Annotated in this window: 57 protein-coding genes and 3 tRNA genes (1 of these 60 running past the window's edge); 25 read left to right on the forward strand and 35 right to left on the reverse strand. The window is 68.9% G+C overall.

Going from position 1 to position 53,975, the window contains the following annotated elements:
• Positions 1-74 precede the first annotated feature (74 nt).
• The 4 genes from ASG59_RS20965 to ASG59_RS14960 form a co-directional block, all read right to left on the reverse strand.
• Positions 75-1,448 carry an AAA family ATPase gene (locus tag ASG59_RS20965; protein ID WP_200945969.1) on the reverse strand — a complete coding sequence of 458 codons (1,374 nt, stop codon included), beginning with the start codon at positions 1,446-1,448 and terminating at the stop codon, positions 75-77.
• Between the two features lie 566 nt (positions 1,449-2,014).
• Positions 2,015-2,368, reverse strand: a complete 354-nt coding sequence (locus ASG59_RS14955; protein ID WP_056409732.1) for a hypothetical protein — start codon at positions 2,366-2,368, stop codon at positions 2,015-2,017.
• Positions 2,369-2,463: 95 nt separating this feature from the next.
• The gene (locus tag ASG59_RS20705) at positions 2,464-2,883 is read right to left on the reverse strand and encodes a hypothetical protein (protein ID WP_156399262.1); all 420 of its coding nucleotides are present in this window, start codon (positions 2,881-2,883) and stop codon (positions 2,464-2,466) included.
• Positions 2,884-2,930: 47 nt separating this feature from the next.
• On the reverse strand, positions 2,931-4,244 hold the full coding sequence (locus tag ASG59_RS14960; RefSeq protein WP_056409734.1) for a site-specific integrase: 1,314 nt from the start codon (positions 4,242-4,244) through the stop codon (positions 2,931-2,933).
• A gap of 85 nt (positions 4,245-4,329) precedes the next feature.
• On the opposite strand from ASG59_RS14960, the gene ASG59_RS20710 reads away from it, so the two are divergent.
• Positions 4,330-4,410 (forward strand) — tRNA-OTHER (locus ASG59_RS20710).
• Positions 4,411-4,561: 151 nt separating this feature from the next.
• On the opposite strand, the gene ASG59_RS14965 is transcribed toward ASG59_RS20710, so the two are convergent.
• A complete protein-coding gene (locus ASG59_RS14965) occupies positions 4,562-6,847 on the reverse strand; it encodes a lytic transglycosylase domain-containing protein (protein ID WP_056409737.1) in 2,286 nt (761 codons plus the stop codon).
• A 200-nt stretch (positions 6,848-7,047) separates the two neighbouring features.
• Here ASG59_RS14965 and dapA point away from each other — a divergent pair, with 200 nt between their 5' ends.
• From dapA to pyrF, 5 genes are all read left to right on the forward strand, one after another.
• Positions 7,048-7,944 carry a 4-hydroxy-tetrahydrodipicolinate synthase gene (dapA, locus tag ASG59_RS14970; RefSeq protein WP_055879246.1) on the forward strand — a complete coding sequence of 299 codons (897 nt, stop codon included), beginning with the start codon at positions 7,048-7,050 and terminating at the stop codon, positions 7,942-7,944.
• 115 nt (positions 7,945-8,059) lie between these two features.
• A complete protein-coding gene (gene smpB / locus ASG59_RS14975; RefSeq protein ID WP_055879242.1) occupies positions 8,060-8,533 on the forward strand; it encodes an SsrA-binding protein SmpB in 474 nt (157 codons plus the stop codon).
• A gap of 43 nt (positions 8,534-8,576) precedes the next feature.
• Complete coding sequence (locus tag ASG59_RS14980) at positions 8,577-9,155, forward strand: peroxiredoxin (protein ID WP_056409740.1); 579 nt, start codon at positions 8,577-8,579, stop codon at positions 9,153-9,155.
• A 57-nt stretch (positions 9,156-9,212) separates the two neighbouring features.
• Positions 9,213-9,851, forward strand: coding sequence for a uracil-DNA glycosylase family protein (locus ASG59_RS14985; protein ID WP_055879237.1), 639 nt, complete (start codon positions 9,213-9,215; stop codon positions 9,849-9,851).
• Positions 9,852-9,906: 55 nt separating this feature from the next.
• The gene (pyrF, locus tag ASG59_RS14990) at positions 9,907-10,605 is read left to right on the forward strand and encodes an orotidine-5'-phosphate decarboxylase (RefSeq protein WP_055879233.1); all 699 of its coding nucleotides are present in this window, start codon (positions 9,907-9,909) and stop codon (positions 10,603-10,605) included.
• Here the strand turns inward: pyrF and ASG59_RS14995 are convergent, their stop codons facing one another.
• The 5 genes from ASG59_RS14995 to ASG59_RS15015 all read right to left on the reverse strand — a co-directional run bounded on the left by ASG59_RS14995 (position 10,606) and on the right by ASG59_RS15015 (position 16,304).
• Entirely contained in the window at positions 10,606-11,232 is a 627-nt protein-coding gene (locus tag ASG59_RS14995) for a TetR/AcrR family transcriptional regulator (protein ID WP_055879230.1), read from the reverse strand.
• 262 nt (positions 11,233-11,494) lie between these two features.
• Positions 11,495-11,692 (reverse strand): hypothetical protein, encoded by a 198-nt coding sequence (locus tag ASG59_RS15000; protein ID WP_055879226.1) that lies wholly within the window; start codon positions 11,690-11,692, stop codon positions 11,495-11,497.
• Positions 11,693-12,014: 322 nt separating this feature from the next.
• The gene (locus tag ASG59_RS15005) at positions 12,015-13,808 is read right to left on the reverse strand and encodes an NADPH-dependent assimilatory sulfite reductase hemoprotein subunit (RefSeq protein WP_056409743.1); all 1,794 of its coding nucleotides are present in this window, start codon (positions 13,806-13,808) and stop codon (positions 12,015-12,017) included.
• An 82-nt stretch (positions 13,809-13,890) separates the two neighbouring features.
• Positions 13,891-15,675, reverse strand: coding sequence for a flavodoxin domain-containing protein (locus ASG59_RS15010; RefSeq protein WP_056410079.1), 1,785 nt, complete (start codon positions 15,673-15,675; stop codon positions 13,891-13,893).
• A gap of 122 nt (positions 15,676-15,797) precedes the next feature.
• Positions 15,798-16,304 carry an Lrp/AsnC family transcriptional regulator gene (locus ASG59_RS15015; RefSeq protein ID WP_055879220.1) on the reverse strand — a complete coding sequence of 169 codons (507 nt, stop codon included), beginning with the start codon at positions 16,302-16,304 and terminating at the stop codon, positions 15,798-15,800.
• Positions 16,305-16,537: 233 nt separating this feature from the next.
• Between ASG59_RS15015 and ASG59_RS15020 the strand changes: the two genes are divergently transcribed.
• The 6 genes from ASG59_RS15020 to ASG59_RS15045 all read left to right on the forward strand — a co-directional run bounded on the left by ASG59_RS15020 (position 16,538) and on the right by ASG59_RS15045 (position 22,672).
• The gene (locus ASG59_RS15020) at positions 16,538-17,383 is read left to right on the forward strand and encodes a phosphoadenylyl-sulfate reductase (protein ID WP_056409746.1); all 846 of its coding nucleotides are present in this window, start codon (positions 16,538-16,540) and stop codon (positions 17,381-17,383) included.
• Positions 17,380-18,318, forward strand: a complete 939-nt coding sequence (cysD, locus tag ASG59_RS15025) for a sulfate adenylyltransferase subunit CysD (protein ID WP_056409749.1) — start codon at positions 17,380-17,382, stop codon at positions 18,316-18,318. Before ASG59_RS15020 ends, cysD begins: the two co-directional genes overlap by 4 nt.
• Before the next feature lie 2 nt (positions 18,319-18,320).
• Positions 18,321-19,718: a sulfate adenylyltransferase subunit CysN gene (cysN, locus tag ASG59_RS15030; protein WP_056409754.1), complete on the forward strand. Its 1,398-nt coding sequence runs from the start codon at positions 18,321-18,323 to the stop codon at positions 19,716-19,718.
• Positions 19,719-19,830: 112 nt separating this feature from the next.
• On the forward strand, positions 19,831-20,772 hold the full coding sequence (locus ASG59_RS15035; RefSeq protein WP_056409757.1) for a class I SAM-dependent methyltransferase: 942 nt from the start codon (positions 19,831-19,833) through the stop codon (positions 20,770-20,772).
• Positions 20,773-20,930: 158 nt separating this feature from the next.
• Entirely contained in the window at positions 20,931-22,133 is a 1,203-nt protein-coding gene (locus ASG59_RS15040) for a pyridoxal phosphate-dependent aminotransferase (protein ID WP_056280484.1), read from the forward strand.
• Between the two features lie 230 nt (positions 22,134-22,363).
• Complete coding sequence (locus ASG59_RS15045; RefSeq protein ID WP_055879200.1) at positions 22,364-22,672, forward strand: hypothetical protein; 309 nt, start codon at positions 22,364-22,366, stop codon at positions 22,670-22,672.
• Between the two features lie 326 nt (positions 22,673-22,998).
• Here the strand turns inward: ASG59_RS15045 and infA are convergent, their stop codons facing one another.
• Both infA and ASG59_RS15055 read right to left on the reverse strand, forming a co-directional pair.
• Positions 22,999-23,271 (reverse strand): translation initiation factor IF-1, encoded by a 273-nt coding sequence (gene infA / locus ASG59_RS15050; RefSeq protein WP_055879197.1) that lies wholly within the window; start codon positions 23,269-23,271, stop codon positions 22,999-23,001.
• A gap of 254 nt (positions 23,272-23,525) precedes the next feature.
• Positions 23,526-24,671 (reverse strand): branched-chain amino acid ABC transporter substrate-binding protein, encoded by a 1,146-nt coding sequence (locus ASG59_RS15055; protein WP_056409761.1) that lies wholly within the window; start codon positions 24,669-24,671, stop codon positions 23,526-23,528.
• A gap of 186 nt (positions 24,672-24,857) precedes the next feature.
• Between ASG59_RS15055 and ASG59_RS15060 the strand changes: the two genes are divergently transcribed.
• Genes ASG59_RS15060 through ASG59_RS15075 form a run of 4 tightly spaced genes read left to right on the forward strand, consistent with a single transcriptional unit; the run spans position 24,858 to position 27,548 of the window.
• Entirely contained in the window at positions 24,858-25,181 is a 324-nt protein-coding gene (locus ASG59_RS15060; protein ID WP_055879188.1) for an XdhC family protein, read from the forward strand.
• 12 nt (positions 25,182-25,193) lie between these two features.
• On the forward strand, positions 25,194-25,946 hold the full coding sequence (locus ASG59_RS15065) for an XdhC family protein (protein WP_082523838.1): 753 nt from the start codon (positions 25,194-25,196) through the stop codon (positions 25,944-25,946).
• The gene (locus ASG59_RS15070) at positions 25,943-26,968 is read left to right on the forward strand and encodes a molybdopterin-binding protein (protein WP_056409764.1); all 1,026 of its coding nucleotides are present in this window, start codon (positions 25,943-25,945) and stop codon (positions 26,966-26,968) included. Before ASG59_RS15065 ends, ASG59_RS15070 begins: the two co-directional genes overlap by 4 nt.
• Entirely contained in the window at positions 26,961-27,548 is a 588-nt protein-coding gene (locus ASG59_RS15075) for a nucleotidyltransferase family protein (protein WP_055881047.1), read from the forward strand. The genes ASG59_RS15070 and ASG59_RS15075 overlap by 8 nt, the downstream gene beginning before the upstream one ends.
• A 10-nt stretch (positions 27,549-27,558) precedes the next feature.
• Here the strand turns inward: ASG59_RS15075 and ASG59_RS20070 are convergent, their stop codons facing one another.
• The 20 genes from ASG59_RS20070 to ASG59_RS15165 form a co-directional block, all read right to left on the reverse strand.
• A complete protein-coding gene (locus tag ASG59_RS20070; protein ID WP_200945970.1) occupies positions 27,559-27,711 on the reverse strand; it encodes a DUF2256 domain-containing protein in 153 nt (50 codons plus the stop codon).
• Positions 27,712-27,725: 14 nt separating this feature from the next.
• Positions 27,726-28,061 carry a DUF1467 family protein gene (locus tag ASG59_RS15080; RefSeq protein ID WP_056409767.1) on the reverse strand — a complete coding sequence of 112 codons (336 nt, stop codon included), beginning with the start codon at positions 28,059-28,061 and terminating at the stop codon, positions 27,726-27,728.
• A complete protein-coding gene (mce, locus tag ASG59_RS15085; protein WP_055879178.1) occupies positions 28,058-28,462 on the reverse strand; it encodes a methylmalonyl-CoA epimerase in 405 nt (134 codons plus the stop codon). Before mce ends, ASG59_RS15080 begins: the two co-directional genes overlap by 4 nt.
• Before the next feature lie 68 nt (positions 28,463-28,530).
• A complete protein-coding gene (locus ASG59_RS15090; protein ID WP_055879175.1) occupies positions 28,531-30,204 on the reverse strand; it encodes a ribonuclease J in 1,674 nt (557 codons plus the stop codon).
• 13 nt (positions 30,205-30,217) lie between these two features.
• On the reverse strand, positions 30,218-31,066 hold the full coding sequence (locus ASG59_RS15095) for a biotin--[acetyl-CoA-carboxylase] ligase (protein ID WP_056409770.1): 849 nt from the start codon (positions 31,064-31,066) through the stop codon (positions 30,218-30,220).
• Between the two features lie 7 nt (positions 31,067-31,073).
• Entirely contained in the window at positions 31,074-32,516 is a 1,443-nt protein-coding gene (gene nuoN, locus ASG59_RS15100) for an NADH-quinone oxidoreductase subunit NuoN (RefSeq protein ID WP_055879167.1), read from the reverse strand.
• 10 nt (positions 32,517-32,526) lie between these two features.
• Positions 32,527-34,047 (reverse strand): NADH-quinone oxidoreductase subunit M, encoded by a 1,521-nt coding sequence (locus tag ASG59_RS15105; RefSeq protein ID WP_055879163.1) that lies wholly within the window; start codon positions 34,045-34,047, stop codon positions 32,527-32,529.
• 38 nt (positions 34,048-34,085) lie between these two features.
• Positions 34,086-36,167 (reverse strand): NADH-quinone oxidoreductase subunit L, encoded by a 2,082-nt coding sequence (nuoL, locus tag ASG59_RS15110; RefSeq protein ID WP_056409773.1) that lies wholly within the window; start codon positions 36,165-36,167, stop codon positions 34,086-34,088.
• Between the two features lie 72 nt (positions 36,168-36,239).
• Positions 36,240-36,545 (reverse strand): NADH-quinone oxidoreductase subunit NuoK, encoded by a 306-nt coding sequence (nuoK, locus tag ASG59_RS15115; RefSeq protein WP_055879157.1) that lies wholly within the window; start codon positions 36,543-36,545, stop codon positions 36,240-36,242.
• A gap of 58 nt (positions 36,546-36,603) precedes the next feature.
• The gene (locus tag ASG59_RS15120; RefSeq protein WP_056280462.1) at positions 36,604-37,224 is read right to left on the reverse strand and encodes an NADH-quinone oxidoreductase subunit J; all 621 of its coding nucleotides are present in this window, start codon (positions 37,222-37,224) and stop codon (positions 36,604-36,606) included.
• A gap of 209 nt (positions 37,225-37,433) precedes the next feature.
• Entirely contained in the window at positions 37,434-37,922 is a 489-nt protein-coding gene (nuoI, locus tag ASG59_RS15125) for an NADH-quinone oxidoreductase subunit NuoI (protein WP_055879150.1), read from the reverse strand.
• A gap of 76 nt (positions 37,923-37,998) precedes the next feature.
• Positions 37,999-39,027: an NADH-quinone oxidoreductase subunit NuoH gene (gene nuoH / locus ASG59_RS15130; RefSeq protein ID WP_056409776.1), complete on the reverse strand. Its 1,029-nt coding sequence runs from the start codon at positions 39,025-39,027 to the stop codon at positions 37,999-38,001.
• A 12-nt stretch (positions 39,028-39,039) separates the two neighbouring features.
• Positions 39,040-41,121, reverse strand: coding sequence for an NADH-quinone oxidoreductase subunit NuoG (nuoG, locus tag ASG59_RS15135; RefSeq protein WP_056409780.1), 2,082 nt, complete (start codon positions 41,119-41,121; stop codon positions 39,040-39,042).
• Between the two features lie 44 nt (positions 41,122-41,165).
• The gene (gene nuoF, locus ASG59_RS15140; protein ID WP_055879141.1) at positions 41,166-42,467 is read right to left on the reverse strand and encodes an NADH-quinone oxidoreductase subunit NuoF; all 1,302 of its coding nucleotides are present in this window, start codon (positions 42,465-42,467) and stop codon (positions 41,166-41,168) included.
• A gap of 9 nt (positions 42,468-42,476) precedes the next feature.
• Complete coding sequence (gene nuoE / locus ASG59_RS15145) at positions 42,477-43,766, reverse strand: NADH-quinone oxidoreductase subunit NuoE (RefSeq protein ID WP_056409782.1); 1,290 nt, start codon at positions 43,764-43,766, stop codon at positions 42,477-42,479.
• Between the two features lie 19 nt (positions 43,767-43,785).
• Positions 43,786-44,976, reverse strand: a complete 1,191-nt coding sequence (locus ASG59_RS15150; RefSeq protein ID WP_056409785.1) for an NADH-quinone oxidoreductase subunit D — start codon at positions 44,974-44,976, stop codon at positions 43,786-43,788.
• 67 nt (positions 44,977-45,043) lie between these two features.
• On the reverse strand, positions 45,044-45,442 hold the full coding sequence (locus ASG59_RS20075; protein WP_274533810.1) for a four helix bundle protein: 399 nt from the start codon (positions 45,440-45,442) through the stop codon (positions 45,044-45,046).
• 41 nt (positions 45,443-45,483) lie between these two features.
• A complete protein-coding gene (locus ASG59_RS15155; RefSeq protein ID WP_056409789.1) occupies positions 45,484-46,131 on the reverse strand; it encodes an NADH-quinone oxidoreductase subunit C in 648 nt (215 codons plus the stop codon).
• 20 nt (positions 46,132-46,151) lie between these two features.
• Entirely contained in the window at positions 46,152-46,739 is a 588-nt protein-coding gene (locus ASG59_RS15160; RefSeq protein WP_055879127.1) for an NADH-quinone oxidoreductase subunit B, read from the reverse strand.
• A 51-nt stretch (positions 46,740-46,790) separates the two neighbouring features.
• Positions 46,791-47,156: an NADH-quinone oxidoreductase subunit A gene (locus ASG59_RS15165; protein WP_055879124.1), complete on the reverse strand. Its 366-nt coding sequence runs from the start codon at positions 47,154-47,156 to the stop codon at positions 46,791-46,793.
• Positions 47,157-47,563: 407 nt separating this feature from the next.
• Between ASG59_RS15165 and ASG59_RS15170 the strand changes: the two genes are divergently transcribed.
• Positions 47,564-47,640, forward strand: a tRNA-Asp gene (locus ASG59_RS15170).
• 135 nt (positions 47,641-47,775) lie between these two features.
• Positions 47,776-48,276, forward strand: a complete 501-nt coding sequence (locus tag ASG59_RS15175; RefSeq protein WP_055881044.1) for a CAP domain-containing protein — start codon at positions 47,776-47,778, stop codon at positions 48,274-48,276.
• A 23-nt stretch (positions 48,277-48,299) separates the two neighbouring features.
• On the opposite strand, the gene ASG59_RS15180 is transcribed toward ASG59_RS15175, so the two are convergent.
• On the reverse strand, positions 48,300-49,415 hold the full coding sequence (locus tag ASG59_RS15180) for an NAD(P)/FAD-dependent oxidoreductase (RefSeq protein WP_056409792.1): 1,116 nt from the start codon (positions 49,413-49,415) through the stop codon (positions 48,300-48,302).
• 89 nt (positions 49,416-49,504) lie between these two features.
• Positions 49,505-49,580: transfer RNA gene (locus ASG59_RS15185), tRNA-Val, on the reverse strand.
• A gap of 106 nt (positions 49,581-49,686) precedes the next feature.
• Between ASG59_RS15185 and ASG59_RS15190 the strand changes: the two genes are divergently transcribed.
• Together ASG59_RS15190 and ASG59_RS15195 are read left to right on the forward strand one after the other, a co-directional pair.
• A complete protein-coding gene (locus ASG59_RS15190; protein WP_055879117.1) occupies positions 49,687-49,890 on the forward strand; it encodes a hypothetical protein in 204 nt (67 codons plus the stop codon).
• Positions 49,890-50,072 carry a DUF3606 domain-containing protein gene (locus ASG59_RS15195; protein WP_055879114.1) on the forward strand — a complete coding sequence of 61 codons (183 nt, stop codon included), beginning with the start codon at positions 49,890-49,892 and terminating at the stop codon, positions 50,070-50,072. The genes ASG59_RS15190 and ASG59_RS15195 overlap by 1 nt, the downstream gene beginning before the upstream one ends.
• A 55-nt stretch (positions 50,073-50,127) precedes the next feature.
• Here the strand turns inward: ASG59_RS15195 and ASG59_RS15200 are convergent, their stop codons facing one another.
• Positions 50,128-50,406: a hypothetical protein gene (locus tag ASG59_RS15200; protein WP_056409795.1), complete on the reverse strand. Its 279-nt coding sequence runs from the start codon at positions 50,404-50,406 to the stop codon at positions 50,128-50,130.
• Positions 50,407-50,591: 185 nt separating this feature from the next.
• Between ASG59_RS15200 and ASG59_RS20970 the strand changes: the two genes are divergently transcribed.
• The 5 genes from ASG59_RS20970 to ASG59_RS15225 form a co-directional block, all read left to right on the forward strand.
• Positions 50,592-50,930: a hypothetical protein gene (locus ASG59_RS20970; RefSeq protein ID WP_056409800.1), complete on the forward strand. Its 339-nt coding sequence runs from the start codon at positions 50,592-50,594 to the stop codon at positions 50,928-50,930.
• Positions 50,931-51,012: 82 nt separating this feature from the next.
• Positions 51,013-51,381, forward strand: coding sequence for a hypothetical protein (locus ASG59_RS15210; RefSeq protein ID WP_200945971.1), 369 nt, complete (start codon positions 51,013-51,015; stop codon positions 51,379-51,381).
• Positions 51,382-51,546: 165 nt separating this feature from the next.
• Positions 51,547-52,170 carry an adenylyl-sulfate kinase gene (gene cysC, locus ASG59_RS15215; protein ID WP_055879108.1) on the forward strand — a complete coding sequence of 208 codons (624 nt, stop codon included), beginning with the start codon at positions 51,547-51,549 and terminating at the stop codon, positions 52,168-52,170.
• Positions 52,171-52,303: 133 nt separating this feature from the next.
• Complete coding sequence (locus ASG59_RS15220; protein ID WP_056409805.1) at positions 52,304-53,422, forward strand: hypothetical protein; 1,119 nt, start codon at positions 52,304-52,306, stop codon at positions 53,420-53,422.
• 80 nt (positions 53,423-53,502) lie between these two features.
• A protein-coding gene (locus ASG59_RS15225) for a hypothetical protein (RefSeq protein WP_056280438.1) crosses the window boundary here: on the forward strand, positions 53,503-53,975 show its 5' portion. 97 nt of this gene lie beyond the right edge of the window; 473 of the gene's 570 nt are visible here — the first part of the coding sequence; its start codon is at positions 53,503-53,505; the stop codon falls past the right edge of the window.

A 53,975-nucleotide genomic window follows, 5' to 3' on the forward strand; every position in this document is an offset into this window, starting at 1 on the left:
CCCGCTTCGCCGGGCTGATCAGGGGCGCCCCGCCATACCCATCCGGGGGGTCAAAGTTCGACGCCGATCCAGGGTCAATGTTCAACGCTGTTTGACAGTGTAGGCAGGCCGAGGAAATCCTTGCCGGCAGCCATCGCGGTGGCGAGCTGCTGAGCGGCCAGCGTCTTTCCGATTCCCCCATCCCCATACAAAAGCGACACGTGCCCGTGCGGAATCCACCCCTTCAAAAGCCATTCGGCCGGCTTCTCCGGCACCCCCTCCCAATCAACCGGGCTGAACCAATCGATCTCGGCTGAAGCGGCTACGACTTGGCCGTCGACCGCCGCCGCCGCCCCAGCAACATGGTCGAACCACCGATCCGCCTTCGTGAACTGGCCCGGCGCCGCGCCCTCGGCCAGCTCGAACAGCAACGGTGCGCCGATCCGGAAGGGCGGCTTCATCCGGCGCCAATCGCTCGCGACCACCTCCGGGTCGTTCTCGCCATCCGACCAGCGCCCACACCAATCCTCGTAGAGCGCCAGCGCCGTCGGCTCGTCGTCCGGCAGGGCGGCTTTGATCGCGTAGCCCACGTGCAGGTAGCTCTCGCGCGTTGGGAACCGCTCGGACGTGTTCGGGATCAGGGCCACCGCCTTGCGCACCAGCTCGGGATCGCCACGCAAGCTCTCCTGGTTGACGGCCACCGACGCGCCCGAGGTCTTCACGGCGGACGACGCCGGCAGGAGAGGCCGAAGATCCTCCAGGAACTGCATCAGCCGCTCGGGCGTGATGACCGGCAGCTCGTCGTAGGGCACCAGGGGCCGCGGCCACGAGTACGGTGCTCCCGTTTCGGGGTGCAGCCCCTCGACCTTGGCGTACCGGCCCTCGGATAGCAGCTCCACCCGCTCCGGCTTCTCGGGCGTGCCGCCGAAGTCGATGCGCGCGTAAGCGATCTCGCCCGAGACGCGGATCGGGTAGGCCGCCTTGGGCGCCCGGCCGACGCGCTTGGGCAGGTCCGCGTGCAGCGGCGCGAGCATGTTGACGTGGCCCTCGATCAGGGTCGCCCACTGCTCGACGAGCGTATCCGCGTCGATCCACACGAGCCACGTCCCGTCTGGCATCGGCCCGCCCTTGATGCCGATGTCAGCGCCCATGGCGTGCCAGCGCGCGAGATCGGCTTCGTCGCACTCGTGCTTGACCCAGTCGAAGCCGTGCCAGGCCCCCGACCAGCCCCGCACGCCGACCGCCTTGCCGGCCGCGCCCTTGCGGTTGAGCGACGAGGTCTCGCTGATCTCGGCGTCGACCGGCAGCACCGGCACGACGCGTGTGAAGCCGTTGTCGTAGAGCGAACGGAAGTTGTTCCGGGCCGTTGATGCGTCGGACGCGTTAATTTCGGGCAGTGCGTCAGACGGCACCCCCGTATAATCGGCGTTGTTGCCGCGCGCTGGTTGCCGGCCTACATCAAGAGACATCGAAAGCCTTTCCGGCTGGTCGCCTTTGCAGAGGCCCCGGGCGTCACTATGAAGTCGGCCAGGTCGACAGAGCCGCGGACTTACAGATGTCGTCGGCAAGTCCACTGTTGAAGCGCCGAACGCATTGGATTGCGCGCATCAGACCCCGTTTCATAACCCGCATAGCGGGGCTTTGGGCTCGACGTCGCCCACTTTGCAGCACTGAGGAATGTGCTCGAACCACTGCCCTTTTGGGCCTCCACGCCGCAAGACGGCGACTTATGAAACGGGGTCTCACACCCGATCGAGTATTTTTCCGGAGATGCGGCGGTACACGCACATAATAGGCAAGATCTGTTTTGCCTTGTCCGCCTCTGACTACAAGAAGGGCATTGGCTTCTCGGCCTGCGCCGTTAATTGAGACTTCAACTTTCAGCAAAGGCCGGAGCTGAACGAGCCGGCGCGGATCAGCATCGAAGAACTGCGCGTTCCCGGCGGCCAAATTTGGCGGCTGGCACCAAGTGATCGCGTAGCCGTCGCCAGTCGCGGCGCGTGAGATAATCGGAGTGAGCTTCATCATCCGACCCTCAACGGAAGTTCGCGCGGGCAACTTCGGCGCGCTTCGCCCGAGCTGCGGCGCCGCGATCTGACGGTGCCCAAGGTTGGGCGCGGCGAAGGAACTCGATCAGGCTGGCGGTCTCGACTAGCGTCCGTCCGGCAAGACGCACGAAGGTCAGCGCACCCTCCTTTTCGGCCTTATACAGCGCGGCTTCCGAGATCTGGGCGATCTCGCTGGCGGCCCCGAGTTGCTGATACGGCCGCTCCTGCCAGGGCATCCGGACGGGAACCTTAAGGCTCTTCCTGCCAGCCAAAAGCGCAGCCAAGGCCGTGCTCTGTCGCGCTGTGCCGCGCTGCTCACCGATGATCTTTTTGGTCTGCATGTTCGTCATCCCTGCCTATTGTGACCGGAGGGAAGCATGAGACTGAGACGGCCGGGAGCTACGAAGAATGCCCCCGGCCTAAAGCATTCCTGGGGCTAGCTTTCTGGCGGAAAGTCCGAGATTTCGTGAGGCACTTTCCGTGGGGTATCGAGGCGTTCTTTCACGGCTTTGATCGCGGCTCGTGTGGTGATGAGCTTCCGCTTGACGGCTTCGACGTTCGCGACGGGCCTCCCCTTCTCCTCGGCAAGCTGCTCCGCAAGTTTGGCTGCGTAGCCGGTGCGTCCGCGACCCTCGATCGCCCTCACGATCCAAAGCGTGTCGTCGCTAGACGTTTGCCCCCAGCGGCCTCTCCCGTTTTCGCGCTCCTCATAGATCGGGCGAGGCGGCCCATAGGCTGAAACGTAGACGCCGTTGAGAAGCACCGCGCGAGGATGAACCAGCGTTACTAGGCGGCGCGTCACGACCGGACGCTCAGCAATCTGGCCGGGAGCGGCATCACCCGGCGGTCGGCCCATGAGGCGTCCGCTCTTCGTTAACTTAGTACGAGCCCGCGGCGGCTTTTTCACGCCGCCACCTCGGCCACGGAACGCAGCGGTGTTGCCTCGATCGGCGCAAGCGGCGTCACCGCCCGGCGCGCGAGCTCCTCCGTCGCGTCGACGATGTAGGCCGAGTAGTGCTGTTCGATCATTCCCACGCTGGTGTCGTGCAGCGCCGCGACCAGCCGCACCGGGACGTTGACGCTCAGTGCCCGGACAATCGAGCTATGCCGGAGGCACAACATCACGATGTCGGTCGGCAGCTCCGCGACATCGCGCGCCTTGGCCCATTGCCGAGTGGGCACGAACGACGCGCCCCAGGGCCGGCGCTCGACACGCTCCCACTCGACGGGGCCGACCTGCTTGCTGATCCAGTGCAGCAGCAATGGCTCGTCCCCGCGGCGGTTCGAGATCACGGGTTGAAGCCGGCCTATGACGTCAGCGCCGACCGGCACCGCGATCGGAGTCGGCTTCTTGGCAGCGCGACCCTTCCGGGACGGGGGAACCATGATGCGGTATCGGGCGGATTGAACGTCGGAGACGGTCAGGCGCTCGATCTGGGAGAACCGAGCCCCCGTCGCGGCCATGACCAAGATCAGCCGCCCAAAATCGCCGGTCGAATCGATCTCGAATGCAGCGTCGATGAGCCTGCGAATTGCTGCGTCCGGTAGAACCTGCTTGCGGGCATTGGCATCGGCCGAAAGTGCTTTCGTCCCGGATCTGACCTCGGCTGCGACCGTAGCTGGGATCGCTTGACGGTTCGCATCGATCGCGGCGTTCAGGGCGGCTCGAAGGTCGTTGAGGAGCCGGTTCACGCTCGTCTGCGCATAGTTCTTCGTGAGACGCCCCCGCCAGGCCTGGATCGCGCGGGCCGTCAGCTTGGAGATCTCGAGGGCGGCGAATCGCTCATCGGCGAGCACGTGCTTTCGCAGACGCCCGGCCGTTCCAATGTCGCCCTTCGACTGCCGCTTCGATCGGGCCGCAATGTACGCCTCGACGGCCGACCGAACAGTGGGTGCTGAGACGACCTCTGCTTCCGGGTCTTCGTTCGCGATCTGTGCGACCTGTTTCCTGGCCCAGACCAGGGCCGCGGTGACGGCAGACGGGAAGCTGAGCGATTCGGCGTTTGCTCCGGCATCGTCGGCGTTGCCCAGGCGTGCCTCTGCACGCCTGCCGTCCACAACGATCTTCGCGACCCAGGAGCCAGGGCCACGGGCAGACCGACGATAGCCGAGCGAAACGCCCCCGCGCCCGCCGGACACCCCCTGCCAGTAAGGGTTCTTGTTCGACGCCAGCTTAGCTCGCTTGGCGGGGCTGTCGATTGTCGATGGCTGCGCCATTTTAAGTCTCACAGACCGTCTCACACTGAGGTTGAAACGAACTATGAGAGAGATGAGCAAATAACGCCAGCGCTGCAGCGGGATAGCGATCTCATATTAATCGGAATGTGCGCGTCCTATCCCTCTCACGGATCAGACCGGGGTTCGATTCCCCGTGGGCGCGCCATTCAGTTTTCGTCACATCGTGATCGTCGCGCGGCTTGCGAGCGCCGGAGTTCGCTGCCGCGTGGCCGAGCCGCGACGGGGCGGCCACGCGACGCTGCGGCTCCGCCTTCCCCGATCCCTCGCCGCGAGATCGCGCCTCGCGCCGGCCGCCTTCAGCGCGCGCCGCGCTGGAGGTCGCTCTCGATGAGCAGGGCGCTGCGGCCGTCGAGGCGGTTGCGGTAGACCTGCAGGTTCTCCATCACCCGCTGCACGTAGTTGCGCGTCTCGGTGAAGGGGATGCGCTCGACCCAGTCGATCGGGTCGACGCCGCTGCGGCGCGGGTCGCCGTAGGCGTCGATCCATTTCTTCACGTTGCCGCCGCCGGCGTTGTAGGAGGCGAAGGCGAGGATGTAGGAGCCGCGCCAGTCCTCCATCAGCTCGCCGAGGTGGGCGTGGCCCAGCCGTGCGTTGTAGGCCGGATCGCTGGTGAGCCTGTCCTGATCGTAGGATGCGCTCACCCGCCGGGCCGTGCGCTGGGCGGTGGCCGGCATCATCTGCATCAGGCCGCGGGCCCCGACGCTCGATTGCGCGCGCGGATCGAACTGGCTCTCCTGGCGGGCGATGGCGAAGACCATCGCCTTCTCCACCAGCGGCACCGCGGCGGACGCCTCGTAGGCCGGGATGCCGATGGTGGGATAGGCGTGGGCGTCGAGGGGCAGGCCGCGCTGCACCGCGAGCTTGCCGATCGCCACCAGCGCCCGCGAGTCGCGCATCTCCACGGCGAGGTCCCCCAGCGCGGTGATCTCGGCCGGGTCTGTGAGGCGGGTGGCGATGTCGATGTAGAGCGGCAGCGCCAGTTCCTTGAGGGAGGCCGCCTCGAGCAGGCGCAGGGCACGCAGGCAGAGCCGGTCGTCGAAGGCGGTCCTGGCCTTTGACTCGAGGGGGACGACGCTGCGCAGGGGCAGGCTCGCCTCGCCGAGCTTCACCCGGGCGAGCTGGCCGTAATAGGCGATCGGCTGCAGGGCGGCGCGCTGGTAGTACGGGCGGGCGCTCTCCGCCCCCCCGAGGATCTCGGCGGCGCGGCCCTGCCAATAGGCGGCGCGCGCCAGCGAGATCGGCGTCTCCGCGATGCCGGCGGCGGTGGCGAAATGCCCGGCGGCCGTCGCCGCGTCGCCGGAAAAGCGCAGGGCGATCCAGCCGGCGTGGAACTCGGCCTCGATCCGTTTCTCCACCGTGCGGGCGCTGTGGCCGCTGGCGACCCGATAGGCGGTCTTGGCGTCGCCCATGTCCATGAGCTTGCGCGCCACGATCCGGCGCTCGACCCACCACTCGTCGCCATCGGCGAGCACGTCCGGGTTGGTGGGGGCGGCGGCCAGCATGGCGGCGGCCTCGACGGTCTTGTCGGCCCGGCGCAGGAACTGGGCCCGCGACATCAGGTAGGAGGAATCGTTGCGCAGGACGAGGGGGACCGCGTTGAGGGCCGCACCCGCGCCCGCGCTCTTGTCCTCCACCGCCCGGCGCGCCTTCACCAGGGTGACGTAGGAGGCGCCGGCATAGCCCGCCGCGCGGGCCGCGAGCTCCCAATCCTCCTTCAGGAGGGCCCGCTCCATGCGGAAGCGGTGGTCGGTGCGGGTGATCGCGCCGGGAAACGCATCGAGGATGCGCGTCTCGAGGGACTTGCCGAAGCTGTCGGATCGCCAGAGGTCGCGCACCAGGGCCACCGCGTCCTGGTCGAGGGCGTCGGCCTTGAAGGCCAGCGCCAGGGCGACCTTGCCCGGCACGCTGGCGGGCTTGGCGGCGGCGAAATAGGCGCGCACCACCGCCGGGCTCTTCTTCTCGGTGAGGAGGGCCTCCTCGGCGCGTCGCCGGATCAGGGCACCCGCCGGCCAGTCCGGTGTCGTGCGCATGAACGCCACGGTCCGTTCGAAGCCGATGCCGGCCCCGGCGCGGATCGCCACCCATTCGAGCAGGGCGCGCGCGGCCGGGTCCTTGAAGGCCTGCGCCGAGCGGTCGCCGTCGCCGACGCGGCCCTTGCGGTAGGCGTCGACGGCCTGGCGCAGGGCGTCGATGTCGGTGTCGCCCGAGCGCGACAGCCGGGCGGGATCGGGCAGTTCCGGCACCGGGGCGGCCGGCGTCACCGCCGCGTCGGGAAGCGGGAAGGCGATCGGCGCATCGGCATCGGCCGAGGCATAGGCGGACGCCGCGCTGCCCCTGATCGGGAGCGGGCCGGTGGACAGGGGCTTGGCGGCCGATTCCGGCGCCGTCAGCTCGACCTTGGCCGCATCGGCCGAGACCGGGTCCGAGATCGCTTTGTCTTCCTCGCGCTGGCCGGCGGGCGCCACGGCATCGCTGACGGGCACCGCCTCGTTGGAAAACCCGGGCCCCGCGGCGGCGAGGCCGAGCGCGAGGGCGAGGCAGGCCGTGGACAGGCCGCGGAAGGGGACGAGCGTGACCGTCATCGTGCGTCTGGTCCCATCGTGAATCGGGCTTGGAGCGCGGCCGTGGGACAGGCTGAGCCAAGCCCCGTTAAGGACGCGTTAACCGCGGGGCCGAAGCGTTTGCGCGGGCGCAGCCGACGGCCTATGTCTGCCCGGCTGCCGGGGCCGCGACGCCGCCATGGGCCCGCGAGCGTGAGAGATCGACGGCCGGGAACGCCAGGATGACCGAGACCACACGACGCCTGAAGGGCGCCATGACCGCCCTCGCCACGCCCTTCAAGGACGGCGTCTTCGACGAGGCCGCCTTCCGCGCCTTCGTGAACTGGCAGATCGACCAGGGCATCCACGGCCTCGTGCCCACCGGCACCACCGGCGAGAGCCCGACCCTGACCCACGACGAGCACGACCGGGTGGTCGAGGCCTGCGTGGCGGAGGCCGCCGGCCGGGTGCCGGTGATCGCCGGCGCCGGCTCGAACTCCACCTCCGAGGCGGTGGCGCGGGCGCGCCACGCCGAGGCGGTGGGCGCCGACGCCGTGCTGGTGGTGACGCCCTACTACAACAAGCCGACCCAGGACGGGCTCTATGCCCATTTCAAGGCCGTGAACGACGCGGTCGGCATCCCGATCATCATCTACAATATTCCTGCGCGGTCGGTGGTCGACATGAGTGTCGAGACCATGGCGCGCCTGTTCGAGCTCAAGAACATCGCCGGCGTGAAGGACGCCACGGCCAAGCTCGACCGGGTCAGTCTCCAGAGACAGGCCATGGGCGAAGACTTCATCCAACTTTCAGGCGAAGATGCGACGGCGCTCGGATTCAATGCCCAGGGCGGCGTCGGCTGCATCTCCGTGGTTTCGAACGTCGCCCCGCGGCTCTCGGCGACCTTCCAGGAGGCGACCCTGGCGGGCGATTACGCCAAGGCGCTGCAGCTGCAGGACGTGCTTTTGCCGCTGCACGTGGGGCTGTTCGCCGAATCGAACCCCTCGCCCGTGAAATACGCCCTGTCGCGTCTGGGCCTCATGCGCGACGAGGTCCGGCTGCCGCTCCTCACGGTGAGCGAGGGCACCAGGGCCATCGTCGACGCGGCCCTTCAGCACGCGGGACTGATCGAGGCCTGATCGCCCGGCACCGACGGCCCCGGCCGCCCTCGCAGAACGCGACGCGGCAAACCATATCCCGAATCCTACCCCAAGACCCGGTGGCACGGCGCACCCGGCCCCAACCGGCATCGAGATGGCTCCCAAACCCGAACCCTCCCGTCGCATCGTCGCGGACAACCGTGCGGCGCGCTACCACTACGAGATCTCCGACGTCCTGGAGGCGGGCATCGCGCTGACCGGGACCGAGGTGAAATCCCTGCGCAAGGGCAAGGCGACGATCGGCGAGGCCTACGCCGGGCCGTCGGGCGACGACCTGATGCTGTTCAACGCCTACATCCCGGAATATCTCGAGGCCAACCGCTTCAACCACGAGCCCAAGCGCCCGCGCCGGCTGCTGCTGCACCGCCGCCAGATCGACAAGCTGATCGGCGCCACCCAGCGCGAGGGCTACACGGTCGTGCCGTTGAAGATCTATTTCAACGACCAGGGCCGGGCGAAGATCGAGCTCGGTCTGGGCCGTGGCAAGAAGCTCCACGACAAGCGCGAGACCTCGAAGCAGCGGGACTGGGACCGCGACCGTGCGAGGATCCTGCGGGACCGCGGGTAGGGACCGGGACCGCCGATAGGCCCGGAAGGCGAAGGAGGTTGCGATGGCGCAGGACTACACGGCACTCCCCGACGACCTGCCGGCACCGGCCGACGACGGGGCCGCCCGGCATCTCGAGGGCATTCGCCTCCCCGACGTCTCGCTCTCGGCCACCGACGGCGGCCGGGTCTCGCTGGCGAGACTCGCCGGGCGCACGGTGGTCTACGCCTATCCGCGCACCGGCGAGCCGGGACAGCCCAACCTGGTGGCCGATTGGGACGCGATCCCCGGCGCGCGCGGCTGCACGCCCCAGACCTGCGGTTTTCGCGACCACCATGCCGAGCTGGTCGCCCGCGGCGTCGCACAGGTCCACGGCCTGTCGACCCAGACCAGCGCCTACCAGCAGGAGGTGGCGCAAAGGCTGCACCTACCCTTCACCCTGCTGGCCGACCCCCACCGCGCCTTCGCCATGGCGATCCGCCTGCCGACCTTCGAAGCCGCCGGCCAGATCCTGCTCAAGCGCCTGACGATGGTCGTCGACGACGGCCGCGTCACCAAGGTGTTCTACCCGGTGTTCCCGCCCGACCGCAGCGCGGCCGAGGTGCTGGCGTGGCTCGAGAGCGCGCCGTCGTCGGTGACGTGATCCCACCGTAGGCCGCCAGACCTCGCCGGGGAGGGGGCCGCGCCTTACCTCCCCGCCATGCCGCCATCCACGGGTTTCGATCGCACCGCCGCCGCCCTGCGTGCCTGCCGCCTTTGCCGCGACGCGCCGCGCTTCGGTGCACCGCTGCCGCACGAGCCGCTTCCGATCGTCCAGGGCACCGCCAGGGCTCGCCTCTGCATCGCCAGCCAGGCGCCCGGCACCCGCGCCCACCGCAGCGGCATCCCGTTCCAGGATCCGTCCGGCATTCGCCTGCGCGACTGGCTCGGGCTCGACGAGCCGGCCTTCTACGATCCGGACCGCGTCGCGATCCTGCCGATGGGGGCCTGCTTTCCCGGACTCGACGCCAAGGGTGGCGACCGGCCGCCTCGGCGCGAATGCGCGCCGCGCTGGCGCGACGAACTCCTCGCGGGCCTGCCGGCGCTCGATCTCGTCCTGGTCATCGGCCAGTATGCCCAGGCGTGGCACTTCGGGGCGATGCCGGACGGGTTGACGGGGACGGTGAAGCGCTGGCGCGCCATCCTCGACGAGCCGCGGCGACCCCGCGCCCTGCCACTGCCGCATCCCTCCTGGCGCAACAACGGCTGGCTGAAGGCCAATCCTTGGTTCGAGCGGGAGCTGCTGCCGGCGCTCAGGGCCGAGGTGGCGGCGGTGATGGCGCCCGGGCCCAGCCCGTGACGTTGACAGGGCCGGGCTTTGGCGGGATTCCTCCCGCCGCCACACGGAGAACCCGATGCCGACGACGATCGCAGACCCCCGTGACCGTCTGATCGTCGCCCTCGACGTCGCCACCCCGGACGAGGCCCTCGGCCTCGTCGAGCGCATCGGGGACGCCGCCACGTTCTACAAGATCGGCTATCGGCTGGCCTACGGCGGCGGCCTCGCCCTGGTGCCGCGTCTGGCGGCGGCCGGGCTCAAGGTGTTCCTCGACCTCAAGCTGCACGACATCGGCAACACGGTGGAGGAGGGGGTCGCGGCCCTGTCAGACCTCGGCGCCACCTTCCTCACCGTCCACGCCTATCCCCAGACCATGCGGGCGGCCGTGCGCGGACGGGGCGCCAACGGACCGCGCATCCTGGCGGTGACCGTGCTGACCTCCTACGACGCCGCCGATCTCGACGAGGCTGGCTATGCGCTGCCGGTGGCCGAACTGGTGGAGCGCCGTGCCCGCCAGGCGGCCGAGGCCGGCATTGACGGCATCGTCTGCTCGGCCTTCGAGGCCGGCCCGGTCAGGGCCGCGATCGGGCCGGACCGCTGCATCGTCACGCCCGGCATCCGCCCGAGGGACTCCGCCACCGGCGACCAGAAGCGGGTGATGACGCCCCGCGAGGCGAGGACGGCGGGCATCGACCACGTGGTGGTCGGTCGGCCGATCACCGCGGCGTCCGACCCGCGCGCGGTGGTCCAGGCCATCGTCGCCGATCTGGCCTGATCACGAGGAGGGCGCGCGCAGGCCCCTCAGGAGGAAGCCGATCATGTCCTCCAGAGGCGGACCCGGGATGTTGGGATAGAGGCTGACGAGCAGCGGGTTGCAGTAGCGCACGATCGCCGCCTGCACGCAGAGGGCCGCCACCTCGGCATCGGCCACGCCGAACTCGCCGTCGCGCATGCCTTCGCCGACCACCCGAACGAGGACGGCGCCGATGCGCGAGACGTGCCGGCCGCAGACCTCCCAGCTCTCGCTCATGGCCGCCTCGACCATCTCGTGCATGCGCGGATTGGCGCGGCAACGCTCGACGCAGTCGTGGTGCAGGGCCCGGACGATGTCGGCGATGCGGTCGGTGGCACTGCGCCCGGGCGCATCGGCGATGGTCGCGATCAGCGCTTCGATGTCTTCGATCACGCGGGCGACCACGGCCTCGTTGATCGCCTTCTTCGACTCGAAGAAGCGATAGACGTTGGCCGGGCTCATGCGCAGGGCCTTGGCGATGTCGGCCACGGTCGTCTTCTGGTAGCCGATCTCGTGGAAGAAGCGCTCGGCCGTCGCCAGGATACGGCACCGGGTCGTGGGTGCGGTCTCGTCCGGCACCAGGGTCGCCGCGTCGGCATCGTTCGTCATCGCGAGACCCTAGGTCGCCCGCCCGCGCCCGTCAAAACGACTGGGCATCGTCCGCGCCATCCATTCCCGTCCCTGTTGAAAGAGGGGCGGGCACGTCGAAGAGTCCTACTCTTTCAGGATGAGGACGGACCACTTTTTCCAGGTCCGCGAGCGCAATCTCCGGCAATCGCCGCGCTTCCATCGCGACCCGGGGCACATCCACGCAAAAAGCGGCGGAGAAAAATCTCCGCCGCGAAACGACGACACAGAATGCCCAGGCGGTCTAGGAACCGAACTGACAGCCCAGCTGCTCGAGATACTCGGCGAGATCGACGCCACCGATACGCTTGCCGTAGTCGAAGCGCATGCCCTGGCGGATATCGACGCTGCTGACCTTGGTGGTCAGCGTGAACGGCTTCACGCAGATCCAGGCACCGTCGCGGCGATGCTCGAAGTAGCTGAGGAGTTCGTGCTTGGCCATGGCCGCCTCTCATCGGGTGTGGCCCATTAACGGCCATGCCGACAATCGGTTCATCGTAAAGTGGACGATCTTGCAAAAAGCTTAAACACCGGCCCTCGTGCCGCGATGCATTCGTTCTTGTCGCATTGCAACAAAAGAGGCTCGGTCTTGGCAGGTCATACCTGGCGAAGTGTATTGTTCGACGTCCAGACCACGCATCGCCCGTCATAGGGTCCAGAACGCGATTTCGGGTCGAGGGTGCGATGCCCGCGACGCCGGGGACCATCCAAGCCAGCTCGGAAACGATCCCGAGCCGGCATGGATGACGGGGATGCCGCCGCCCTCAGGCGACGTTCCTGAGCGCTCCCGTGGCGAGGTGGAAGTCCGGCCCGTTGTGGGTCCTGGCCACCACGCCGTCCCGGATCAGGAAGTCGCCGAAGCGTTCGCCGGGCTGGCGGCGGGCGGCATAGGCGGCGAACAGCGGATCGAGGGTCGTCCGGATCTGCGCCGCGGTCACGTCCTCGGCGTAGAGCTTGCCGAGGCGCGAACCGTCGAAGGCCGCACCGAGGTAGAGGTGGTAGCGCTCGGGGCCGCGTCCCACGAGGCCGATCTCGGCGATGAAGGGCCGGGCGCAGCCGTTGGGGCAGCCGGTCATGCGGATGGTGATCTCGTCCTCCGACAGCCCGTGCGAGGCCAGGCTCTCCTCCAGGTCGGTGATGAGGTCGGGCAGGTAGCGCTCGCTCTCGGCCAGGGCGAGGCCGCAGGTGGGGAGCGCGACGCAGGCCATGGAGTTGCGCCGCAGGGCGCCGGCGCCCTTCAGTAGCCCGTATTCCTCCACCAGCGCCTCGATCGCGGGACGCTTCTCGGCCGACACGTTGGCGATGATGACGTTCTGGTTGCCGGTGAGGCGGAAGTCGCCGTCGTGGATCTCGGCGACGCGCCGCAGGCCGGTGAGGATCTTCGGGCCGTCGCCGTCGTAATCCTTGATCCGGCCGCTCGCCACGTAGAGCGTGAGGTGGTGGCGGCCGTCGTCGCCCTCGGTCCAGCCGTAGCGGTCGCCGTTGTTGGTGAAGGTGAAGGGCTTGGGGTCGGCGAAGGTCTTGCCGAGACGCTTCTCGACCTCGGCGCGGAAGGCCGCGAGCCCGTAGCGCTCGATGGTGTACTTGAGACGGGCGTTCTTGCGGACCTTGCGGTTGCCCCAGTCGCGCTGCACCGTCATCACGGCCTCGGCGACCCGGACGGCCTCGTCGGGCTTGCAGAACAGCATCACGTCGGCGGTGCGCGGGAAGGTGTCGGTCTCGCCGTGGGTCATGCCCATGCCGCCGCCGACGGTGACGTTCCAGCCGGTGACCTGGCCCTTCTTATCGAGGATGGCGATGAAGCCGAGGTCGTGGGCGAAGATGTCGACCTCGTTGGAGGGCGGCACCGCCACCACGATCTTGAACTTCCGCGGCAGGTAGGTCTTGCCGTAGACCGGCTCGTGCTCGCCCTCGCCGCCGACAACCCGCTCGCCGTCGAGCCAGATCTCGCGCCAGGCGTTGGTCTTGGGCAGGAGCGAGTCGGAGATGGTCTTGCCGAGCTCGTAGGCGGCCTTGTGCGCGCCCGACTGGGCCGGGTTGGTGGCGGCCATGACATTGCGGTTGACGTCGCCGCAGGCGGCGATGGTGTCGAGCAGCGCCGCGTCGATGGCGGCCATGGTGCGCTTGAGGTTCGACTTGATGACGCCGTGGTACTGGAAGGTCTGGCGGGTCGTCGCCCGCAGGGTGCCGTTGGCGTAGGTGGTGGCAATGTCGTCGAGCACCAGCCACTGCTTGGGGGTAACGACGCCGCCGGCAATGCGCAGGCGGATCATGAAGCTGTAGGCCTTGTCGAGCTTCTTCTTGGTCCGCTCCGGGCGCAGGTCGCGGTCGTCCTGCAGGTACATCCCGTGGAACTTCACGAGCTGGCCGTCGTCCTCGGAGATCGCGCCGGTGGCGTGCTTGAGGAGCCCGTCGGCGAGCGTCCCGCGCAGGAAGCCGCTGGCGATCTTGATGTGCTCGTTGTGCGACAGCCCGGCCTCGCGGGCCGCCTCGGCCTCGTCGATCGGCCGCGTGGTCGGCGGGGTCTCGTAGGAGCGGGGAGGGGTGTGATCGTCCATGGCGGGATTCCGGTGTTGTCGCGTTGTGGTCGCAGCGTTCGGTGCGTTCCTTCCCCTCGTCGGGGGGAGGGCTCGGGTCACGCTAATAGACGTCCTGCTGGTAGCGATGGCTCCGCTCCAGGGCGGCGACGGCGCTCTCGGCATCGGCGTCGCTGAGGGACTTCACCTCGGCATAGGCCCGGACCACGGCGTTGCGCACGTCCTTGGCCATCCGGGTGGCGTCGCCGCAGACGTAGAAGCTGGCGCCGCCGTCGAGCCAGTCCACCAGCTCCTTGCGATGCTCGTAGAGGCGATCCTGCACGTAGACCTTCTCGGGCTGGTCGCGGGAGAAGGCCACGTCGATCCGGGTCAGCGACTTGTCTTCCAGGGCCTCCTGCCATTCGAGCTGGTAGAGGAAGTCGTGGGTGAAGTGGCGGTCGCCGAAGAACAGCCAGGATCGTCCGACGTCGCGGCCGCCGGCCTCGATGGCGCGGCGCTCCTGCACGAAGGCGCGGAACGGGGCGACGCCGGTGCCGGGCCCCACCATGATGATGTCCTGCGCCGGGTCGTTCGGCAGCCTGAAGTGCCGGTTCGGCTTGAGCTTCACCTTGAGCTTGGCGCCGTTCCTGATCCGGTCGGCGACATGGACCGAGGCGACGCCGGACCGGGCGCGGCCGTGGCTCTCGTAGCGCACCGCGACGATGGCGAGATGGACCTCGTCGCCGACCTCCTTGCGCGATGAGGCGATCGAGTAGGCCCGCGGCGGGAGCGGCCGGGTGATCGCCTCCAGATGCTCGCGCGTCAGGGCCGCGGGGAAGGCGCCGATCAGGTCGACGAGTTGGCGCCCCTCGATCCAGCTGCGGACCTCGCCGCTGTCGATCAGCGCCTTGGCCTCGGCCTGTCCCGTGGCCTTCACGAACCGCTCGACCGTGGTGGCCGACAGGGTGGTGACGTCGCGCTCGGCGATGAGCGAGCGGCGCAGGGCGTCGTCGCCCGTCAGCCCGGCGGCCGCCAGGATGTCGTCGACGAGGGCCGGGTCGTTCTCGGGGTAGATCTCGAGGGAATCGCCCGGCTCGTAGGCGGGCGCGCCCTCCGCGAACTCGAGGGCGAGGTGGATCGTCTCCTTGTCGGAGCGCGACGAGTTCAGGTTCACGTGGTCGACGACCTCGGCCAGGACCGGCTCTCGGCTCGGCTCGGCGTCCTCGGCGTCGTCGGTGCCGACGCGGCCGGCGAAATCCACGGCCACCACGTTGTCGGCGGACGGGGGCGGCGCCAGCGCTTTCAGCGTGTCCCTGATCCAGGCGGCGGCGGGCGTCTCGAAGTCGAGGTCGAGGTCGGCGCGGTCCACGGCGCGTTTGGCGCCGAGCGCTTCGAACCGGGCATCCAGCGCCTTTCCGGTGGCGCAGAACTCCGCGTAGGAGGTGTCGCCCAGGGCCAGGACGCCGAAGGTGACGCCCTCGAGGCGCGGGGCGCCCTCGCCCATCAGTTCGTTGTAGGCGCGTACGGCGCGGGCCGGCGGCTCGCCCTCGCCCCAGGTGGCGGCGATGGCGACGATCCGCTTCTCCTGGCCGAGGCTCGCCACGTCGAGATCGGCGAAATCGATCACCTTCGGCTTGAAGCCGCTCTTCTTGGCGAGCTTGGCGATGGTGCCGGCCAGGGCTTCGCAGTTGCCGGATTCGCTGGCGTAGAGGATCGCCAGGGGCTCGGCCGCCTTGGGCGGGGCGGCCGGAGCCGCCGCCGCCTGCGGACCGGCCGCATCGAGGCCGGCCAGGAACCCGGCGAGCCAGGCCCGCTGCGTCGGCGAGGCGGCACCGAGGACCGCGTCGAGGCTCGCGCGGGCGGTGTCGTCGAAGGGGGAGTTGCGGGGAATGAGCGCGTGTCGGGCCATGAGGGTCGCCATATCGTCCTGGTCGCGTCGTCCTGAGGGCCGGGCCGTCGGCGGAACGTCCGTTTTACAGAACGACGCTTCGATAGAAGGACCTGCCTACGTTTGCAGTGCAAAATAGAACTTTATTCTTCCAGCGTCGCCGCCGCCATGGGGATGAGCCGCCCCTGCGCCGGCAGGGAGGGCAGCGGCAGCGCCGTGGTCGATTTGACTTTCTCCATCGCGAAACGGGAGGTGACGTTCTTGAGCGGCAGCGTCGCGATGAGTTGCTTATAGAAGGTATCGTAGGCGCGCATATCGGCTACGACGACGCGCAGCATGTAGTCCACATCGCCGGCCATGCGGTAGAACTCGAGCACCTCGGGCATCGCCGAGACGGTGGCGGCGAACCGCTCCAGCCAGTCGCGGGAATGGTCCGCCGTCTCGATGGAGACGAAGACGGTGAGGCCGAGGCCGAGCTTGACCGGATCGAGCACCGCCACCCGCCGGTCGATGACGCCGTCGGACTCCAGGCGCTGGATGCGCTTCCAGCACGGGGTCTGCGACAGGCCGACCCGTTCGCCGATCGTGGCGATGGAGAGGGTCGCATCGGTCTGCAGCAGGCCGAGGATCTTGAGGTCTATCGAATCCACACGGGCCTCTTGATGTCGGGCCGTCCGCGCGGGCCGGGTGTGCGAGAGCACCGCGCGATCGGGGGTATTGAGAAGGATCTTCCAGTCGGAGGCAACCGATCCGCCTCCGCATCGTTGGCGTCGGGACCCGGCAAGGGGCCGGAATACCCCCGCGCCATGGCCGCCATGCCTTGACACCGTTCGTTATAGCGAACATCTCAGGCTCACGACAACAGGCTTCTTCGATCACCCTCATGAGCATTCCCCTCGACCGGGCGGCCCGCGACCTCGCGGCGGCGATGGCCCCCCTCGATCTCCCCGGCCGCATCCGCCTCGTCGGGGCGACCGTCCCCGGCCGCCTCGTGTTCACCACGAGCCTCGGGATCGAGGATCAGGCGCTCACCCACGCCCTCGCCATGGCCAAGAGCCTCGACGCCAAGAGCCTCGACGCCAAGAGCCTCGGCCGGAGCCAGTCGGAGCCGGGGCGGATCGAGATCGTCACCCTCGACACCGGCCGTCTGTTCCCGGAGACCTACGACGTCTGGGCGGAGACGGAAGCGGCCTACGGCATCCGCATCATGGCCTATGCGCCCGAGCGCGTGGCCGAGGAGGCCTTCGTCGCGAGCGAGGGCATCAACGGGTTTCGCCGGTCGGTGGCCGCGCGCCAGGCCTGCTGCGGCCTGCGCAAGGTCGAGCCCCTCGGGCGGGCGCTCGCCGGTGCCGCCGGCTGGCTGACCGGCCTGCGTGCCGGGCAATCCGCCAACCGCGCCGAGACGCCCCTGGCGGAGGCCGACGAGGCGCACGGGCTCATCAAGATCAATCCGCTCGCGGACTGGAGCCGGGCGGACGTCGACCGCTTCGTGCTGGACAATGTCGTGCCCTACAACGTGCTGCACGACCGGGGCTTTCCTTCGATCGGCTGTGCGCCTTGCACCCGCGCCGTCCGGATCGGCGAGAGCGAGCGGGCCGGGCGCTGGTGGTGGGAGCAGGAATCGAAAAAGGAATGCGGCCTGCATCTCCACCCGTCCGCCGCACCGGGCTCCGAGCCCCGTGCCTTCGAGACGACCACCCGCAACACGAGCCCGGAGATGGCCCGATGAGTGCCGCTTCCCCGACCCTGGCCGCGACGCGGTCAGGGCGACTGACCCACCTGCAGCGCCTCGAGGCCGAGAGCATCCACATCATGCGGGAGACGGTCGCCGAGACCGAGAACCCGGTCATGCTCTACTCCATCGGCAAGGATTCCTCGGTGCTGCTGCATCTGGCGCTCAAGGCCTTCGCGCCGGGACGCCTGCCGTTCCCGCTGATGCACATCGACACCACCTGGAAGTTCAAGGAGATGATCGCGTTCCGCGACGCCCGCGCGAAGGAACTCGGGCTCGACCTGATCGTCCACACCAACCAGGACGGGCTCGACCGCGGCGTCGGCCCGATCAGCCACGGCTCGGAGGTCCACACCGACGTGATGAAGACGCAAGGGCTGCGTCAGGCCCTCGACAAGCACAAGTTCGACGCGGCATTCGGGGGCGCCCGCCGTGACGAGGAGGCGTCGCGCGCCAAGGAGCGCATCGTCTCCCTGCGCACCGCGCAGCACCGCTGGGACCCCAAGCGCCAGCGCGCCGAGCCCTGGCACATCTACAACATGAAGAAGAAGCGCGGCGAATCCCTGCGCGTCTTTCCGCTCTCCAATTGGACCGAGCTCGACGTCTGGCTCTACATCGAGCAGGAAGGCATCCCGATCGTACCCCTCTATTTCGCGGCCGAGCGCCCCGTGGTGGAGCGCGACGGCCAACTCATCATGGTCGACGACGAGCGGCTGCCGCTGGCGCCCGGCGAGACGCCGCAGATGCGCAAGGTCCGCTTCCGCACGCTCGGCTGCTACCCGCTGACCGGCGCGGTGGAGAGCCCGGCCGTGACCCTTCCCGAAATCATCGGCGAGACCCTGGCCGCCCGTACCTCCGAGCGCCAGGGCCGGGTGATCGACAAGGACGGGTCGGGTGCCATGGAGCGCAAGAAGCAGGAGGGGTATTTCTAGAGATGACCATCCATCACGCACCCGAAGCCTTCGGCTACGACAGCTTCCTTGCCGCCCACCAGCACAAGGAGGTTCTGCGCTTCATCGCCTGCGGCTCCGTCGACGACGGCAAGTCGACGCTGATCGGCCGCCTCCTCCACGACACCAAGCAGATCTTCGACGACCAGATCACCGCTCTCCAGCGCGATTCGCGCAAGCACGGGACCCAGGGCACCGAAATCGACCTCGCTCTCCTCGTCGACGGCCTCCAGGCCGAGCGCGAGCAGGGCATCACCATCGACGTCGCGTATCGGTTCTTCTCCACCGACAAGCGGTCTTTCATCGTCGCCGATACCCCCGGCCACGAGCAGTACACCCGCAACATGGCCACCGGCGCCTCCACGGCGGATGTCGCCGTGATCCTGGTGGACGCCCGCGCCGGCCTGACCCGGCAGACGCGCCGGCACGCCCTCCTGGTCTCGCTGCTCGGCATCAGGCGCGTGGCGCTGGCCGTCAACAAGATGGATCTGGTCGGCTGGTCCCAGGACAAGTTCGATTCCATTACGCAGGCGTTCGACGCCTTCGCGGCACCGCTCGGCTTTGCCGAGGTCCGTGCCATTCCGTTGTCGGCGAAGAACGGGGACAATGTCGTGCTGCCGGGCGCGGTGGTGCCCTGGTACCGCGGCACGCCGCTGCTGCAATACCTCGAAGAGGTGCCGGTGCGCGTCGAGGAGCAGGCCGCGCCGTTCCGCATGCCGGTCCAGTGGGTCAACCGCCCGAACTCGGACTTTCGCGGGTTCTCGGGGCTCGTCGCCAGCGGCCGCATCGCCCCCGGCGATGCGATCGTCGTCGAGCCCTCGAGCCGGACCTCGACCATCGCCCGGATCGTGACCGCCGACGGCGACCTGCCGGAGGCCCGCGAGGGCCAGTCGGTCACCCTGGTCCTGTCCGACGAGATCGACGCCTCGCGCGGTTCGGTCATCGCGGCGGCCGACGCGCCGATGCGGGTGACCGACCGGCTCGACGCCCGCCTGTTCTGGGCGGCCGAGCGGGAGTTGCTGCCCGGCGCCAGCCTGCTCGCCAAGATCGGCACCGTGACGGTGAACGCCGTGGTCACCGAGATCCGGACGCGCATCGACCTGGAGACGGGGAGCCCCGAGCCCGCCGCGCGGCTGGTGGCCAACGACATCGCCGACGTGAGCCTCACCCTCGACCGTCCCGTCGCCGTCGACGCCTATCGCGACAACCGCGACACCGGCGGCTTCATCCTGATCGACCGCGAGACGACCGATACGGCCGCTCTCGGTCTCGTCCAGCCGGAGGTGGAGGCCAAGGCGAAGGAGGAGCCGGCCGAGGCGCGTGCGGCCAAGTCGGGTGGCGGCTTCCTGTCGAAGTTCCGTTGGGTGTTCGGCGGCATCTGACCGACCCGCCGCGCCGGCGAGCACGGAGGGTGCGGCCCGGCCTGGAACCGGCTAGACCGGGCGACCTTCACGCCGGCGGTCGCCGGCGCGGACTCCCGCCATCGGATGCCCCATGCCGCTCGCCCTCATGGTTCCCGTCACGGAAGAGAATTACGACGAGGGGCGATACCTCTCCTGCAATCCCGACGTGCGGGCTTTCGTGGCAGACGGCCGGCTCGCCTCCACCTACGACCACGTCAAGCGCTTCGGCCTGCGCGAGGGCCGTCCGATCGCGGTTCACAATCCCGACCTCGCGGCGGCGCGCGCGACCAAGATGGCGCGGGTTCGGCCGCTCCTGCGGGACGACATGGCGTGCACCTGGGAAAGCGATCTCGCCAATTTCCTGACGCGCGAGCTGCGTGACGAGAACCGCATCGTCGCGACGAACTCGGTGTCCTCGAACGCCTACGACGCTCACGGCCTCGAACTCGTCGAGAGCTACCCGGACGGGCTCGTCCTCGATTGCGGTGCCGGCAACCGTCCGGTCTATTTCGAGAACGTCGTCAACTACGAGATCGTCGATTACCCCTCCACCGACGTGCTGGGGGTGGGCGAGAAACTGCCCTTCCGGGACGACAGCTTCGATGCCGTCATCTCGGTGGCCGTGCTCGAACATGTCCGCGACCCCTTCACCTGCGCGCGGGAGCTGACGCGGGTGCTCAAGCCCGGCGGGCGGCTCTATTGCGGCATGCCGTTCCTGCAGCCCTATCACGGCTACCCGCATCACTATTTCAACGCGACGCCGCAGGGCCTGCGGCGTCTTTTCGAGGATCACATCACCGTCGAGGATGTGACGGTGATCGATTCCACCCATCCGGTCTGGGCGTTGAACTGGATCCTGGCCTCCTGGGCCGCGGGCCTGCCGCCCGACCTGCGCAAGCGCTTCAAGAAGATGACCGTCGCCGACCTGCTGCGCGCGCCGATGGAACAGCTCGACGGTGCCCATTGCCGCGGTCTCTCCCACGACAAGCTCCTCGAACTCGCCTGTGCGACGGTTCTTTTCGCCAGGAAGTGACCGCTTCCGCACGAGACGGCAGCGCGAGGCAGGGTTGTTCTGTACGGGCCGGCCGAGATCTTGCCCCTGTTGGCTTGCATCACTACGGTCCCGCCGCCGCAGGCGAGTTTTTCGTCTCCTCGCACTGCGCCAAACCCGATGACCAGGAGCATGCCGCCATGGGCTTTCTGTCCGACGCCCTTTCCCGCGTGAAGCCATCCGCGACCATCGCGATGACGCAGAAGGCGCGCGAGCTCAAAGCCAAGGGCATGGACGTGATCAGCCTGTCGGTGGGCGAGCCCGACTTCGACACGCCCGACCACATCAAGGACGCGGCCATCGAAGCGATCCGGCGCGGCGAGACCAAGTATCCGCCGGTCTCGGGCATCGTGCCCCTGCGCGAGGCCATCGCCAAGAAGTTCAAGCGCGAGAACGGGCTCGACTACAAGCCGAGCCAGACCATCGTCGGCACCGGCGGCAAGCACGTCATTTACAACGCGCTGCTCGCCACCCTGAACCCGGGCGACGAGGTGGTGATCCCGCGCCCCTACTGGGTCTCCTACCCGGAGATGGTGGTGCTGTGCGGCGGCACGCCCGTCTTCGCCGAGACCGACATGGCGCACGACTTCAAGCTCCAGCCCGAGGAGCTGGAGCGGGTGATCACCCCAAAGACCAAGTGGATCATCCTCAACTCGCCCTCGAACCCCTCGGGGGCGGCCTACGCCCGCGACGAGCTCAAGGCGATCACCGACGTGCTGATGCGCCACCCGCACGTCTGGGTGCTCACCGACGACATGTACGAGCACCTCTGCTACGGCGATTTCGCGTTCGTGACCCCGGCCCAGGTCGAGCCGGGCCTGTACGAGCGCACGCTCACCATGAACGGCGTCTCGAAGGCCTATGCGATGACCGGCTGGCGCATCGGCTACGCCGCCGGCCCCGAGCACCTGATCAAGGCGATGGACTTCGTGCAGGGCCAGCAGACCTCGGGAGCCTCGTCGATCTCGCAATGGGCGGCGGTGGCCGCGCTCGACGGGCCGCAGGACCATCTCGCCCAGTTCCGTGCCGCCTTCCACGAACGCCGCGACCTCGTGGTGTCGATGCTCAATCAGACCAAGGGCCTGAAGTGCCCGACGCCGGAGGGGGCCTTCTACGTCTATCCGTCCTGCGCCGAGACGATCGGGCGCAAGACCCCGTCGGGCAAGGTGATCGAGACCGACGAGGATTTCGTGGTGGAACTGCTCCAGGCCGAGGGCGTCGCCGCCGTCCACGGCTCGGCCTTCGGGCTGGGGCCGAACCTGCGCATCTCCTACGCTACCTCGAACAGCGCCCTCGAGGAAGCCTGCAACCGCATCCAGCGGTTCTGCGGCTCCCTGAGCTGAACCCCATCGGCCGAGGGCCGAACGCGTAACGACGACACAGGGCCGCGCGACCTCAGAAAGGGTCGCGCGGCCCTGTCCGTTCGGCCGCCATACGCAGAATATTCATCCCTGCATCGTTCCGAGACTGAATACGTTGCGTCGGGCAAGCATCCATTAGGGATCTTTGCGCAGAATGGCGCTCGGACGGGGAACCGTTCCCCGACCATCGTGCAGATCCGGACGAGACCATCATGCGACGCCTTCTGACGGGCGGGATCAAGGCGATCCTCGCGATCGCCGCACTGTCCACCGCCGCGCACTGGGCGCTCAGGGTCCAGCGCGAGCCGGCCGCGGAGGCGCGTGCCGCCGCCGCCCCGGCCGACCCGGTGACCACCGGCTCGATCGCGCCCAGGGGCGGGGACCGGACGAGCGTCGAGGCGACCAAGGCGAGCGGCAAGGACGGGGCCGCCGGATTCGACCAGCGCCGGCTTTCGGAGCTGATCGCCGGGACGGCGCCGGAGAAGGCCAAGCCCAAGCGCGCCGAGACGGCCAAGCGCTGATCGGCCATCGTTCGCTCGGCCTGCATCGGGGTCCGATGAGCCTCCCCGAGCCGTCGCGGCGGGAATGACCGCCCAGACCGTGCCACGCATGACGGGAGGTTCCGGAGCCGGCACCAGGGGTCGGGAAAACGCTATCTCGAAGCGCGCGCAGGCCATCGAGCCCCGCCGACGGCAAAAGCCACCGGCTGTCGCGCACTCATGATACGGGGGACATCACCGCCTGCTAGCCGAACGGACGGTGGAGATCGGCCCGGACGGGCGGCGCGAGGGCAGGCCGGTCCGGGGTCGTGTCGTGGTCGGGAAAGGGGCGACGGAGACGAAGACGTTCAGCGACGGCGGAACTGGCCGCGGATCGGCGGACGCGGACCGGCGGAACGCTCGTCCTTGTGGCGGAACACGAGACGGCCCTTCTCGAGGTCGTAGGGCGACATCTCGACGGTGACGCGGTCCCCGGCCAGGGTCTTGATGCGGTTCTTCTTCATCTTGCCGGCCGTGTAGGCCACGATCTCGTGACCCTGGTCGAGCTGCACGCGGTAGCGCGCATCCGGCAGGATCTCGATCACGAGACCGTCGAACTGCATCAACTCTTCTTTCGCCATTCACCATCTCCAGCCGGACGCCCGAACGAGGCGGCCGGGACACCACAATCGACCCGTTCGGCGAGACGCTGGGGGCGGCGGGTCCGAAAGAATCGGATGCGCATCACCGGCAAGCGTGTCCTGCACATAATGTTCGCGCCGTATCCACGCAAGCTTTTAGCGCCGGCCTCACCCGGACAGTTCCGCGACAGGGTTGCCGAGTCGCTTCTCTCGACAGCTGTCGCCGGCCCGAACGTCTGGCGCACGCCGCGCCATCACGGGGTGATCTGATTCCCGACGTAGTCGACTCGGCCGTCGCCGGTGCGACGCCACGCGTGGAGGGCGTAGCCCGAGGCGGTCAGGTCGCCGCGGGCGTCGTAGCTGACGTCGCCGATCAGGGTCTTCACGGGCCGGCCCGCATGGAGCCAAGCGGCGACCTTGCGCCCGTCCGTCGACTTCGCCTGCGCCATCGCCCGCGCGAGCACCTCCACCGCCGCGTAGGTCCGTCCGGCGATCGCCTCGGCCTCGGGGCTGCGCGGGGACCGCGCGGTGGCCCCCTTGAGGTCTGCTTGCTTGGGATCGGGAAGTTTGGGATCGGGAAGCTTGCGCGGCTCGGGCAGCGCCGTCATCAGCGTGCCTTCGGCATCGGGCGCGAAATCCCTGTCGATCAGGCCGTCGCTGCCGACGAGGGGCACGGTGAGGCCCGCGTTTCGCAGGGCCTTGACCAGGACGGCGGCGTCCGCCGCGAGCCCGCCGAAATAGACCACCTCCACCTGCGCCCGGGCGAGGCGCGCCACCAGCCGCGACAGGTCGCGCTCGCCGCGGTCGAACCCCTCGAAGGCGGCATCCGTCCGCCCGGAGGCCTTCAGGACCCGCGAGACCTCGTCGGCGAGGCCGCGTCCGAACGCCGACTTGTCGTGGACGATCCCGATGCGCCGGCCGCCGTAGGCCTGCGCGAGATGGGTGCCGGCGATCCGGCCCTGTTCGGCGTCGCTGCCGCCGGTGCGAAAGACGTTCCAGGCCCCGCGGGCGGTCAGCGGCGCCCAGGAGACGCCGGGCGTGACCAGGACGATGCCGGCGGCCTCGTAGGCCGGGGCGACGAGGGCGGCCACGGAGGGGGTGAGGGGGCCGACCACGAATCCGACCTTGTCGGCGGCGAGGCGTTTGGCTGCGGCGAGCCCCTGGCGCGGGTCGCCGCCGTCGTCGGCGACGACCAGGGCGAACGTCTGCCCGCCGGTACGGTTGAGATCGGCCACGGCCTGCTCGGCCGCCAGCCGCATGCCCTGCCCGAAGGCGGCATCGGGGCCGGTGAGGGGGGCGGACAGCCCGATCCTGACGACGGTCTGCGCCTCTGCCGCGAGCCCCCACCCGGACATCGTCAGCACGGCGAACGCCAGGGCCGCCCAAAGAACTCCGCCCATGAAAGCCCGCCCGATCCGCCGGTCCCGATGCGAGGATAGCGCCGGGCGCGCCGGTGCGAAAGCGCAGCCGGACGAGGTGTGCCGGCCGGTGCCGCGTGGCGGAATCGTCGATTGCAGATTGTTCTGTCGTGAAGAGGGCCTACCTTGAGCGGGGCGGCGACGTGCGGACCGCAGCGGAGGCGATCCATGCTCTCGGCCGAGACCGACATCCTCAAGGCGGCCGAATCCTGGCGGCGCGACGGGCGGCAGGTGGCTTTGGCCACCGTGGTCGAGACCTGGGGCTCGGCTCCGCGCCCGGTGGGCAGCCACCTCGTGGTGGACGAGGACGGCAACTTCCTCGGCTCGGTCTCCGGCGGGTGCGTCGAGGGCGCGGTGATCACCGAGGGGCTCGAGGCCATCGCCGACGGGCACCCCCGGGTGATCGAATTCGGAGTGGCCGACGAGACCGCCTGGCGGGTCGGCCTCTCCTGCGGCGGGCGCATCCGCGTCTTCGTCGAACGGATCGACTGAACCGGCCGCGTCATGAAGCTCGAGACCCTCGCCATCCTCAACGCCGAGCGGGCCGCCCGCCGGGCCGCGATCCTGCTCAGCGACCTCGACGACGGTGGCCAGCGCGTGGTGCGCGAGGCGCAGATCGGCGACGATCCCCTCGCCGACCTCCTCACGCGCCACCTCCTGTCGGGCAAGAGCGGCCTCGTCACCATCGAGGGCCGGCAGGTGTTCCTCACCGTGCAGGTGCCGCCGGTCCGCCTCGTGGTGATCGGGGCGGTGCACATCAGCCAGGCCCTCTGCCCGATGGCGGCGGCCCTCGACCTGTCCGTCAGCGTCATCGACCCGCGCACCGCCTTTGCGACGCCCGACCGCTTTCCCGGCACCACCCTGGTGACGCAATGGCCGGACGAGGCCTTCGCCTCGTCGGTGCCGCCGCTCGACCGCTACTGCGCCCTGGTCGCCCTCACCCACGACCCAAAGATCGACGACCCCGCCCTGATCGCCGCCCTGAAGGCGCAGTGCTTCTACGTCGGGGCGCTGGGCTCGCGTAAGACCCACGCCCGGCGGGTGGAGCGGTTGACGGAGGCCGGGTTTTCGGCGGCCGAGATCGGACGGATCGCGGCCCCGATCGGCCTCGACATCGGGGCGGTCAGCCCGGCCGAGATCGCGGTCTCGATCCTCGCCCAGATCGTCGCGAGCCAGCGCAAGAGTAGTGCGGGGCAAGCCGCTGGCACGCCGGGTCAAGCCGCTGGCAGCTCTAGCCAAGTTTCGGGCGGCGCGTGAAGTTCGGTCGCGTTCCGACCGCCCGGGCGGGCGGTCTCATCACCGCCCATACCCTGCGCGCCGGATCGCTGACCCTGCGCAAGGGCAGCCGCCTCCGGCCCGAGCATTTGCACCACCTCCAGGAGGCGGGGCTCGACGAGGTGGTGGCGGCGAGCCTGGAGCCCGGCGACATCGGCGAGGACGAGGCCGCCTCGCATCTGGCCGAGCGCATCGCCGGGGACGGGCTGCGGCGGGAGCCCGCCTTCACCGGGCGCTGCAACCTGTTCGCCGGGCTCGCGGGACTGCTTCTCGTGGAGCGCGCCGGCATCGATGCGATCAACGGCGTCGACGAGGCCATCACCGTGGCGACCCTGGCGCCGTTCCGGCCGGTGGCCGCGGACGAGATGGTGGCGACGGTCAAGATCATTCCCTACGCCGTCCCCGGGCCGGTCCTGGCCATGGCCTGCGCCGCCGTGCGCGAGCCGCCCCTGCGGATCGCGCCCTACCGCCGCCGCCGCGTCGGGGTCGTCTCGACCCTGCTGCCGGGCCTGAAACCGGCCACGGTCGACAAGACCCTGCGCAACCTCCGGCACCGTCTGGCGCCCACCGGTGCGGCGGTGATCGGCGACGTCCGCATTCCCCACGAACCCGGGGCGGTGGCCGAGGCGGTGGCGACCCTCGTCGAGCAAAGCGGCGCCGACCTCGTCCTGATCTTCGGCGCCTCGGCCATCGCCGACCGCCGCGACGTGATTCCGATGGGTATCGAGGCGGCGGGCGGCCATGTCGTCCACCTCGGCATGCCGGTTGACCCCGGCAACCTTCTCCTGGTGGGCGCGCGCGGCGACGTGCCGGTGATCGGGGCGCCGGGCTGCGCCCGCTCGCCCAAGGAGAACGGCTTCGACTGGGTGCTGCAGCGGCATCTGGCGGATCTCGCCGTGGCGCGCTCCGACATCGTCGCCATGGGCGTCGGCGGCCTGCTCACGGAGATCGTCTCGCGGCCCCAGCCGCGTGACGGCGGCGAACGCGCCGACGACGATGCCTGAGGCCATCGCCATCCTCCTGCTCGCCGCCGGCAGGGGCAGCCGCTTCGGCGAGGCGCCCAAACTCCTCGCCCTCCTCGAGGGCAAGCCCCTGGTGCGCCATGCCGCCGAGGCCGCACTGGCGAGCGGGCTCGGGCCGGTGACGGTGGTGCTGGGCACCCACGGTCCGCGCATCCGCGCCGCCCTCGACGGCCTGGACCTCGCCTGTCTCACGAACCCGGCACCGCAGGACGGCCTCGCGAGCTCGCTGCGGCTCGGGCTCGCCGCGGTCCCGGCCGGGACCGGCGGGATCATCGTCATGCTCGCCGACATGCCGCGCATCCGGCCCGACCATCTGGCCGCTCTCGCGGCGGCTTATGCGGCCGGGGAGCCCCGGCCGGCGGCCGTCGTTCCGATCCATGGCGGCAGGCGCGGCAATCCGGTCCTGCTCGATCGCGCCCGCCTCGGGCAGGACATCGCGCGCCTGTCGGGCGACCGCGGCGCCGGGCGGTTGCTGGCCGGGCGCGGGGATGTGGTGGAGATCGCGATGGACGCGGCGGTGCGCTACGACGTCGATACGCCGGACGCCTTGGATCGCGCCTGAGCGGACGGAATCAGCCCGACCGCTTGGCCTCGGTCCGGCACCGGTCCGAGCAATAGCGGACCTCGTCCCAGACCCGCTCCCACTTCTTTCGCCAGGCGAACGGCTTCTGGCAATGGGCGCAGGTCTTGGTCGGCAGGTCGGCCTTCTTGCGCATCCGGGCCATGGCCGGCCGGAGTCCTAGAGGCCGGCCAGCGGCAGCACCGCCACCGTGACCACGAAGACGACGCTGGCCACGAGGCTTGTCCATATCGCCTTCTCGCGCAGGCGCGGGCTCGCGGGAGCGCCGGGGTCCTGGCCCGGCACCAGCCGCGCGGGATCGGTCTCGGCCTGGTTGCGCAACGGCAGGATGGCGAACAGCAGCGTCCACCACACCACGAAATACAGCGCCACCGCACCGAAGATCGAGAGCCCGAACAACGCCACCGCGATCGCCACCGTGGCGGCGCCGAGGGCGAGCACGGTGCCCAGCGTCCGCCCGGTCGAGGTCGTCAGCGTCTGCAACAGCGCGCTCACACCTGCTCCAGCTCGACGAGTGTGCCGAGGAAATCCTTCGGGTGGAGGAACAGCACGGGCTTGCCGTGGGCGCCGATGCGGGGCTCGCCGGTGCCCAGTACCCGCGCGCCCTGCGCCTTGAGCTTGTCGCGGGCGACGATGATGTCGTCGACCTCGTAGCAGACGTGGTGGACGCCCCCGTTCGGATTGCGCTCCACGAAGCTCTCGATGGGCGAGCCTTCACCGAGCGGCGCCATCAGCTCGACCTTGCTGTTGGGCAGTTCCACGAACACGACCGTGACGCCGTGCTCGGGCTGCGGCAGCGGCTCGGTGAGCGTGGCACCCAGGGTATCGCGATAGATCGCGCAGGCCGCATCGAGATCGCGCACCGCGATGGCCACGTGGTTGAGACGCCCGATCATGTGTCGCTCCTCTCTCGTTCGAACATCCGCCGCCGGCTCCCTCCCCGGAGCGGGGAGGGTCCGACATCTCACACCTCGACCACCTGGACGTGGCAGGCCGGCTTCTTGCCCCAGGCCTCGTTGACGGCCGAGCGCAGGGCGCGGTCGACGGCGTTCTCCACCGCCTCCGAGTCCCGGCGCTTGCCCTTCGAGAGCCCGGCCAGCGTCCGCGAAACGGATTCGACCACGACGTCGAGCATCGGCTGGCCGGTACGCCCGCGGTTGGGCAGGCCCATGATGTCGATGGCCGGTTCGCCCAGCACGGTGCCCTGATCGTCGATGGCGATGGCCACCGAGACCATGCCCGACTGCGAGAGCTTGCGGCGCTCGGGGATCGCCCGGTCCTTGGCGTCCACCAGCACGTTGCCGTCCTTGAACAGGCGGCCGGACTTGACGTGATCGACGATCTCCGGCGTGCCGGGTGCGAGGCGCACGACGCAGCCGTTGCGGGCCTTGACCACGTTCGGCACGCCCTGCTCGCGGGCGAACCGCGCATGCTCGTCGAGGTGCAGGGCCTCGCCGTGGGCGGGGATCACCGTGTTCGGTCGCGTCCAGGCGTACATCTCCGCCATCTCGTCGCGGCGCGGATGGCCCGAGACGTGGACGAGGGCGGTCCGGTCCGTGACGACCTCGATGCCGGCGTTGATCAGGTCGTTGATGATCGCGCCGACCGAACGCTCGTTGCCGGGGATGGCGCGCGAGGAGAAGATCACGCGGTCGCCGGCGGCCAGGGTGACGTCGGGGTGGTCGTCGCGGGAAACGCGGGCCAGGGCCGCGCGGTCCTCGCCCTGCGAGCCGGTGAGCAGCACCACGACCTTGTCGCGGGGCAGGTAGCCGTAGGCGCTGGCGGGCCGGAAATCGGGCAGCCCGTCGAGGAAGCCGCATTCCTTGGCCACTTCGATCACCCGGTCCATCGCCCGGCCGACGGCGACGACCTCGCGGCCGCAGGCCTTGGCCGCCAGGGCCACGGCCCGCATGCGGGCGACGTTCGAGGCGAAGGTGGTGACGGCGACCCGATGCGGGGCCTCGGCGATCAGCTCGGCCAGCGTGCTGGCGACCTCGGCCTCGCTCGGGCTGCTGCCGGTGCGCATGACGTTGGTGGAATCCGACACCATCGCCAGGATGCCCTCGTCACCCAGCGCCGTGAAGGCGGCGGCCGAGGTGACGTCGCCCAGGATCGGGGTCAGGTCGAGCTTCCAGTCGCCGGTGTGGAGGACGAGCCCCGAAGGGGTGCGGATCGCCACGGCGTTGGCTTCCGGGATCGAGTGCGAGACCGGCACGAACTCGATGTCGAACGGGCCGACCACGACGCGCTTTCCGGCCGCGATCTCGCGCAGCACCACCTTGGGCGCGCCCGGCTCGCTGAGACGGCGGGCCTCCAGCAGGTTCTTGGCGAAGCGCGTCGCGTACACCGGCACCTTGAGCTTGTGCCAGAGTTCGCCGATCGCCCCGATGTGGTCCTCGTGCGCGTGGGTGATGAAGATCGCCAGCAGGTCGTCGCGGCGCTCCTCGATGAAGCTGAGGTCCGGGAACATGAGGTCGATGCCGGGGAAACCCTCCTCGCCGGCAAAGCCCATCCCACAGTCGACCATGATCCATTTGCGACCCTTCTCCGGCCCGAAGCCGTAGAGCGCCGCGTTCATCCCGATCTCGCCCACGCCGCCGAGCGGCACGAAGACGAGCTCGTCTTGCCTTGTCGTCATAGCTGTCACAACCTCAAGCCGCCGTCGCGGCCGTCCCAAAATGCACCTCGCCCGCCGTCACGGTCCGTCGCGTTCCGTCGTCCGAGACGACCACGAGCCGTCCGGCGTCGTCGATCGTCTCGAAAATTCCCTGCACCCGGCTCGTGCCGAGGCTCACCGATACCGGCCTACCGAGCCCGGCCGCGCTCGCGAGCCACCGCGCGCGCACATGCCCGAAGCCTTCGCCCTGGTGCCACAGCCGCATCGCCGCGACGATCGTGTCGGACAAGGCCCGTAGCACGTCCGGCGCGTCGACCACGCATCCCGCCTGCCTGAGGCACGTCGCGGCATAAGGCAATCCCTCCGGGGCCGCCGCGACGTTGACGCCGAAGCCGACGACCACGATTCGCCGGCCGTCGCGGAGCGTTTCCGCCTCCAGCAGGATGCCCGCGAGCTTGCCGCCGTCGAGGAGGACGTCGTTGGGCCACTTCAAGCGCGGGCCGCCGACCTCGGTCGCTCCCCATCCCTCGACCTCGTCCCGAGGCGTCGCGTCGGCCGAAACGCATGTGCGCGCGTCGCCGCACACCACACGGACCGCATCCACTAGGGCCACCCCGGCCACGAACCCCAGGGTCGCGAGCCTGCCGGGATCGACGTCGTCCACGCCCAGCAGGAGACTGGCGGCGAGGTTGCCGGGCGGCGATGTCCAGGCGTTGCCGCGCCGGCCGCGACCGGCCTCCTGGCGCCGGGCGACCACCCAGAGCGGCCCGGCCTGGCCGGAGCGCGCACGCTCCAGGGCCTCGGTGTTGGTGGAGCCGAGGCTGTCGTGGACGACGAGACGATGACCGGCCGCCGTGGCGGCGGCCCCGAGCCGGTAGTCCATCCGCGCGCTAGAACAACGACTTGGCCGCGGCCCCGGCGGCGCCGACCAGCGGTGCGGGCAGGAGCCAGAACAGGATCACCACGACGCTCGACAGGCCGAGCACGATGCGCAGGCCCGGGGCCATCGCCTCGTAGGGGGCCTTGGGCTCGTCGAAGTACATCACCTTGACGAGGCGGATGTAATAGAACGCACCGATCACGCTGGTGACGACGCCGATCACCGCGAGCGCCAGGAGGTCGGCCTTGATGGCGGCGGCGAAGACGTAGAACTTGCCGAAGAAGCCGGCGAGCGGCGGGATGCCGGCGAGCGAGAACATCATCGCGGCCAGGCAGAACGCCATCACCGGATGGGTCCGCGACAGGCCCGAGAGGTCGTCCACCGTCTCGAACATCCGGCCGCCCCGGCGCAGGGACAGCAGGACCGCGAAGGCGCCCAGCGTCATGGCGAGGTAGATGATCATGTAGATCACCACGCCGCGGATGCCCTCCTCGGAGGCGGCGGCGAGGCCGATCAGCGCGTAGCCGACGTTGCCGATCGAGGAATAGGCCATCAGCCGCTTGATCGAGGTCTGGCCGATGGCCGCGAAGGAGCCGAGCGTCATCGAGGCGATGGACACGAAGACGATGATCTGCTGCCAGATCGCGGTGACGTCGGGGAATGCGCCCATGAAGATCCGCACCGTCATCGCCACCGCCGCCATCTTTGGCGCCGAGGCGAAGAAGGCGGTCACCGGCGTCGGCGAGCCCTCGTAGACGTCGGGCGTCCACATGTGGAACGGCACCGCCGACATCTTGAATGCGACGCCGGCCGCCACGAACACGATGCCCAGCACAATGCCGAAGCCGGCGCCCTCGTGCAGCGCCGAGACGATGCCGGGGAACGAGACCGTGCCGGTGAAGCCGTAGACGAGCGAGGCGCCGTAGAGCAGCATCCCCGACGACAGCGCGCCGAGGACGAAGTACTTCAAGCCCGCCTCGGTCGATTTCAGGTTGTCGCGATGGAAGGCCGCGATGACGTAGGCCGCGAGCGACTGCAGTTCGAGGCCGAGGTAGAGGGCGATGAGGTCGTTGGCCGAGACCATCACCATCATGCCGATGGTGCACAACACGACCAGGATCGGGAACTCGAACCGGTCGATGCGCTCGCGCTGGAAGTAGTCGCGCGACAACAGGATGGTCGCGGCCGAGCCGATCAGCACCAGGGCCTTCATCACGCGGGAGAACCCGTCGACGATGAACGAGCCGTTGAGCGTGGTGACCTTGAGGCCGGTCTGCGAGACCACGACGAAGAGCGCGAGCACGAGGAGCAGCAGGGCACCGACGTTGACTCCCTCCACCGAGCGCTCGCCCTTGAAGGCGCCGTACAGGATCAGCACCAGCACGCCGACGGCGAGGATCAGTTCGGGCAGGGCCGGCCCGAGGGCCGGCATCACGATCTGGGCGGCGTTCATCGGTTCACCTTCAGCGCGCGACCGGCGGCACGACGGCCGCGGTCTGCGTGGTCGAGAGCGCGGTCTTCATGCTCTGCATCAGCGCCTCCGTCGAGGGGGCGAAGGTGTCGAGGATCGGAGCCGGGTGGACCCCGTAGTAGATCGTCAGCGCCACCAGCGGCGCGATGATGATCTTCTCGCGCAGGTCGAGGTCGAGGATGCCCATCAGGGCCGGTTTCTCGAGCTTGCCGTAGATCACCCGCGCATACAGCCACAGGGCGTAGCCGGCCGAGAGGATGATGCCGAACACCGAGAAGAACGCCACGGTCGGGTTGGCCTTGAACGCCCCCATCATGGCGAGGAACTCGCCGACGAATCCGGAGGTGCCGGGCAGGCCGACGTTGGCCATGGTGAACACCATCATCGCGGCGGCGAACAGCGGCATGCGCTTTACGAGCCCGCCGTAGGCCGCGATCTCGCGGGTGTGCATGCGGTCGTAGACGACGCCGACGCAGAGGAAGAGCGCACCCGAGACGATGCCGTGCGAGATCATCAGGAACAGGGCGCCCTGGATGCCCTGCTCGTTGAGGGTGAAGAGGCCGAGCGTGACGAAGCCCATGTGGGCGACCGAGGAATAGGCGATCAGCTTCTTGATGTCGGTCTGCATGAGGGCGATCAGCGACGTGAAGATGATCGCGATCACCGACAGGGCGAACACCAGCGGCGCGAAGGCCTGGCTGGCATCCGGGAACATCGGCAGCGAGACCCGGATGAAGCCGTAGCCGCCCATCTTGAGGAGGATGCCGGCCAGGATCACCGACCCGGCGGTGGGCGCCTCCACGTGCGCGTCGGGCAGCCAGGTATGGACCGGCCACATCGGCATCTTCACCGCGAAGGAGGCGAAGAACGCCAGCCACAGCCACCATTGCATGCCAACGGGGAAGCGGGTGGTGAGGAGCGTCGGGATGTCGGTGGTGCCGGCGTGCCAGTACATCGCCATGATGGCGAGCAGCATCAGCACCGAGCCGAGCAGGGTGTAGAGGAAGAACTTGAAGCTGGCGTAGATGCGTCGCTTGCCGCCCCAGATCCCGATGATGAGGAACATCGGGATCAAGCCGGCCTCGAAGAACAGGTAGAACAGCACCAGGTCGAGGGAGCAGAACACCCCGATCATCGTCGTCTCGAGGACGAGGAAGGCGACGAAGTATTCCTTCACCCGCGTCCCGATCGAGTTCCACGAGGCGGCGATGCAGAACGGCATCAGGAAGGTGGTGAGCAGGACGAGCGGCATCGAGAAGCCGTCGACCCCGAGCTTGAAGCGGATGGTCTCGGTGAGCCAGGCATGCGTCTCGACGAGCTGGAAGCTCGCTGTCGAGGTGTCGTAGCGGCTCCAGGCCACGAGCGAGAGCACGAAGGTGACGATCGTGGTCGCGAGCGCCGCCCAGCGCGCATTGCGGCGCACCGCCTCGGTCTCGTCGCCGAGGGTGAGGATGAAGGCGGCGCCGCAGAGCGGCACGATGAGCAGGCCGGAGAGGATACCGAGGCCGAACATCTAGCGGGGGCTCCGAAGCGGAAAGACCAGGTGGGCCATCAGTGCCCGACCTTGGGCACGCCCGACACCATGTACCAGGAGATCAGCCCGGCGACGCCGACCAGCATCACGAAGGCGTAGTGGTAGACGTAGCCAGTCTGCAGGCGCACGACCCCGCGCGTGACGTCGGCGACGCGGGCGGCGATGCCGTCCGGCCCCATCCCGTCGATGACGCGCCCGTCGCCCTCCTTCCAGAGGAACTTGCCGAAGTCCTTGGCCGGGCGCACGAAGATGCGCTCGTAGAGTTCATCGACGTACCACTTGTTGAGGAGGAAGCGGTACAGCACCGGCTGCTGGTCCGCGAGGGCGCCCGGCAATTCGGGGCGGCGGATGTACATCCAGAACGCCAGGACGAAACCGATCAGCATCATGATCGCGGGGGAATAGGCCACGATCTTGGGCACCGAATGGATGTCGTGCATGATGTGGTTGTCGGGCCCGTGCGCCAGGGCCGGCCCCCAGAACGCTTCCATGCCCTCGCCGATGAAGCGGTCCTTGAAGATCAGGCCGGCGAAGAGCGCACCGAAGGCGAGGATCGCCAGCGGGATCGTCATCACCAGCGGACTTTCGTGCGGCTTATGGGGCGCGTGGTCGTGGTGCTCGATGGCGCTGTGCGAGGCCGGCTCGACGTCGTGGCCGCGATCGTCGTGGGCGACGCCCTCGTGGTGGCCGCGGGCGCCGTCGGCCTGGTGGGCCACGGCCGCATGCGCGTGGTCGTCGTGGTGGGCCTCGTGCGAGACCCAGCGCGCAGGCCCCTCGAAGGTGAGGAAGAACAGGCGCCAGGAATAGAACGAGGTCATCAGCGCCGCGACCACGGTGGCCATGAAGGCCAGGGTGTGGCCGGGCCGGGTCGAGGCGTAGGCCGCCTCGATGATCGCGTCCTTCGAGTAGTAGCCGGCGGTGAACGGGAAGCCGATCAGCGCGAGCGTCCCGATCGCCATCATCGCGGTGGTGAAGGGGATGTGCCGCCGCAGCGCGCCCATGTTCCGCATGTCCTGCTCGTGGTGCAGGGCGTGGATGACGGAGCCGGCGCCGAGGAACAGCAGCGCCTTGAAGAAGGCGTGGGTGAAGAGGTGGAACACGCCGGCCGAATAGGCGCCGACGCCGAGCGCCACGAACATGTAGCCGAGCTGCGAGCAGGTCGAATAGGCGATGACCCGCTTGATGTCGTTCTGCACCAGCCCGACCGTGGCCGCGAAGAAGGCGGTGATGCCGCCGATCACCGTGACGACGACGAGCGCGTCGGGCGCCAGTTCGAACAGCGGCGAAAGGCGCGCCACCATGAACACGCCGGCCGTCACCATGGTGGCGGCGTGGATGAGGGCCGAGACGGGGGTCGGCCCCTCCATGGCGTCCGGCAGCCATGTGTGCAGCAGGAACTGCGCCGACTTGCCCATGGCGCCCATGAACAGCAGCAGGCAGGCCAGCGTCAGCGCATGCCAGTCGTAGCCGAGGAAGTGGAAGCTGGCGTCCTTCAGTTCGGCCACGCGCGGGAAGATGCCGTCGAAGGCGACCGAGCCGAACAGGACGAACACCAGGAAGATGCCCAGCGAGAAGCCGAAATCGCCGACCCGGTTGACGATGAAGGCCTTCATCGCCGCGGCGTTGGCGGAGGGCTTCTCGTACCAGAACCCGATCAGCAGGTAGGAGGCGAGGCCGACGCCCTCCCAGCCGAAGAACATCTGCACGAGGTTGTCGGCCGTCACCAGCATCAGCATGGCGAAGGTGAACAGCGACAGGTAGGCGAAGAACCGCTGCCGGTGCGGATCCTCGTGCATGTAGCCGACCGAATAGAGGTGGACGAGGGTCGAGACCGTGGTGACGACGACCAGCATGACGCGGGTCAGGGTGTCGATGCGGAAGGCCCAGTCGACGCTCAGGTCGCCGGCGGAAAACCAGGTCGCCACCTGGACGCGCAGGCTCTCGCCGCCCCCGTCGAGGAAGACGCCCCAGGACAGCAGCGCCGAGAAGGCGAGGCAGCCGGTGGTGATCCACTCGCACAGGCGCGGGCCGAGCTGACGCCCCAGCAGACCGGCGACGAGGGCGCCGATGAGGGGAAAGAAGACGATCGCGTGGTACATCTATCTCGGTCCGGCCTCGCGGGGCGCGCCTGCGCCCCTACCACGTCGTGTTCGGTTGGGGATCAGGGCGGATCAACCCTTCATCATGCTCACGTCTTCCACCGCGATCGAGCCGCGGTTGCGGAAGAACACCACCAGGATCGCGAGCCCGATCGCCGCCTCCGCCGCCGCCACCGTCAGCACGAACAGGGCGAAGACCTGGCCGACGATGTCGTTGAGGTGGGTCGAGAAGGCGACGAGGTTGATGTTGACGGCGAGCAGGATCAGCTCGACCGACATCAGGATGACGATGACGTTCTTGCGGTTGATGAAGATGCCGAGCACGCCGAGCGTGAACAGGATCGCGGCGACCGTGAGGTAGTGGCTCAGACCGATCATCGGCGTCCCTCGACCCTTTTGCGTTCTCGTGGCTTCCTCGCAGGAGGAGCGGCGAACCTCAAACCTCGACGCCCTGGCGCGAGGGCACCTTCACCGTCTCCACCGCCATTCCCTGCGTGCGCGCGTTCTGCACGGCGATGTTCTGGCGCTTGACGCCGGGGCGGTCACGCAGGGTGAGCACGATGGCCCCGATCATCGCCACCAGCAGCACCAGCCCCGCGAGCTGGAAGAAGAAGACGTAGTCGGTATAGAGCACCCGCCCGAGGGCCTGCGTGTTCGTGACCGCCTCCGCTCTGGCGACGTTGCTCAGGGGCGCCTGGACCAGCCCCGGGTCGATCGTCCAGGACCCGACCACGAGCACCAGCTCGATGAGGAAGATCACGCCCACGAGCGCGCCCACCGGCAGGTAGTGCTGGAAGCCCTGGCGGAGCTCGGCGAAATCGACGTCGAGCATCATCACGACGAAGAGGAACAGCACCGCGACGGCGCCGACGTAGACCACGACCAGGATCATCGCCAGGAACTCGGCGCCCATCAGGACGAACAAGCCGGCGGCGTTCACGAAGGCCAGGATCAGGAACAGCACCGAGGCCACGGGATTGCGGGAGGCGATCACCATGAAGCCCGACGCGATCGCGAGGCCGGCGAAGAGGTAGAAGAAGGCTGCGGCTGCGCTCATGCGATTGTCGAGATCAGTCGCCCCGAGGACGACCCCTTCTTCCGAAACTCAAGCGTGGCCCGTGCAAGCCGGCCGTCTATAGAACCCGCTGCGGGGAGGCACAACCGGTTCCCGCTTCGCGAGGGCGAATAGCGAATAGAGGCTTGGCAGGATGACCCTCGCGGAGAGAGGGCCAACTTCCCACCGTGCCACTCGCCATTTGCCCCGTGTCAGCGGTAGGGCGCGTCCACCGCGAGGTTGCGCGCGATTTCGCGCTCCCAACGGTCGCCGTTCAGGAGGAGCTTGTCCTTGTCGTAGAGGAGCTCCTCGCGCGTCTCCACGGAAAACTCCAGGTTCGGGCCTTCGACGATGGCGTCCACCGGGCAAGCCTCCTGGCACATGCCGCAATAGATGCATTTGACCATGTCGATGTCGTAGCGGGTGGTGCGACGGGTGCCGTCGTTCCGGCGCGGTCCCGCTTCGATGGTGATGGCCTGGGCCGGACAGATCGCCTCGCACAGCTTGCAGGCGATGCAGCGCTCCTCGCCGTTGGGGTAGCGCCGCAGGGCATGCTCGCCGCGAAAGCGCGGCCCCCTGTGGCCCATCTCGAAGGGATAGTTGATCGTGGCCTTGGGCTTGAAGAAGTATTTCATGGCGAGGACGAACCCCGACGCGAACTCCTTGAGGAGCAGACCCTTGGCGACCTGATCGAGCTGCATGGCGCGATCTCCGTTGAAGCGCTCTCGGGGAGACAGGCCGGCCGTCTTCCGCCGGAAAGCGCGAAGGAACAGGGAGTTAGAGCGGAACGGCGACCGGCGCGAGGCCGGTGAGCTTGAGGACGAAGGCGACGACCACGACGGAGACGAGCGAGATCGGCAGGAACACCTTCCAGCCTAGCCGCATGAGCTGATCGTAGCGGTAGCGCGGCACCATGGCCTTCACCATGGCGATCATGAAGAACAGGAAGCTGGCCTTGAGCGCGAACCAGATCAGCCCCGGCACCCAGGTGAAGGGCGCGAACGGGATCGGCGACAGCCAGCCGCCGAGGAAGAGCACGGTGCCGAGCGCGCACATGGTCATGATCGCCACGTATTCGCCGAGCATGAACAGCAGGTAGGGCGTCGAGGAGTATTCGACCATGTATCCGGCCACCAACTCCGATTCGGCCTCCGGCAGGTCGAAGGGAGGGCGGTTGGTCTCGGCGAGCGCCGAGATGAAGAACACGATGAACATCGGGAACAGCCACAGCCAGTACCAGCCGAACAGGCCCAGCGAGGTGTCCTGCGCCATCACGATGCGCGAGAGGTTGAGGGAGCCCGCGCACAGCAGCACGCAGATGATGACGAAGCCGAGCGAGACCTCGTAGGAGATCATCTGCGCGGTGGAGCGGAGCGCCCCGAGGAAGGCGTATTTCGAGTTCGAGGCCCAGCCGCCCATGATGACGCCGTAGACCATCAGCGACGAGATCGCGAAGATGTAGGTGATGCCGACGTTCAGGTCGGCGATGGCCCAGCCCTCGGCGAGGGGAATCACCGCCCAGGCCGCCAGCGCCAGGGTCGCGAACACCAGGGGGGCCAGCAGGAACAGCGCCTTGTTGGCGCCCGCCGGGATCACCGGCTCCTTCAGGACGAACTTGAGCAGGTCGGCGAAGGACTGGAACAGCCCCCACGGCCCGACCACGTTGGGCCCCCGCCGCAGCTGCACCGCCGCCCAGATCTTGCGGTCGGCGAGCAGCGCATAGGCGATGAAGACGAGCAGTGCCGAGAGCAGGACGAAGCTCTTGAGCACCATCAGCAACACGCTGCCGAGGATTTCCCAGGTCATCGGGTCGGGCCCTTATTCCGCGGCTTCGAGGGCGCGCCCGCGGGCGAGCTTGGAGCATTCTGCGAGCACGCGCGAGGCGCGGGCGATGGCGTTGGTGAGGTAGAAGTCGTCGATCGGCGACACGAACGGCGTGCGCTCCGGCTCGCCGCCGAGGCCCGCGAGCCGGTCGACGGTGGCGACCGCGTCGCACGGCGCGACCGCATCGACACCCGCCAGATGCGGATGATCGGCGTAGAGCGCCCGGCGCAGGGCCGTCAGCGAATCGAAGGCAAGTCGCTTGCCGAGCACGTCCGAGAGCGCACGCAGGATCGCCCAATCCTCGCGCGCGTCGCCCGGCGGGAAGCCGGCGCGGTTGGTCGTCTGCACCCGGCCCTCGAGGTTGACGAAGGTGGCGCTCTTCTCGGTGTAGGCGGCGCCCGGCAGGATCACGTCGGCGCGGGTGGCGCCGCGATCGCCGTGGGTGCCCTGGTAGACGACGAAGGCGCCCGGCTCGACCGCGACCTCGTCGGCGCCGAGGTTGAACAGCACGTCGAGGGCGTTCGCCTGCACCATGCGCGCGACGGTCAGACCACCCTCGCCCGGCACGAAGCCGAGATCGAGGGCGCCGACGCGGGCGGCGGCCGTCTGGAGCACGCCGAAACCGTTCCATTCGGCACTCACCGCGCCGATATCCTTGGCCAGCGCCGCGGCGGCGGCGAGGATCGCAGCGCCGTCCGGCCGGGCCAGCGCGCCCATGCCGACGATGACGAGCGGACGGCTGGCTCCCTTCAGGATCTCGAAGAAGCTGTGCTTGCCGCCCGCGATCTCGGCCAGGGTCTCGGGGCCGGCACCGAGATAGGTATGGGGATAGGTGAGATCGGCGGCCTCGCCGATGACGCCCACCGCCAGCGGCCCCATGCGCCAGCGCTTGCGGATGCGCACGTTGAGGAGGGATGCCTCGAGCCGCGGGTTGGTGCCGACGAGCAGGATCGCGTCGGCCTCCTCGATGCCCGGAATGGTCGTCCCGAGGGTGTAGGACGCCCGGCCCCAGGCCGGATCGACCGCCTCGCCGGCCTGCCGGCAATCGAGGTTGGCGACGCCGAGCGAGGTCATCAGGCCCTGCAGCGCATAGATCTCCTCGACGCCGGCGAGGTCGCCGACGATGGCGCCGACGCGCGTCGGATCGACGCCCTTCATCCGGGCGGCGATCGCCCCGAAGGCCTCCGCCCAGGTGGCGGGGCGCAGGCGCCCGTTCTCGCGCAGGTACGGCCGGTCGAGGCGCTGGGTCCGCAGGCCGTCGACGGCATGGCGGGTCTTGTCGGAGATCCACTCCTCGTTGATGTCCTCGTTGACCCGCGGCTCGATCTGCATGACCTCGCGGCCCCGCGCATCGACCCGGATCGCGCAGCCGACCGCGTCCATCACGTCGACGGATTCGGTCTTGGACAACTCCCAGGGACGGACCTGATAGCTCTGCGGCTTGTGGACCAGCGCCCCGACCGGACAGAGGTCGGCGACGTTGCCCTGCAATTCCGAGCCCATGGCCGATTCGAGATAGCTCGTGATCTCCATGTCCTCGCCGCGCCCGATGGCGCCGAGGTCCGGCACCCCCGCGACCTCCGCCAGGAAGCGGACGCAGCGGGTGCAATGGATGCAGCGGTTCATGGCCGTGCGCACCAGAGGCCCGATGTACTTCTCCTCGACGGCGCGCTTGTTCTCGCCGTAGCGGGTCGAATCGACCCCGTAGGCCATCGCTTGGTCCTGCAGGTCGCAATGGCCGCCCTGGTCGCAGACCGGGCAGTCGAGGGGGTGGTTGATGAGGAGGAACTCCATCACCCCCTCGCGGGCCTTCTTCGTGGCGCCCGAGCGCGTCAGCACCTCCGGCGGCTCGCCGTTGGGGCCGGGCCGGCAGTCCTTCACCGCATAGGCGCACGACGCCACCGGCTTAGGCGCCCCTTTCAGCTCGACGAGGCACATGCGGCAGTTGCCGGCGATCGACAGCCGCTCGTGGAAGCAGAAGCGCGGGATCTCCGCGCCCGCGATCTCGCAGGCCTGCAGAAGGGTGTAGTCGGCCGGAACATCGACTTCGGTGCCGTCGACGATGAGCTTGGTCATGCGTGCGTCTCGGTCTCGAAACTACGGGTGGTGCGGGCTGCGGATCACTCCGCCGCCATCGGCACCGGATCGGAATGCGGGTTGGCGCTGTAGCGGTCGATACGGCGCTCGATCTCCGGCCGGAAGTGCCGGATCAGCCCCTGGATCGGCCAGGCCGCCGCGTCGCCGAGCGCGCAGATCGTGTGACCCTCGATCTGCTTGGTGACATCGAGGAGCATGTCGATCTCGCGGCGTTGGGCACGCCCTTCCGTCATGCGCTTCATGACCCGCCACATCCAGCCGGTGCCCTCGCGGCAGGGCGTGCATTGGCCGCATGACTCGTGCTTGTAGAAGTACGAGATGCGCGTGATCGCCGCGACGATGTCGGTGGACCTGTCGAGGACGATGACGGCGGCGGTGCCGAGGCCCGAACCGAGGTTTCGCAGGGTGTCGAAGTCCATCTTGGCGTCGATGATCTGCTCGGCCGGCACCAGCGGCACTGAGGAGCCGCCGGGGATCGAGCACAGGAGGTTGTCCCAGCCGCCGCGCATGCCGCCGCAATGCTTGTCGACGAGCTCGCGGAAGGTAATGCCGAGCTCTTCCTCGACGTTGCAGGGCGTGTTGACGTGGCCCGAGACGCAGAACAGCTTGGTGCCGGTGTTGTTCTTGCCCCCCAAGCCCGCGAACCACGCGCCGCCGCGGCGCAGGATGGTGCCGGCCACGGCGATCGACTCGACGTTGTTCACGGTGGTGGGGCAGCCGTAGAGGCCCATGTTGGCGGGGAAGGGCGGCTTGAGGCGCGGCATCCCCTTCTTGCCCTCGAGGGACTCCAGCAGCGCCGTCTCCTCACCGCAGATGTAGGCGCCGGCGCCGTGGTGGACGTAGATGTCGAACGGATAGCCGTGGACGTTGTCCTGGCCGACGAGTTTGGCCGCATAGGCCTCGTCGACGGCCTTTTGCAGGGCATGCTTCTCGGCGACGTATTCGCCGCGGATGTAGATGTAGCAGGCGTGCGCCGCCATCGCGAACGAGGCGAGCAGGCAGCCCTCGATCAAGAGATGCGGATCGTGCCGCATGATCTCCCGGTCCTTGCAGGTGCCGGGCTCGGATTCGTCGGCGTTGACCACGAGGTAGTGCGGACGGCCATCCGACTTCTTGGGCATGAACGACCACTTGAGGCCGGTGGGGAAGCCTGCGCCACCGCGCCCGCGCAGGCCGGACGCCTTCATCTCGTCGATCACCCAGTCCCGGCCCATCTCGAGCAGGAACTTGGTCCCGTCCCAGGCGCCGCGCTTTTTGGCCTCGTCCAGGCCCGGCGAATGCAGGCCGTAGAGATTGGTGAAGATGCGATCCTGATCGGAGAGCATGTCAGCGCCTCACTTGTCGGATGCTGCGAGGGCCGCAGCCTGCGCCACCCAGCCCTCGCGGTCGATGCGGCCCGGGAACGCGAGATAGGTGCCGACCCAGGCGACCTCGTCGCGGGTCCAGGCGGCGATCTGGTCGAAATGGTGGATCCCGAGCGCGTGAAGACGCGCCGCGTTGCCCGGTCCGATCCCCTTGATCCGGGTCAGCTCATCGGCCCGGCCGCCCCGTGCGGCGTCGAGGCCCGGCGGCCGTCTGCCCACGGCGTTGGCCCTCTGTTCCGGGCTGGCGTCCTTGGGCAGGCCCGCGATGGCTTTCGCGACGCGGGCTTCCTCGGCTTCCGCCGCGACCTCGCCGTCGCTGGCACCCGAGGCCACGGGCTGGGGCGGCGGCTCGCCGCGCGGCAGCGACGATTGCGTTCCCGCCTCGCCGCCCGACGCCTCGCCCGATGCGACGACGCCGGACGACTCCGTGTGGGTGCTCGCCGGCACCGGGGTCTGTCCGGCGGCGGCACGTTGGGCCGGCGCATCGATGGCATTGGTGCCGACCGCGCGCCCGGCATCGGGCCGCGCGGGCTTGGGATCGACCGCCGCGCGCCGCTCGGAGGAGGCCGCCTCGTCCTTGCCCTTGGCATCGGTCTCGTCGGCGGCCTGGTCCTCGAACCGCTTGCGCCAGGCGCCGACCCGCGACCCGTCGAACAGGCTCGCATCGGTGAGCGTGGCCGCCCCGGCCGCCGGCTCGGAGGAGACCCGCCCGACCTGCGAGCCGACCTTGACCGGACGCCCCGCCGCGAGGTCGTCCATCAGCACGCCGAGGGATTGGGGCGTGAGATCCTCGTAGTAATCCTGGTTGATCTGGGCCATCGGCGCGTTGCAGCAGGCACCCAGGCATTCGACCTCGAGCCAGGAGAAGTTGCCGTCGGCGCTGACGTGGCCGGGGGGGCCGAGGCGACCCTGGAGGTAGTCCTTCAGCTCGCGCGCGCCGCAGGAATCGCACGGCACCGTGCCGCAGAGCTGGATCCAGAACCGGCCGACCGGCTCCAGCGCGAACATCGTGTAGAAGGTCGCCACTTCGAGCACGCGGATGTGCGGCATGCCGAGCTCGTCGGCCACCGCCTCGATGGCCTTCTGCGGCAGCCAGCCGCCGTTCTGCTCCTGCGCCTTCCACAGAAGCGGGATCACCGCCGAGGCCTGCCGGCCCTCGGGGTACTTCTCGATTTGGCCCTTGGCCCATTCGGCGTTCTCGGGCGAGAACGCGAACGAGGCGGGCTGCTCGGCAGCGGGAGCGAGTCGACGGTTGGCCATCAGTCCTGAACCTTGATCCTCACCGGTCCACTTCGCCGAACACGATGTCCAGCGTGCCGAGCACGCAGGACACGTCGGCCAGCATGTGCCCGCGGCACATCCAATCCATCGCCTGGAGGTGGGCGAAGCCCGGAGCGCGGATCTTGCAGCGGTACGGCTTGTTGGTGCCGTCCGACACCAGATAGACGCCGAACTCGCCCTTTGGGGCCTCGACCGCGGCGTAGACCTCGCCGGGGGGCACGTGGAACCCTTCGGTGTAGAGCTTGAAGTGGTGGATCAGCGCTTCCATCGAGCGCTTCATCTCGCGGCGCGGCGGCGGCGCAACCTTGCCGTCGGTGGCCGCGATCGGACCCTGACCGGTGGGCTCGCGCAGCTTGGCGCAGCACTGCCGCATGATCTTGGCGGATTCCCGCATCTCCTCCATGCGGATGACCTGGCGATCGTAGGTGTCGCCGTTCTTTCCCACAGGGATGTCGAATTCCATCTCCTCGTAGCACTCGTAGGGCTGCGACTTGCGCAGGTCCCACGGGATGCCCGAGCCGCGCACCATCACGCCCGAGAACCCCCAGGCCATGGCCTCGTCCACCGTGACGATGCCGATGTCGACGTTGCGCTGCTTGAAGATGCGGTTGCCCATGACGAGGTTGTCGAGGTCGTCGACCACCTGCAGGAACGGGTCGATGAACGCCTCGATGTCGTCGATCAACGCGGGCGGCAGGTCCTGGTGGACGCCGCCGGGCCGGAAGTAGTTGGCGTGGAGGCGGGCACCGGACGCGCGCTCGTAGAAGATCATCAGCTTCTCGCGCTCCTCGAAACCCCAGAGCGGAGGCGTGAGGGCGCCGACGTCCATCGCCTGCGTGGTGACGTTGAGGAGGTGCGAGAGGATGCGGCCGATCTCGCAGAACAGCACCCGGATGAGCTGGGCGCGGCGAGGAACTTCGAGCCCGAGCAGCTTCTCGATGCCGAGGCAGAAGGCATGCTCCTGGTTCATCGGCGAGACGTAGTCGAGCCGGTCGAAATACGGCGTCGCCTGCAGGTAGGTCTTGTACTCGATCAGCTTCTCGGTGCCGCGATGGAGCAGGCCGATGTGCGGATCGACCCGCTCGACGATCTCGCCGTCGAGTTCGAGCACGAGGCGCAGCACACCGTGCGCCGCCGGATGCTGCGGCCCGAAGTTGATCGCGAAGTTGCGGATGTTGTGCTCGGTCATCGGGCGTCTCCGGAGCGAGCTGAGAAGGGCGAGTAGCGAGTAGCGAATAGCGAATAGCTGCGATGCATCATTGGTCGCTACCCTCTCGACCGGGCCTGATGGTTTGCAGAGAGCGAATCAAGGCGCGGAGCATCTTGCCGAGTTCATCGGATCGTTCCAGAAGACGGTCCACCTTGTCCCAGGCTAAGATACCTACGCGACCCGACAGGATCACGTGAGTTTCGAGTTCCTTCAGCGATCCTTGGGACATACGCAGAAATTGCACGAACGAACCAGACGTTTCGCGACCATGCCCTTCCGCGATGTTTGCAGCCACGGAGGCCGCGGCTCGCCTGATCTGCGAGGTAAGGCCGAACATCTCTTCGCGCGGAAACGTCCGCGTCTGCTCGTAGCATGCCTCAGCCAATACCATCGCGTCCTGCCAAACCTTCAAGTCCCGATAAGAGTTGATCGCCGAACGACCCAAGGCGCCCTCTATTCGCTACTCACTATTCGCCATTCGCCCCCTTACGCTTTCGCCTTCTCGTCGCCAGGCAGCACGTACTCCGTGCCCTCCCACGGCGACAGGAAGTCAAAGTTCCGGAATTCCTGGGTCAGCTTGACCGGCTCGTAGACCACCCGGGCCTCGTCCTGGTCGTAGCGGACCTCCACGAAGCCGGTCAGGGGGAAGTCCTTGCGCAGCGGGTGGCCCTCGAAACCGTAGTCGGTCAGCAGCCGGCGCAGGTCGGGGTGGCCCGAGAACAGGATGCCGTAGAGGTCGTAGGTCTCGCGCTCGAACCAGTTGGCGGCGGGAAACACGTCGATCGCGGAAGGCACCGGCGTGGTCTCGTCGGTCTCGACCTTCACGCGGATGCGGCTGTTATGGCGCAGCGAGAGCAGGTGGTAGACCACGTCGAAGCGCTTGGCCCGGCTCGGATAATCGGCGCCGCAGATGTCGATGAAGCAGCGGAAGGCGCAGGCCGGGTCGTCGCGCAGGAAGGTCAGTGCGGCGACGATGGCGTCGGCCGGGACGACCAGCGTCAGTTCGCCGAAGGCGATCGAACGGGAGACCACCGCCGCCCCGAGACCGGCGGCGACATGGTCGGACAGCGCCTGCAGCGCCGCCTCGCCGGTGGGCGCCTGGGTATGGTGCAGGATCGTGATGCCGTTGCTCATGCGATGACGTCCCCCCGCCTCTAGCGTTCGATGGTGCCGATGCGGCGGATTTTCTTTTGCAGGAGCAGGACGCCGTACAGCAGCGCTTCGGCCGTCGGCGGACAGCCCGGAACGTAGATGTCCACCGGCACGACGCGGTCGCAGCCGCGGACCACCGAGTAGGAATAGTGGTAGTAGCCGCCGCCGTTGGCGCAGCTTCCCATCGAGATGACGTAGCGCGGCTCCGGCATCTGGTCGTAGACCTTGCGGAGCGCGGGAGCCATCTTGTTGGTGAGCGTGCCGGCGACGATCATCACGTCGGACTGGCGCGGGCTTCCGCGCGGCGCGAAGCCGAAGCGCTCGCAGTCGTAGCGCGGCATCGACATCTGCATCATCTCGACGGCGCAGCAGGCGAGCCCGAAGGTCATCCACATCAGCGAGCCGGTGCGGGCCCAGTTGATGAGGTCGTCGGTGGAGGTGATCAGGAAGCCGCGGTCGGCGAGCTCGCTGCTGATCGACAGGAAGGTCGGGTCGTTGGCGCCCACGGGCTGGCCCGTGTTGGGATCGATGATCCCCTTGGGGGCCGGGGCGACCTGCGGGGCGCGGGAGATGTCGGGGCTGAAGGCCATCGGTTTCTCGGGATCAGGCTTCGGTCGGGGCGGGAGCGAAGGGCGCGGGCGCTAGTCCCACTCCAGGGCGCCCTTGCGCCACTCGTAGACGAACCCGACGGTGAGCACGCCGAGGAAGGCCATCATCGACCACATCCCGAACCAGCCGAGCTCTCCGAAGGTGATGGCCCAGGGGAACAGGAAGGCGACCTCGAGATCGAAGATGATGAACAGGATCGCCACCAGGTAGAAGCGCACGTCGAACTTCATGCGCGCGTCGTCGAAGGCGTTGAAGCCGCACTCGTAGGCCGAGAGCTTCTCCGGGTCGGGGCTGTTGTAGGCCACCAGGAACGGCGCCACGAGGAGGGCGGCGGCGATGAACAGAGACACGCCGATGAAGACGATGAGGGGCAGGTAATCCGCCAGCAGACCGGTCATGGGACGCCTCTCGCGCTCTTTTGGGGTCGTCGCGACGCCTGGCATATGACCCTTGCCAAGGCACCGACGGCGATGTGGAACTGGTCCAGTGTCAGACTGCGAGACCCGGCTTAGACGAGCACCCTGGGTGAAACAAGGGCACCCTGCGCCGCACAAATCGAGTGCTGTCATGCAGATGGGAGGCGCGGCGCGACTGGCAACACGACGGATCGGCGCAGATGGCCCGAGCCTTGCCGCACGAGCCCTGCCGCACGAGCCTTGCCGCGAATGCACGAGCCTGGCCGCGGATGATTGTCCGGACCGGCGTCGTCCCTCAATCGTCGCCCCGGCGATTCCCGTGCTTGACAGCCCCCACCCCCGTCCCTAAACCCCGCCCACCGACGCCCCGAGGGGCGCCGCAACGCCACGCGGGCGTAGCTCAGTTGGTTAGAGTGCCGGCCTGTCACGCCGGAGGTCGCGGGTTCGAGCCCCGTCGCCCGCGCCACGTTTCTCGACGCATTTCATCCTCCTCGCGATCGATCGCAGGTTTCTCCGTCTCCACGGAGCCCGTACCCGTGCCCTCATCGTGCCGTATGCGCGCAATGGGTGGGACCGTCCGAACAGGTGGGCCATCCTCACGATGACGTCCGTTTCGAAGATCGCCCGTCGCATCCTCGCCCTCGGTTTCGTGCTGGGGCTGGCAGGGTGCGGGACACCCGCGATCTTCGGCGAGCCGGCCCTTCCCACAAGCGTCGTGATCCTCGACGAGGAGGCCGCCGCGGCCGCGATCTCGCAATACCGGGCGCGGCACGGCCTGGGGCCGGTCACCGTCGATTCGGGTCTGGTGCGGGCCGCCTCGCTCCAGGCGCGGGTCAACGCCGAGGCCGGGCGCCTCAGCCACGACCTCGGCGGCGGCTTCCATGCGCGGATGGCGGCGGCCGGAGCCGGCAGGGCCTATGCGGCCGAGAACCTCGGCGCCGGGGCTACGACCTTCGACGAGGCCTTCGCCCGCTGGAAGGCCTCCTCCGAGCACAACAAGAACATGCTGATCCCGCAGCTCAAGCGGGTCGGCATCGCGAGGGTCGATGCGCCGGGCTCGCGCTACAAGCGGTTCTGGGCGCTGGTCCTGGCGAGCGGCTGACCCATCGCCGCCGGTCTTGCCCGTCAGTCCTTCGCGATGCAGGCGGCCACCCGGTCGGCCAGATCCAGCGACGCGGTCAGTCCCGGGCTCTCGATCCCCAGGAGGTTGACGAGACCGGCGATGCCGTGGGTCTCCGGTCCCTGGATCAGGAAATCGCGCGCCGGCTCGCCGCGGAGGCCGAGCTTGGGGCGGATGCCGGCATACCCGGGCTGGATCGTGCCGTCCGGCAACGCGGGCCAATAGCGCCGCACGGCGGCGTAGAACCCGTCCGCGCGGGCGGGATCGACGGCGTAGTCGAGGGGGGAGTCGACCCATTCCACGTCCGGCCCGAACCGCAGCTGGCCGCCCAGGTCGATGGTGATGTGCACCCCGAGGCCCGCCGCCTCCGGCACCGGATAGACGAGGTGCCGGAACGGCGAGCGTCCGGCATAGGTGAAGTAGCTGCCCTTGGCATAGGACAGCTGCGGCCGGTGCATGGCTGGAAAACCGTCGAGCCCCGCCAACAACCGGTCGGCGTGCAGGCCGGCACTGGTGACGACGGTTTTGGCCAGAAGCCGCGTCTCGACGCCGGCGGCATCCCTGGCGCGCAGCATCACCCCGTCCGCACCGATCTCGCCGCCGACGACCGTGGTGCCGAAAGCGATCATCCCGCCGGCGTCCTCGAAGTCGCCCCGCAGTGCCAGCATGTATCCGTGCGAATCGACGATGCCGGTCTCGCGCGAGAGGAGCGCGGCCCGGCACCGCAACGCCGGTTCGAGGCCGGCGACGGCGGCCGCGCTGAGCCGGTCCAGTCCCTCGACGCCGTTGGCGAGGCCGTTGGCGTAGAGCGCGTCGAGCCGCGCGACCTCGCCCTCGTCGCAGGCCACGACGAGCTTGCCGCAGCGCCGGTGGGCGATGCCGCGCGCCTCGCAATAGGCATAGAGCCGGTGGCGTCCGCTCAGGCAGCTTTGCGCCTTCAGGCTCGCTTGAGGATAGTAGAGCCCGGCATGAACGACCTCGCTGTTGCGCGACGAGGTCTCGGTGCCGATCGCCAGGGCCGCTTCGAGGAGGACGACCTCACGCCCGGCGAGAGCCAGGGCACGGGCACAGGCGAGGCCGACGACCCCGGCCCCCACCACGACGCACTCGACGGTCTCCATCGGGCGATCGCCTCACTTGCGGCCGTGGTCCGCGAAGGACCTGCGGCCATGATCCGCAAACGTCCTGCGGCCGTGATCCGCGAAGGATGTGGTGGGCGGTGACGGGCTCGAACCGCCGACCCTCTCCGTGTAAAGGAGACGCTCTACCAACTGAGCTAACCGCCCGCATCGTCCCGGGCTCGTACCGGATGCGGGTGTGCGGGTGCAAGCCCCGGCGGATCGGTCGCCGGCGGGACCGAGGTCTGCCCGCGGTCATGATGGAGAGCGACCTGTGTCGAGCCCGAGAGATCTCAAGGTTCAGATGGCGGCCGAGACGCGGGCCCGGGAGCGGGCCCAGGCGCTCGCTCGCTCCGAATCGGCCAGGGCCGCGCGTGCCGAAGCCGCGCTGAAGGCGATGGAAGCGGACCGGGACCAGTGGAAGGCGAAAGCCATGGCGGCCGACCCTCAGATGACGACGGCGATGGAGACGGTGTGATGGCGGGCCTCAAGGAGAAGCGCGGCTTCATCGACAAGGACAGGCTCGATCTCTCCGAGCGCAGGGCGGTCGCCCATTGGATGAAGCGCTGGGGCGTGAGCGAGGATCAGATCGTCACCGCCCACCGCAAAGCCGGACACATGGTCAAGGACATCGCGGCCGAGCTCGGCAAGAAGCGGTGATCCGACCGGAACCGGTGATCGGAGAGGCTGAACGCCGTCCTCGAACCGGACGGGTTCAGTACGGATAGCCGTAGGGCGGCGAAGGCCGCGGGCCGCGCCGGTCGTAGCGGACGGGACGGTCGCCGCGCCCTTCGTACGCACCGAGATAGGGGTCGAGCCGGGGACTGCGGTAGTTGCCGTTGTTGACGCCGGCGGAGCGGTCGTTTCCGCTCTCGGCCGCATAGGGTGACAGCCCGCTCCCGCTGCCACTTCCACCGCGCGCAAACGCGGGCGATGCCAGGGCGCCCACGACGGCCGCCGCCAGGACGATCCGTACTGTCGACGACGCGCGCATGGCAATCTCCTCTGCTCGGGAAGAACGCCCCGATGGGGCGTCCACCCGGCCGCCTGTCGAAACGCCGTTCCGACCATGTCAACGGCGGCTGTCATCGGCGGTTCCGATGCCGGCGCCCGCCCGTGCGGTCTCGCTTTGGCATGAGCTGTGCTGACGGTGTCATGCCGATACGGGCGGGCGCCGGCATGACACCGGAGAGTGATCTGATCGGCATCGCCATCTCCGGGGAGGACCTCGACCGGCCGGCACAACTGACGATCTGGCCGTTCTGCGCGGCCGGCGCCGACGGTGGTGGCGCCAAGGGGGTCGAACCCCGCGACATGCCAAGCCTGCGACAGGCCCTGGACGAGGCCTTCGCCGCCCTGAGGGCGGCCACCGGCTCGCCGTGGATCATCACCGACAGCGGGCTCATCCTCACGCCGGCCAGCCTGCTCGCCCTCCTGCCCCATGCCGCCGCCATCGAAGGCGCCGCCATCGAAGGCGCCATCTTCGACGCCGCGACGTTCGAAGCCCCCGGCGCTTAAGCCGCCGCTAACCATTCCGGCGGACGGATCGGATCGCAGTCGCCCCCGTCGGGCACACTGCCGGCCGAGTCGGAGACGCGCGATGTTCCTGTTGATGTTTGCGGCCATCGGCGGCGGCCTCGCGACGGCGTCGATCCTGTCGCCCTTCGGCGCCACCCTCGCCGCGGTCGGCGCCCCGTTCGGCGGCAGCCTGTGCGCCCTCCTGGCGGCCGTCTACCTGACCCGCCACGGTGCCGATGCGGTCGACCGGATCGGCCGCGACGGGCATGACGAGGAGCGCCGGACGGATGCCCTGGTGGCGGCCCTGCGCGATGTCGCCGCCCGCGGCGCGGTCGTCCCGCAAGACGTCGTCGCCCAAGACATCGGCGCCCAAGACGTCGGCGCCCAAGACATCGTCCCCAAGGAGGCCGGTACGAAGGTGGACGGGACCAGCCGGTCTCGTGTCGCCTGACTCCGTCCCTCGCAGAGCCGCCGTCGCGAACCGCCGGAAACCATCGGATACACGACGTGCCTTGTGGCCGCACGCCGGCGTACCTTAAGGGTGGAGGGGGCAAGTCTTCGATCGTCTTGACCCTCGGTTTCCTGTCCTCGGTTTTCTGTCCTCGGTTTTTGCGGAATGTCGATCGACGATCTCACCTGGACCGTGCTGCAGCCGCGGGAGAATCGCTGGTCCGGCCTCGGTCAGAGGCCGGTCATCGCGTGGTTCACGGGGTTGTCCGGTGCCGGCAAGTCGACCATCGCCAACGCCGCCGACCGCGCCCTGACCGTGGCCGGGCGCCACACCATGGTGCTCGACGGCGACAACCTCCGCAGCGGCCTCAACCGCGATCTGGGCTTCAGCACGCAGGACCGCAACGAGAACGTCCGCCGCGCGGCCGAGACGGCGGCGCTGATGGCCGAGGCGGGCCTCGTCTGCATCGTGTCCCTGATCTCGCCCCTGCGGGCGGAGCGCGAGACCGCCCGGCGCATCGCGGGCGATATCCCCTTCCTCGAGGTCTTCGTGAGCACGCCGCTGCCGGTCTGCGAGGCCCGCGACCCCAAGGGGCTCTACCGGCGGGCCAGGGCGGGGCAGGTCAAGGACTTCACCGGGATCTCGGCACCCTACGAGCCGCCCATCGATCCCGACCTCACGCTGGCGACCCAGGGCTGCACGGCGGCCGAATCGGCCGGCCCGCTCGTCGCGGAGATCCTGGGGCTGAGTGCGTGGACGACGGTGCGGGAGGGCCCCCGCGGCCCCTGAGCGACCGCGCCATCCGCACCGCAAATCCATCGCGGCCAAGCCTCACGACCGATGGCCCCAATTCCATGCGTTCGCCGTACCTCGCTCACCGGAGCGGCCTCGCCACCGAACCCAAGGACGACCCGACCTCCTCATGCGCCGCGGAATCGTTCACATCGGGATGCCCCGCACGGGCTCGACCTCGCTGCAGGTCGTCCTCACCCACCTGAGGCCTTACCTGCCGGCCCGCGGCATCCTCTACCCCGAGATCAAGCCGCGTTCCGTCGCCTGGGTCTCCCCCAACCATCAGGTTCTGGGCGAAACCTTCGAGGGCCGTCGGCCGGCCCACGAGAGGGCCGAGTGCCTGGCGCTTCTCGCGCGGACGTTGGCAGAGACGCGGGCCGACACCGTCATCCTGTCGTACGAAAATTTCGCCCAGTACCATCCGCGTCTCGGCGTGCCCGAGCTGCTTGCCTCCATCCTGTCGGCGCATGGCTTCGCCATGGAGATCGCGGTGGTCGTGAAGGCCCCGTCCGAGCAGCTCAACTCGGTCTACAGCCATCGCGCCCAGCTGATCCACGAGACGCGCGGCTTCCGCGCCTACGCCGAGCGGGCCTGGCCCTCGGGCTGGTTCGATTACGATGCCCTGGTGGAGCCCTGGGTCGCGGCGGCGCAGGGGCGCATCACCGCCATCCCCCTGCGCGACCGCCGCTCGGACGCGTCCCTGCTGGAGCGTGTCCTGACCGGCATCGGTCTCTTCGACCGGATCGGCGACCTGATCGGCCCGGCCGACCACGGCCTCGTGCGCAATCGCTCCCCCGGGCCGATCGCCGTCGAGGCGAGCCGCCGCCTGCGCAGCTTGCGCGTCCACCGCCAGACCCGCGTCCATACCCGCGCGATCGGCCATTTCATCGACGAGCACGCCTGGGCGAGGGGATGGGATCCGGTTCCCTTCCTCGGCGACGCCCCGGATCTGCTCCGTCGCATCGACGCGCATTACGGCCCGACCAACGACCGCTTCGCCCGGCGCGTCTGGGGGGCGCCGTGGGCGGCCGTGGCCAGGGACGCCACGGACCGCGAACCGAACGAGCTCGCGGGGCGGCCGATCCCGCCCGAAACCGAGGAGGCCGTCGCCTGGCTGATGGACCGGACCATGGCGCACCACGGCTTTCGCCGGCCGCCGCGGTGGTGGTGCCAGGCCATGAACCGGCTCGAGGACGGGGCCACCCGCCTGGCGCCGCTGGTCCGCACCCGCGGCTGGCGCGTGACCTGACCGATCGCGCGGGATCGGGCGCGATCCTTGCCCGTTGACGGCGCTGGCACCGCGCCCGGACGCCCCGCAAGGACATGACGATGGACACCACGCCGCTTCCCCACACCACCTTCCATGCGCCGGCCGTCCTGCTGTCGGGCCCCGTCGACCACGACATGTACCGGCAGTTCCGGCGCCAGCTCGACGCCGCCGCCGAGCGCACCCTCGTGGTGGTCGAACTCTCCACCCTCGGTGGCGACCCGGAGGTGGCGCGCATGATGGGCGAGGACATCCGCTTCAACAGCGAGATCGCCCCCGAGCGCCGGTTCGCCTTCCTCGGCAAGGCCGCGATCTACTCCGCCGGCACCACCTTCATGAGCTTCTTCGCGCGCCACAACCGCTACCTCACCCGCGGCACGCGCCTGATGATCCACGAGCGCAAGCTCTCGAAGGAGCTCAAGATCAACGGGCCGCTCACCACCTGCGTCGCCACCGTGAAGGCGGCCCTGCACGAGATCGAAGCCTCCATCGCCATCCAGAACGAGGGCTTCGCCCACCTTATCAAGGGCTCGCG

The organism is Methylobacterium sp. Leaf466 (assembly GCF_001425565.1).
In the GTDB taxonomy this organism is placed as follows: Bacteria; Pseudomonadota; Alphaproteobacteria; order Rhizobiales; family Beijerinckiaceae; genus Methylobacterium.

What these genes read in the sequence shown, in the direction of transcription:
- ASG59_RS20965 (WP_200945969.1), bottom strand. Translation starts at nt 1,448, where the DNA reads ATGTCTCTTGATGTAGGCCGGCAACCAGCGCGCGGCAACAACGCCGAT.
- ASG59_RS14955 (WP_056409732.1), bottom strand. Translation starts at nt 2,368, where the DNA reads ATGCAGACCAAAAAGATCATCGGTGAGCAGCGCGGCACAGCGCGACAG.
- ASG59_RS20705 (WP_156399262.1), bottom strand. Translation starts at nt 2,883, where the DNA reads ATGGGCCGACCGCCGGGTGATGCCGCTCCCGGCCAGATTGCTGAGCGT.
- ASG59_RS14960 (WP_056409734.1), bottom strand. Translation starts at nt 4,244, where the DNA reads ATGGCGCAGCCATCGACAATCGACAGCCCCGCCAAGCGAGCTAAGCTG.
- ASG59_RS14965 (WP_056409737.1), bottom strand. Translation starts at nt 6,847, where the DNA reads ATGACGGTCACGCTCGTCCCCTTCCGCGGCCTGTCCACGGCCTGCCTC.
- dapA (WP_055879246.1), top strand. Translation starts at nt 7,048, where the DNA reads ATGACCGAGACCACACGACGCCTGAAGGGCGCCATGACCGCCCTCGCC.
- smpB (WP_055879242.1), top strand. Translation starts at nt 8,060, where the DNA reads ATGGCTCCCAAACCCGAACCCTCCCGTCGCATCGTCGCGGACAACCGT.
- ASG59_RS14980 (WP_056409740.1), top strand. Translation starts at nt 8,577, where the DNA reads ATGGCGCAGGACTACACGGCACTCCCCGACGACCTGCCGGCACCGGCC.
- ASG59_RS14985 (WP_055879237.1), top strand. Translation starts at nt 9,213, where the DNA reads ATGCCGCCATCCACGGGTTTCGATCGCACCGCCGCCGCCCTGCGTGCC.
- pyrF (WP_055879233.1), top strand. Translation starts at nt 9,907, where the DNA reads ATGCCGACGACGATCGCAGACCCCCGTGACCGTCTGATCGTCGCCCTC.
- ASG59_RS14995 (WP_055879230.1), bottom strand. Translation starts at nt 11,232, where the DNA reads ATGACGAACGATGCCGACGCGGCGACCCTGGTGCCGGACGAGACCGCA.
- ASG59_RS15000 (WP_055879226.1), bottom strand. Translation starts at nt 11,692, where the DNA reads ATGGCCAAGCACGAACTCCTCAGCTACTTCGAGCATCGCCGCGACGGT.
- ASG59_RS15005 (WP_056409743.1), bottom strand. Translation starts at nt 13,808, where the DNA reads ATGGACGATCACACCCCTCCCCGCTCCTACGAGACCCCGCCGACCACG.
- ASG59_RS15010 (WP_056410079.1), bottom strand. Translation starts at nt 15,675, where the DNA reads ATGGCCCGACACGCGCTCATTCCCCGCAACTCCCCCTTCGACGACACC.
- ASG59_RS15020 (WP_056409746.1), top strand. Translation starts at nt 16,538, where the DNA reads ATGAGCATTCCCCTCGACCGGGCGGCCCGCGACCTCGCGGCGGCGATG.
- cysD (WP_056409749.1), top strand. Translation starts at nt 17,380, where the DNA reads ATGAGTGCCGCTTCCCCGACCCTGGCCGCGACGCGGTCAGGGCGACTG.
- cysN (WP_056409754.1), top strand. Translation starts at nt 18,321, where the DNA reads ATGACCATCCATCACGCACCCGAAGCCTTCGGCTACGACAGCTTCCTT.
- ASG59_RS15035 (WP_056409757.1), top strand. Translation starts at nt 19,831, where the DNA reads ATGCCGCTCGCCCTCATGGTTCCCGTCACGGAAGAGAATTACGACGAG.
- ASG59_RS15040 (WP_056280484.1), top strand. Translation starts at nt 20,931, where the DNA reads ATGGGCTTTCTGTCCGACGCCCTTTCCCGCGTGAAGCCATCCGCGACC.
- ASG59_RS15045 (WP_055879200.1), top strand. Translation starts at nt 22,364, where the DNA reads ATGCGACGCCTTCTGACGGGCGGGATCAAGGCGATCCTCGCGATCGCC.
- infA (WP_055879197.1), bottom strand. Translation starts at nt 23,271, where the DNA reads ATGGCGAAAGAAGAGTTGATGCAGTTCGACGGTCTCGTGATCGAGATC.
- ASG59_RS15055 (WP_056409761.1), bottom strand. Translation starts at nt 24,671, where the DNA reads ATGGGCGGAGTTCTTTGGGCGGCCCTGGCGTTCGCCGTGCTGACGATG.
- ASG59_RS15060 (WP_055879188.1), top strand. Translation starts at nt 24,858, where the DNA reads ATGCTCTCGGCCGAGACCGACATCCTCAAGGCGGCCGAATCCTGGCGG.
- ASG59_RS15065 (WP_082523838.1), top strand. Translation starts at nt 25,194, where the DNA reads ATGAAGCTCGAGACCCTCGCCATCCTCAACGCCGAGCGGGCCGCCCGC.
- ASG59_RS15075 (WP_055881047.1), top strand. Translation starts at nt 26,961, where the DNA reads ATGCCTGAGGCCATCGCCATCCTCCTGCTCGCCGCCGGCAGGGGCAGC.
- ASG59_RS20070 (WP_200945970.1), bottom strand. Translation starts at nt 27,711, where the DNA reads ATGGCCCGGATGCGCAAGAAGGCCGACCTGCCGACCAAGACCTGCGCC.
- mce (WP_055879178.1), bottom strand. Translation starts at nt 28,462, where the DNA reads ATGATCGGGCGTCTCAACCACGTGGCCATCGCGGTGCGCGATCTCGAT.
- ASG59_RS15090 (WP_055879175.1), bottom strand. Translation starts at nt 30,204, where the DNA reads ATGACGACAAGGCAAGACGAGCTCGTCTTCGTGCCGCTCGGCGGCGTG.
- ASG59_RS15095 (WP_056409770.1), bottom strand. Translation starts at nt 31,066, where the DNA reads ATGGACTACCGGCTCGGGGCCGCCGCCACGGCGGCCGGTCATCGTCTC.
- nuoN (WP_055879167.1), bottom strand. Translation starts at nt 32,516, where the DNA reads ATGAACGCCGCCCAGATCGTGATGCCGGCCCTCGGGCCGGCCCTGCCC.
- ASG59_RS15105 (WP_055879163.1), bottom strand. Translation starts at nt 34,047, where the DNA reads ATGTTCGGCCTCGGTATCCTCTCCGGCCTGCTCATCGTGCCGCTCTGC.
- nuoL (WP_056409773.1), bottom strand. Translation starts at nt 36,167, where the DNA reads ATGTACCACGCGATCGTCTTCTTTCCCCTCATCGGCGCCCTCGTCGCC.
- nuoK (WP_055879157.1), bottom strand. Translation starts at nt 36,545, where the DNA reads ATGATCGGTCTGAGCCACTACCTCACGGTCGCCGCGATCCTGTTCACG.
- ASG59_RS15120 (WP_056280462.1), bottom strand. Translation starts at nt 37,224, where the DNA reads ATGAGCGCAGCCGCAGCCTTCTTCTACCTCTTCGCCGGCCTCGCGATC.
- nuoI (WP_055879150.1), bottom strand. Translation starts at nt 37,922, where the DNA reads ATGCAGCTCGATCAGGTCGCCAAGGGTCTGCTCCTCAAGGAGTTCGCG.
- nuoH (WP_056409776.1), bottom strand. Translation starts at nt 39,027, where the DNA reads ATGACCTGGGAAATCCTCGGCAGCGTGTTGCTGATGGTGCTCAAGAGC.
- nuoG (WP_056409780.1), bottom strand. Translation starts at nt 41,121, where the DNA reads ATGACCAAGCTCATCGTCGACGGCACCGAAGTCGATGTTCCGGCCGAC.
- nuoF (WP_055879141.1), bottom strand. Translation starts at nt 42,467, where the DNA reads ATGCTCTCCGATCAGGATCGCATCTTCACCAATCTCTACGGCCTGCAT.
- nuoE (WP_056409782.1), bottom strand. Translation starts at nt 43,766, where the DNA reads ATGGCCAACCGTCGACTCGCTCCCGCTGCCGAGCAGCCCGCCTCGTTC.
- ASG59_RS15150 (WP_056409785.1), bottom strand. Translation starts at nt 44,976, where the DNA reads ATGACCGAGCACAACATCCGCAACTTCGCGATCAACTTCGGGCCGCAG.
- ASG59_RS15155 (WP_056409789.1), bottom strand. Translation starts at nt 46,131, where the DNA reads ATGAGCAACGGCATCACGATCCTGCACCATACCCAGGCGCCCACCGGC.
- ASG59_RS15160 (WP_055879127.1), bottom strand. Translation starts at nt 46,739, where the DNA reads ATGGCCTTCAGCCCCGACATCTCCCGCGCCCCGCAGGTCGCCCCGGCC.
- ASG59_RS15165 (WP_055879124.1), bottom strand. Translation starts at nt 47,156, where the DNA reads ATGACCGGTCTGCTGGCGGATTACCTGCCCCTCATCGTCTTCATCGGC.
- ASG59_RS15175 (WP_055881044.1), top strand. Translation starts at nt 47,776, where the DNA reads ATGACGTCCGTTTCGAAGATCGCCCGTCGCATCCTCGCCCTCGGTTTC.
- ASG59_RS15180 (WP_056409792.1), bottom strand. Translation starts at nt 49,415, where the DNA reads ATGGAGACCGTCGAGTGCGTCGTGGTGGGGGCCGGGGTCGTCGGCCTC.
- ASG59_RS15195 (WP_055879114.1), top strand. Translation starts at nt 49,890, where the DNA reads ATGGCGGGCCTCAAGGAGAAGCGCGGCTTCATCGACAAGGACAGGCTC.
- ASG59_RS15200 (WP_056409795.1), bottom strand. Translation starts at nt 50,406, where the DNA reads ATGCGCGCGTCGTCGACAGTACGGATCGTCCTGGCGGCGGCCGTCGTG.
- ASG59_RS20970 (WP_056409800.1), top strand. Translation starts at nt 50,592, where the DNA reads ATGACACCGGAGAGTGATCTGATCGGCATCGCCATCTCCGGGGAGGAC.
- ASG59_RS15210 (WP_200945971.1), top strand. Translation starts at nt 51,013, where the DNA reads ATGTTCCTGTTGATGTTTGCGGCCATCGGCGGCGGCCTCGCGACGGCG.
- cysC (WP_055879108.1), top strand. Translation starts at nt 51,547, where the DNA reads ATGTCGATCGACGATCTCACCTGGACCGTGCTGCAGCCGCGGGAGAAT.
- ASG59_RS15220 (WP_056409805.1), top strand. Translation starts at nt 52,304, where the DNA reads ATGCGCCGCGGAATCGTTCACATCGGGATGCCCCGCACGGGCTCGACC.